This is a genomic window from Psychrobacter sp. AH5 (genome assembly GCF_040371085.1).
GTDB lineage: Bacteria > Pseudomonadota > Gammaproteobacteria > Pseudomonadales > Moraxellaceae > Psychrobacter.
In genome coordinates this window covers 1,672,473-1,730,143 of record NZ_JAMBMT010000001.1, presented here as the reverse complement: position 1 = coordinate 1,730,143, position 57,671 = coordinate 1,672,473, and the positions used below count along the sequence as shown (strand labels likewise).

Annotated in this window: 51 protein-coding genes, 1 tRNA gene and 1 pseudogene (1 of these 53 only partly in view); 18 read left to right on the top strand and 35 right to left on the bottom strand. The window is 43.3% G+C overall.

What is annotated here, in order from left to right:
- Positions 1-579 precede the first annotated feature (579 nt).
- The 14 genes and pseudogenes from M0N77_RS07280 to M0N77_RS07215 form a co-directional block, all read right to left on the bottom strand.
- A complete protein-coding gene (locus M0N77_RS07280; protein WP_371834223.1) occupies positions 580-1,233 on the bottom strand; it encodes a cytochrome c in 654 nt (217 codons plus the stop codon).
- A 76-nt stretch (positions 1,234-1,309) separates the two neighbouring features.
- Positions 1,310-2,911: a flavin monoamine oxidase family protein gene (locus tag M0N77_RS07275; RefSeq protein WP_353104566.1), complete on the bottom strand. Its 1,602-nt coding sequence runs from the start codon at positions 2,909-2,911 to the stop codon at positions 1,310-1,312.
- A gap of 109 nt (positions 2,912-3,020) precedes the next feature.
- Entirely contained in the window at positions 3,021-4,385 is a 1,365-nt protein-coding gene (locus M0N77_RS07270) for a cytochrome c (RefSeq protein WP_353104565.1), read from the bottom strand.
- An 88-nt stretch (positions 4,386-4,473) separates the two neighbouring features.
- Positions 4,474-5,087, bottom strand: a pseudogene (locus tag M0N77_RS07265) (YceI family protein).
- Between the two features lie 122 nt (positions 5,088-5,209).
- Positions 5,210-5,839: a DedA family protein gene (locus M0N77_RS07260; RefSeq protein ID WP_353104564.1), complete on the bottom strand. Its 630-nt coding sequence runs from the start codon at positions 5,837-5,839 to the stop codon at positions 5,210-5,212.
- 175 nt (positions 5,840-6,014) lie between these two features.
- Positions 6,015-6,713 (bottom strand): VIT family protein, encoded by a 699-nt coding sequence (locus tag M0N77_RS07255; RefSeq protein ID WP_353104563.1) that lies wholly within the window; start codon positions 6,711-6,713, stop codon positions 6,015-6,017.
- Between the two features lie 86 nt (positions 6,714-6,799).
- Positions 6,800-7,483, bottom strand: coding sequence for a ferric reductase-like protein (locus M0N77_RS07250; protein WP_353104562.1), 684 nt, complete (start codon positions 7,481-7,483; stop codon positions 6,800-6,802).
- A 62-nt stretch (positions 7,484-7,545) separates the two neighbouring features.
- A complete protein-coding gene (locus tag M0N77_RS07245) occupies positions 7,546-8,682 on the bottom strand; it encodes an FAD:protein FMN transferase (protein WP_353104561.1) in 1,137 nt (378 codons plus the stop codon).
- 55 nt (positions 8,683-8,737) lie between these two features.
- Complete coding sequence (locus M0N77_RS07240; protein ID WP_353104560.1) at positions 8,738-9,064, bottom strand: hypothetical protein; 327 nt, start codon at positions 9,062-9,064, stop codon at positions 8,738-8,740.
- Positions 9,057-9,659, bottom strand: coding sequence for a PepSY domain-containing protein (locus tag M0N77_RS07235; protein ID WP_353104559.1), 603 nt, complete (start codon positions 9,657-9,659; stop codon positions 9,057-9,059). Before M0N77_RS07235 ends, M0N77_RS07240 begins: the two co-directional genes overlap by 8 nt.
- Before the next feature lie 82 nt (positions 9,660-9,741).
- Positions 9,742-11,238 (bottom strand): ATP-binding protein, encoded by a 1,497-nt coding sequence (locus M0N77_RS07230; RefSeq protein ID WP_353104558.1) that lies wholly within the window; start codon positions 11,236-11,238, stop codon positions 9,742-9,744.
- Positions 11,239-11,272: 34 nt separating this feature from the next.
- On the bottom strand, positions 11,273-12,154 hold the full coding sequence (locus M0N77_RS07225; RefSeq protein ID WP_353103404.1) for an IS982 family transposase: 882 nt from the start codon (positions 12,152-12,154) through the stop codon (positions 11,273-11,275).
- Between the two features lie 138 nt (positions 12,155-12,292).
- Positions 12,293-12,970 (bottom strand): response regulator, encoded by a 678-nt coding sequence (locus tag M0N77_RS07220; protein WP_353104557.1) that lies wholly within the window; start codon positions 12,968-12,970, stop codon positions 12,293-12,295.
- Positions 12,971-13,006: 36 nt separating this feature from the next.
- The gene (locus tag M0N77_RS07215) at positions 13,007-13,615 is read right to left on the bottom strand and encodes a cytochrome b/b6 domain-containing protein (protein WP_353104556.1); all 609 of its coding nucleotides are present in this window, start codon (positions 13,613-13,615) and stop codon (positions 13,007-13,009) included.
- Positions 13,616-13,937: 322 nt separating this feature from the next.
- Here M0N77_RS07215 and M0N77_RS07210 point away from each other — a divergent pair, with 322 nt between their 5' ends.
- A complete protein-coding gene (locus tag M0N77_RS07210) occupies positions 13,938-15,197 on the top strand; it encodes a ferredoxin reductase family protein (protein ID WP_353104555.1) in 1,260 nt (419 codons plus the stop codon).
- A gap of 595 nt (positions 15,198-15,792) precedes the next feature.
- Here M0N77_RS07210 and M0N77_RS07205 read toward each other — a convergent pair.
- The 7 genes from M0N77_RS07205 to M0N77_RS07175 all read right to left on the bottom strand — a co-directional run bounded on the left by M0N77_RS07205 (position 15,793) and on the right by M0N77_RS07175 (position 23,809).
- A complete protein-coding gene (locus M0N77_RS07205; protein ID WP_353104554.1) occupies positions 15,793-17,181 on the bottom strand; it encodes a GIY-YIG nuclease family protein in 1,389 nt (462 codons plus the stop codon).
- Complete coding sequence (locus M0N77_RS07200) at positions 17,135-19,336, bottom strand: DNA helicase (protein WP_353104553.1); 2,202 nt, start codon at positions 19,334-19,336, stop codon at positions 17,135-17,137. The genes M0N77_RS07205 and M0N77_RS07200 overlap by 47 nt, the downstream gene beginning before the upstream one ends.
- Before the next feature lie 83 nt (positions 19,337-19,419).
- Positions 19,420-20,037: a hypothetical protein gene (locus M0N77_RS07195; protein WP_353104552.1), complete on the bottom strand. Its 618-nt coding sequence runs from the start codon at positions 20,035-20,037 to the stop codon at positions 19,420-19,422.
- A 70-nt stretch (positions 20,038-20,107) separates the two neighbouring features.
- Positions 20,108-20,530, bottom strand: a complete 423-nt coding sequence (locus M0N77_RS07190) for a type IIL restriction-modification enzyme MmeI (protein ID WP_353105592.1) — start codon at positions 20,528-20,530, stop codon at positions 20,108-20,110.
- Positions 20,531-20,546: 16 nt separating this feature from the next.
- Positions 20,547-21,119: an IS630 family transposase gene (locus M0N77_RS07185; RefSeq protein ID WP_353104551.1), complete on the bottom strand. Its 573-nt coding sequence runs from the start codon at positions 21,117-21,119 to the stop codon at positions 20,547-20,549.
- Entirely contained in the window at positions 21,046-21,342 is a 297-nt protein-coding gene (locus M0N77_RS07180; protein WP_353104550.1) for an IS630 transposase-related protein, read from the bottom strand. The genes M0N77_RS07185 and M0N77_RS07180 overlap by 74 nt, the downstream gene beginning before the upstream one ends.
- Before the next feature lie 100 nt (positions 21,343-21,442).
- Complete coding sequence (locus M0N77_RS07175; RefSeq protein WP_353104549.1) at positions 21,443-23,809, bottom strand: DNA methyltransferase; 2,367 nt, start codon at positions 23,807-23,809, stop codon at positions 21,443-21,445.
- A gap of 160 nt (positions 23,810-23,969) precedes the next feature.
- Here M0N77_RS07175 and M0N77_RS07170 point away from each other — a divergent pair, with 160 nt between their 5' ends.
- From M0N77_RS07170 to M0N77_RS07160, 3 genes are all read left to right on the top strand, one after another.
- Complete coding sequence (locus tag M0N77_RS07170; protein ID WP_353104548.1) at positions 23,970-24,443, top strand: hypothetical protein; 474 nt, start codon at positions 23,970-23,972, stop codon at positions 24,441-24,443.
- Positions 24,444-24,937: 494 nt separating this feature from the next.
- Positions 24,938-26,032, top strand: a complete 1,095-nt coding sequence (locus M0N77_RS07165) for a competence protein CoiA family protein (RefSeq protein ID WP_353104547.1) — start codon at positions 24,938-24,940, stop codon at positions 26,030-26,032.
- 43 nt (positions 26,033-26,075) lie between these two features.
- Positions 26,076-27,290: an IS256 family transposase gene (locus tag M0N77_RS07160; protein ID WP_353104546.1), complete on the top strand. Its 1,215-nt coding sequence runs from the start codon at positions 26,076-26,078 to the stop codon at positions 27,288-27,290.
- Positions 27,291-27,559: 269 nt separating this feature from the next.
- On the opposite strand, the gene M0N77_RS07155 is transcribed toward M0N77_RS07160, so the two are convergent.
- From M0N77_RS07155 to M0N77_RS07140, 4 genes are all read right to left on the bottom strand, one after another.
- Positions 27,560-27,850 (bottom strand): hypothetical protein, encoded by a 291-nt coding sequence (locus tag M0N77_RS07155; protein ID WP_353104545.1) that lies wholly within the window; start codon positions 27,848-27,850, stop codon positions 27,560-27,562.
- A 103-nt stretch (positions 27,851-27,953) separates the two neighbouring features.
- Positions 27,954-29,231 carry a tyrosine-type recombinase/integrase gene (locus tag M0N77_RS07150; protein WP_353104544.1) on the bottom strand — a complete coding sequence of 426 codons (1,278 nt, stop codon included), beginning with the start codon at positions 29,229-29,231 and terminating at the stop codon, positions 27,954-27,956.
- 182 nt (positions 29,232-29,413) lie between these two features.
- Positions 29,414-29,500, bottom strand: a tRNA-Leu gene (locus M0N77_RS07145).
- A 120-nt stretch (positions 29,501-29,620) separates the two neighbouring features.
- Positions 29,621-30,394, bottom strand: a complete 774-nt coding sequence (locus M0N77_RS07140; RefSeq protein ID WP_353104543.1) for a ferredoxin--NADP reductase — start codon at positions 30,392-30,394, stop codon at positions 29,621-29,623.
- Between the two features lie 216 nt (positions 30,395-30,610).
- On the opposite strand from M0N77_RS07140, the gene tsaA reads away from it, so the two are divergent.
- The 8 genes from tsaA to gspK all read left to right on the top strand — a co-directional run bounded on the left by tsaA (position 30,611) and on the right by gspK (position 38,372).
- Positions 30,611-31,453, top strand: a complete 843-nt coding sequence (gene tsaA, locus M0N77_RS07135) for a tRNA (N6-threonylcarbamoyladenosine(37)-N6)-methyltransferase TrmO (protein WP_353104542.1) — start codon at positions 30,611-30,613, stop codon at positions 31,451-31,453.
- A gap of 122 nt (positions 31,454-31,575) precedes the next feature.
- Positions 31,576-33,354, top strand: coding sequence for a GspE/PulE family protein (locus M0N77_RS07130; RefSeq protein WP_353104541.1), 1,779 nt, complete (start codon positions 31,576-31,578; stop codon positions 33,352-33,354).
- A 111-nt stretch (positions 33,355-33,465) separates the two neighbouring features.
- Positions 33,466-34,254: a TatD family hydrolase gene (locus M0N77_RS07125; protein WP_353104540.1), complete on the top strand. Its 789-nt coding sequence runs from the start codon at positions 33,466-33,468 to the stop codon at positions 34,252-34,254.
- Between the two features lie 296 nt (positions 34,255-34,550).
- A complete protein-coding gene (locus M0N77_RS07120; protein WP_353104539.1) occupies positions 34,551-35,240 on the top strand; it encodes a TetR/AcrR family transcriptional regulator in 690 nt (229 codons plus the stop codon).
- Positions 35,241-35,290: 50 nt separating this feature from the next.
- On the top strand, positions 35,291-35,947 hold the full coding sequence (locus M0N77_RS07115) for a prepilin-type N-terminal cleavage/methylation domain-containing protein (protein ID WP_353104538.1): 657 nt from the start codon (positions 35,291-35,293) through the stop codon (positions 35,945-35,947).
- A gap of 2 nt (positions 35,948-35,949) precedes the next feature.
- Positions 35,950-36,411, top strand: coding sequence for a type II secretion system minor pseudopilin GspI (gspI, locus tag M0N77_RS07110; protein ID WP_353104537.1), 462 nt, complete (start codon positions 35,950-35,952; stop codon positions 36,409-36,411).
- Entirely contained in the window at positions 36,408-37,268 is an 861-nt protein-coding gene (locus M0N77_RS07105) for a type II secretion system protein GspJ (protein ID WP_353104536.1), read from the top strand. Before gspI ends, M0N77_RS07105 begins: the two co-directional genes overlap by 4 nt.
- Before the next feature lie 3 nt (positions 37,269-37,271).
- A complete protein-coding gene (gene gspK, locus M0N77_RS07100) occupies positions 37,272-38,372 on the top strand; it encodes a type II secretion system minor pseudopilin GspK (RefSeq protein WP_353104535.1) in 1,101 nt (366 codons plus the stop codon).
- A gap of 20 nt (positions 38,373-38,392) precedes the next feature.
- On the opposite strand, the gene M0N77_RS07095 is transcribed toward gspK, so the two are convergent.
- The 3 genes from M0N77_RS07095 to ychF form a co-directional block, all read right to left on the bottom strand.
- Positions 38,393-39,073: a TetR family transcriptional regulator gene (locus M0N77_RS07095; RefSeq protein WP_353104534.1), complete on the bottom strand. Its 681-nt coding sequence runs from the start codon at positions 39,071-39,073 to the stop codon at positions 38,393-38,395.
- Positions 39,074-39,211: 138 nt separating this feature from the next.
- Entirely contained in the window at positions 39,212-40,627 is a 1,416-nt protein-coding gene (locus M0N77_RS07090) for a deoxyguanosinetriphosphate triphosphohydrolase (RefSeq protein ID WP_353104533.1), read from the bottom strand.
- Between the two features lie 350 nt (positions 40,628-40,977).
- A complete protein-coding gene (gene ychF / locus M0N77_RS07085; RefSeq protein ID WP_353104532.1) occupies positions 40,978-42,069 on the bottom strand; it encodes a redox-regulated ATPase YchF in 1,092 nt (363 codons plus the stop codon).
- Between the two features lie 222 nt (positions 42,070-42,291).
- Between ychF and M0N77_RS07080 the strand changes: the two genes are divergently transcribed.
- The gene (locus M0N77_RS07080; protein WP_353104531.1) at positions 42,292-42,627 is read left to right on the top strand and encodes a hypothetical protein; all 336 of its coding nucleotides are present in this window, start codon (positions 42,292-42,294) and stop codon (positions 42,625-42,627) included.
- Between the two features lie 33 nt (positions 42,628-42,660).
- Here M0N77_RS07080 and M0N77_RS07075 read toward each other — a convergent pair whose 3' ends face one another.
- The 3 genes from M0N77_RS07075 to M0N77_RS07065 all read right to left on the bottom strand — a co-directional run bounded on the left by M0N77_RS07075 (position 42,661) and on the right by M0N77_RS07065 (position 46,249).
- Positions 42,661-43,497 (bottom strand): phosphodiester glycosidase family protein, encoded by an 837-nt coding sequence (locus M0N77_RS07075; RefSeq protein ID WP_353104530.1) that lies wholly within the window; start codon positions 43,495-43,497, stop codon positions 42,661-42,663.
- Positions 43,498-43,503: 6 nt separating this feature from the next.
- A complete protein-coding gene (locus M0N77_RS07070) occupies positions 43,504-45,195 on the bottom strand; it encodes an FMN-binding glutamate synthase family protein (RefSeq protein ID WP_371834222.1) in 1,692 nt (563 codons plus the stop codon).
- Positions 45,196-45,439: 244 nt separating this feature from the next.
- Complete coding sequence (locus M0N77_RS07065; protein ID WP_353104528.1) at positions 45,440-46,249, bottom strand: IclR family transcriptional regulator C-terminal domain-containing protein; 810 nt, start codon at positions 46,247-46,249, stop codon at positions 45,440-45,442.
- A gap of 204 nt (positions 46,250-46,453) precedes the next feature.
- On the opposite strand from M0N77_RS07065, the gene M0N77_RS07060 reads away from it, so the two are divergent.
- Positions 46,454-47,656, top strand: a complete 1,203-nt coding sequence (locus tag M0N77_RS07060) for an acyl-CoA dehydrogenase (RefSeq protein ID WP_353104527.1) — start codon at positions 46,454-46,456, stop codon at positions 47,654-47,656.
- A gap of 150 nt (positions 47,657-47,806) precedes the next feature.
- Complete coding sequence (locus M0N77_RS07055) at positions 47,807-49,057, top strand: CaiB/BaiF CoA-transferase family protein (RefSeq protein ID WP_353104526.1); 1,251 nt, start codon at positions 47,807-47,809, stop codon at positions 49,055-49,057.
- A gap of 26 nt (positions 49,058-49,083) precedes the next feature.
- Here the strand turns inward: M0N77_RS07055 and M0N77_RS07050 are convergent, their stop codons facing one another.
- The gene (locus tag M0N77_RS07050) at positions 49,084-49,845 is read right to left on the bottom strand and encodes an IclR family transcriptional regulator (RefSeq protein ID WP_353104525.1); all 762 of its coding nucleotides are present in this window, start codon (positions 49,843-49,845) and stop codon (positions 49,084-49,086) included.
- 311 nt (positions 49,846-50,156) lie between these two features.
- On the opposite strand from M0N77_RS07050, the gene M0N77_RS07045 reads away from it, so the two are divergent.
- From M0N77_RS07045 to M0N77_RS07035, 3 genes are all read left to right on the top strand, one after another.
- Positions 50,157-51,620 (top strand): NAD-dependent succinate-semialdehyde dehydrogenase, encoded by a 1,464-nt coding sequence (locus M0N77_RS07045; protein ID WP_353104524.1) that lies wholly within the window; start codon positions 50,157-50,159, stop codon positions 51,618-51,620.
- 225 nt (positions 51,621-51,845) lie between these two features.
- Complete coding sequence (gene gabT / locus M0N77_RS07040; protein ID WP_353105591.1) at positions 51,846-53,102, top strand: 4-aminobutyrate--2-oxoglutarate transaminase; 1,257 nt, start codon at positions 51,846-51,848, stop codon at positions 53,100-53,102.
- Positions 53,103-53,368: 266 nt separating this feature from the next.
- Entirely contained in the window at positions 53,369-54,811 is a 1,443-nt protein-coding gene (locus M0N77_RS07035) for an APC family permease (protein WP_353104523.1), read from the top strand.
- 105 nt (positions 54,812-54,916) lie between these two features.
- On the opposite strand, the gene M0N77_RS07030 is transcribed toward M0N77_RS07035, so the two are convergent.
- The 3 genes from M0N77_RS07030 to M0N77_RS07020 form a co-directional block, all read right to left on the bottom strand.
- Complete coding sequence (locus M0N77_RS07030; protein WP_353104522.1) at positions 54,917-56,275, bottom strand: glycosyltransferase; 1,359 nt, start codon at positions 56,273-56,275, stop codon at positions 54,917-54,919.
- Between the two features lie 135 nt (positions 56,276-56,410).
- Positions 56,411-57,283, bottom strand: coding sequence for a TIGR03915 family putative DNA repair protein (locus M0N77_RS07025; RefSeq protein WP_353104521.1), 873 nt, complete (start codon positions 57,281-57,283; stop codon positions 56,411-56,413).
- A 28-nt stretch (positions 57,284-57,311) separates the two neighbouring features.
- Positions 57,312-57,671: the final stretch of a putative DNA modification/repair radical SAM protein gene (locus M0N77_RS07020; protein WP_353104520.1), read on the bottom strand. It continues 909 nt past the right edge of the window; only the last 360 of its 1,269 coding nucleotides appear in the window; the start codon falls outside the window, past its right edge; it ends in the stop codon at positions 57,312-57,314.

The window sequence follows — 57,671 nt, the reverse complement described above, 5'->3', positions numbered from 1 at the left end:
CCTAACAAAAGTAAATCTTATAAATTAGCGCTTTAAACCATGTAAGTAATAGCGTGTAGAGCTTTTAGGACTTGTTAAAGTAAAACCAATCTATGATATATGCAGATATCAATCATATTTTAAAAACCATAATATCGAGAAGTCTATTACCTAATAAGTTATAGTTTAAATTCAAATCTAGACTATTATAGAGTTAAATAATTTTTAATATCGATGCTAATTTTATAGCTATAAGCATATTATAATAACCACAATGGTTAAAGATATCTATCTAGCGACTACAGCTTCTTGAGTTATTGCTAAGAAACCATCCTTTAGATGATTATAGTAGAGTGGGGCTGTAAAGCAGGGTGACTGTGAATACCTATTGATTAAAAGGCTTGCAAAAAATCTATCAGTCATGGAGAGGCCCGTTAGAAGATATGCAAACTCCTTATACCCCTTATTATCTACAAATCTGGCTATACGAATAATATATCAGTCACTCCGAAGTGGTCTGCGTGATAGAGGATAATAAAGACTTTTATCGACATATTTTTGAGTCAATAGATGAGCAGCCCAAAGACGGTATTCAAAGCTCTACTCACTAGGATCAGAACCCGGCGGAAAATCATGACGGAGCTGAGCGATATTAGCAGCAGTGACTGTATCAGTAAAATTATTAAGATCACTATGCACATACTGCGTGACCGATGCTATCTGCTCATCATTCATCATGCTGTGAAAGGAGGGCATACCGCGAAGACTATTGAGGATAACGCTAATGATATAATATTTTGATTGCATCTTACTGTTATTGGCAAGCGGCGGATAGTAACCTGCCCCTTGTGCGCCCTTGCCATCTTGCATATGACAGGCAGCACAAGAGTCATCATAGAGCTTTTTACCACTAGTGCTAAAAAATCCCGTTTTACCTTCTAAGCTGCCTTCGAATTTGACTAGCCATTGCTGCAAGTCAACATCTTCTGCCATCGCTGGTAAGGAACTGATATCAACGATATTAGTTCTCGGCGACTTAAGTTCTTCTTTCGTCATATAGACCGCGCCCCATGCGCCATTATTACGACTGGCTTGATTTTTAAATACTACTTGCGAGGCTTGTAGATCAGCTAGAGTAGGAGTTGTATGAGCAGTTTGGTCTTTGCTATAGCGGCTACAACCAGATAGTGTAGTGACACCCAACGCTACTGTGATGGTAGATATGGCAAGCAAGTTTGGTTTTATCATCTCTATGTCCACCTATAAGTTCTTTATTATTGAGTCAATATCACTTTAAAGCCCAATCATCTTTAGCTAAATGTTACTGCTGCTAGCCAATGCTTTTTGCTCTTTGGTGCAAGCGCTTGGCGGCATCCATACCGGATAAGATTGCGCCTTCTTGCCAAGCTGGAATATGCGAGCAGTGCTCACCTGCTAGCACAATACGGTGATCAATCGCGCATAGCGTATCGTAATATTGATCGCGACTTGACTCACTCCAAATGCCGTAGCAACCGAGCGACCATGGAATACGATGCCAAGCGACTGAAGTACCAGAGCGGAACTCTTTGGGATATTGTGGATGAATATATTTGCCATACTGTAGCGCCGCATCAATGCGTTGTTTGGGATTCAGGCTATTAAATTTATAAGAGGCTTCTCCAAACCCATAGGCACCGAGCAGTACCCCTGAGCCGTTGGTAAACATATCGTGTGAAGGATAGGAGATTTGTGAGATAGGCATGTCGGTATAGGTGATACCGCCGTAAATCCATTCGTCTTCTTCCCAAAAGCGGCGTTTAAACTCCAAGCCTACTTTATAGGAGCTGTCATAGGGAACGGCTGCCATCGCTTGTTTCATCGGTGCTGAGACATTAATATCTATTTGGGTCAATACTGATAGAGGAATAGTACAAATACACCAATCTGCGCGTACGGTTTTCGAGACGCCGTCAAGATCATTGCTATCGACATAATCGACACTAACACCGCTATCATCTTGCTTGATTTTGGTCACTTTTGCATTGAAGGTAATCATATCTCGACATTCGCGAGTGAAGGCATCACCAATTTTACCCATACCGCCGACAGGCTGAAACATTGTTGGTTGATGAACGTGAACGGTATAGTTGTTATAAAGGTCTGCCCACATTCCTGAAGCCAATAGTTTATTCATTGGTATTGGCGTTGAGGGCTTAGCATCTGGCATCAGCTCGCCACCTGGATAAACACTATAGCCGCGATGTTTGCTGGTTTCATGGCTTCTGACGTAACGATAATTATTATCCAAAACGCCCCAACCCTTTAGACCTTCTAACAGCTTTTCTTTGTCCTCTTTATTGACGGTCTTATCAAGACCACCTGCATTGACTGCCTTGGATAATAACTCTGAGACATAACCCCGTACATCGTTTTGTACCTCGCCTAAGCGCTGCGGCGCGCCATTAAAATGGGTAGTACGGTGCAGGTAGGCACGGTCATTGGTTTGAATAAAAGGCTGCAACGCCACGCCAAACTTTTTGCAATAATGAAAGACGGCATAATGATGAATAGGCAATCGCCATGGCCCACCATTAAAGTAGTTGCCTTTTTTAAAGTCGCAAGTAACCTCATCGCCACCCAATTCAGTATACTTATCACCAGCGTTTAGTGTCCAACTGCGGCCACCACCGCGATTTTGAAACTCAAGAACAGTCACTTTATAGCCCGCTTTACGTAGCTCATAAGCAGCAGTTAAACCAGCTAAACCTGCACCCAGAATGACGATGCTTGCTCCAGCAGGCGCCCCTTTAAGATCAATCTGTTGCTTAAAGCTAGACTCTGAAGCAAACCCTAAGGTCGTCATTGCTTGATACATGGCCGTTGCTCCTGCGGTCTTACCGATCATTGCTAGTAATTGCCGTCTTGTAGGCGCTTGAAATAAGTCGTTCATTTACATATCCTTGTTATAGAGCATTTGTCCATGACAGCCAGGGTTTGCTTATTTTTATAGCACGGTATTGTTTTTACATTTCATTAACCACCCTCAAACTTATACTGCCTCATTCCATTACTTCTTTAACATCTTTAGCAGTGACGTCACTGCTTGGTAGGCCGCCGAAATTGACACGCACATAATTGGTAATACTAGCAATCTGTGCATGAGTGAGCTCTTTAGCGAAGCCAGGCATTTCGGGTGCAGTATTTAATGCGCCTTTTGCACCATAAGCAATGACGTTAATCAATGTATCTGGCTTAACACGACGAATACTGCTTAGCCCTACGATAGAGGCGTAACGAGCATCGGGCTGTGCGTAACCATCCACCCCGTGACAGCTGCCACAGGCAGCAAGATACAGCGATTTTGGTGAGTTGGTAGCATTGTTGTTAGCATCAGCATTATTAGTAGTAGCTTTTGCCTGCGCTAAATAGTCTTTTTGCTCAAGCAAATCGTAAGTAATAGAGTTACTCACTGGATTTGGCAGGCGGGCGATATTTACGGGTATTAAGTAATCATCGGTTTTAATAGCGGGGACGACTTTTAGATAAGCAGCCATAGCGCTTAAGTCTTCATCGGTTAGATAACGGGTGCTATGGGCGACTGCCTCAGCCATCGGCCCACCAGCATATGCGCGTTTATCAAGCATGCCGGTACGCAGATACGTGACGATATCTAGCTGACTCCAACGCCCGATGCCAGTATCATTATCTGGGGTGATGTTGGGTGCATACCATTTACCAAGCGGTGCACCAGATAAATACTTGTCTTTATCAAGACCTTGAGTGAGATTACGCGAGGTGTGACAAGTGCCGCAATGTTCTAAGTTATTAACCAGATATTCACCGCGTTGCTGGGTTTGGGTGAGACCTAAACGGTTATCGGTAGAAGGTACATTAATCACATTCCAGGCCAGCATTAAGGTGCGGATATTCAATGGGAAGGGTAGTTTGGTGGTTTTTTCAGGCGGTATGTCAATGGGAGGTACGGTTTGAAAGTAAGCAAATAAGGCACTGATATCCGCATCAGCCATACCATGATAAGACGGATATGGCATCGCAGGATACAGCTGATGAGTGGGCGCACGGCCTTTTTGCAGGGCTTTTTTAAAGTCAGTTTCGGTATAGTTGCCGATACCATAACGTTGAGAAGATGTGATATTAGTCGAATAAATATTGCCAATCGGTGTTTCAATCGCGACGCCACCGTTATAGTCCTCGCGATGACAAGCCATACAGTCAGCAGTACGAGCAATATAAGCGCCGCGATTGGCTAAATCACTATTCATAGAACTTACATTGGGCAAGCTAATAGCGGGACTAACATTAAGCTGGCTTATTACATGAGGTAAGCCAGCGCTATCAGCCATGATAGCGCTGGAAGCCATACTAAGTGCAAGTACTGATAACATTATAGAAATTGGCTTCATAGTATCCTCGCTAGGCTGGCAAAAACTAATTTTTAATAACTTTGGCTATCGCTCTATAACTCGCTAATTTTTTACTGGACTGGAAAAGCTACTGTTTAGCTGCTTCAACTTGAATATTTAAAGTCAGACTTTTAGTCATGCCGAATAAGACATATTTTTTGATATTCCACTGGGTACGATCAATCGTGGCGGTAAAATTGCCGCCACAGACCGTTCTATTAATTGGAGAGCTCAGGTAACAATTAAATTTGGTCGCCAGTAAGCTAATAGGATGGGTCTGACCGTTTAGGGTTAGCTTGCCATCCACTCGTGTGACCTTTGGATTGTCTTTATCAGAGGTGAAATGCCATTTGGTAGATTCAAAACGTGCTAATGGATACTGTTCCATATTAAAAAAATCAGGTCCCATCAGTTTAAGATTAAAAATCTTGTTACCGGTGTTTAAGATTTTATGGGAATAATAAGGGAGATGTCACCGGTTTTTGCGCTCCGATCATACTGGAGTATTCCGGTCAAATTATAGAAGCCGCCAGTGGTAGCAGAGGTTTTGAGGTGGTCAATAGCGAAGCGTACGTTGGAATGGTCAGGCTCAATTTTATAGGTAGCAGCATGGCTGCCAACCGTACAACCTGCCAGCAATAATAATGTCCCTAATCGCTTATAGTAACGTAATACGACTTTGTCAAATACAAGCTGGCTCATGACAACATTCCTTTGTTGTGTAATCTTACTTATGACACGCTTCGTAAAATTTTACTAGCCCTATCTTATTAAACTAAATACAAGGGTCGTTCATTACAGCAGATAAAAAACTACGTTTTCAATTAAATGTTATTGATATTACGTCGAGCCATTAAACGACGTTTTATAAACCAAGCAATAATAATAACCACAGCGAGTAATAAGAAACCCTTAGAGTACGGTGCTAGCATAGTCTCAATCACTTCGTAATTCTCACCAAAATAATAGCCAGCAACGGTCAATAAGCTTGTCCAAATGCTTGAGCCCAAAGCAGTAAATGCCAAAAAAGGAAGAATCGGCATTTTACTCATTCCCGCAGGGATGGATATAAATGAGCGAATACCCGGCACCATACGTCCAAAGAAGACAGCCTTGCTGCCATGTTTATCAAACCAAACACTAGAGGACCGTATATCGCTAGGCCTAACGAACACGTATTTGCCATACTTTTGCGTAAATACTAGTAGGCGATCTTCATTCAGTAAGCGCCCTAGGTAATATAGCGGCAGTGCTCCAAGTACCGAGCCAAGCGTACCTGCTAGGATGACTAATATTAAATTTAAATCACCTTTTGCTACCGCAAAACCAGCGGCTGGCATGATAAGCTCAGAAGGTATGGGCGGAAAAACGTTTTCGGCAAACATAGCAAAGATAATACCGAGGTAGCCAAACTTTGCCATGATAATTAGTACCCACGCGCTTACCTGACTCATTAAAATACCTTGTTAAATAACTGATGTGATTTTTGCACCATGAGCCAATATATCATGCCCTTCTATTTCTACCTCTATCATCATAACTTAGCTTGCCGTTAAGATAGCGTTAAGGTGATGGCTAATGTTAGGAATAGTTTTAATTGATAGCTTGTTTTTAGAGATACAGTGAACGCTAGACCGCCACCCCAAATAGGCGTCCAATCAATGAGGTAGCAACCATTGCTAGCACGCCCCAAATCACGACTCTAGCAGTAGCAGGAATAACAGGTGCGCCGCCCAAACGCGCCGATATTACCCCAAGTAGCGCTAAGCCTATTATGGTCAAAGATGATAATGACCAAACCAGTGTTTGTGCGGGTAACAGGAGAATACCAATAATCGGTAATATCGCGCCAGCAATGAATGATAACCCAGAAGCCACTGAGGCATGAATCGGTTTTGCTTGACTTAAATCTGTTAAGCCAATCTCATCGCGAGCATGAGCCTCAAGTGCATTGTGCTCAGTCAATGCTACCGCAACTTGATGTGCCAATACGTGATCCAGCCCACGTGTCTCATAAATCTTAGTCAACTCAAAAAGCTCGCGCTCAGCATTATGAGTCAGCTCATGCAATTCTTTATCTAGATCCGCTTTTTCGGTATCCGCTTGTGACGATACTGAAATATACTCACCAGCAGCCATCGATAAAGCACCCGCGGTCAATGCTGCCATTCCTGTTAGTAGCAATGTCTGACTATTTGTACTTGCTGCAGCGACACCGACCAATAAGCTAGCTGTTGAAATCAACCCATCATTTGCGCCCAGTACTGCCGCTCTTAACCAATGATTGCGGTTACTTAAATGAGCTTCGTCATGAATAGAATGGTGCATAAATACCCTCAAACGGTTTAGACATAAATTAGAGTATGTCAGTGTAGCCTATAATGTCACACCCTTTCATACAACTTAGCAGACGGTCACTTTGCTTGCTTTAGCGCCACTAAGCGATAGGTCATCAGTAAAAAAACCAGTGTCTGACTACCTGCATAAAATAACAGTAGAGGCAGCGCGCGACTGTCCGACCCCACCATAAATACGTGAATACTAATAAACATATAAGCCATAAAAGTTAAAAAGTGTAGCCAGCGCCAAGCTGATTGCCCAATATATTTCTTAATATAAAAGCTAAAAGCACAGATAAACAATAGCCAAAATCCCAATTGTCCTAGTGCAACGCCTACACGCTCAGTCTGGAATCCAAAGGGCAGTAAAATTTGCCATAGATTAAGGTTTAAGAAGTTATCTGCTAATAAGATACCTGCATGGAACGCGGCAAAGCCCACTGCTATCAGGCTTAAGTACTGATGTAGGGCAAATACCCGCGCTGCATTAAAGCGCTTGCCTAAACGCGTACTCAACAGCAAGCCAAAAAGGACTGCTAGCCAAAATAATGTGTAGGCAATAACCCCACTTGCGCGTGACAAATACCAAAAATGTTTATCAGTGGCTGTCAGCAGCTGAGAAACCGTCTCTCCCCATGTGAACAACGCATAACCGCCGACTCCGGCAGCAATACTTAATATTAAACTAACCCATAAAGCCTGAGTGAGAATATTGGTGTTGGAAGCAGTATGACTGCGACTAGGGTGGTCTGTGTGCATGACTATACTCCTATGAATGGCTCTACTTTATCTATTAAATCTTGCGTATGTAGGATGATAAGTTAAACAGGAATCAAGTCTGGATGTAGTAAGTTTGGCTGAACTAAGTTTGGACGCATGGCAGGTGTCATCAGAACTTTGTTATTCGTATCGATTAACAGCGCAGCAATATGGTGTTTGTTAAGCCATGCCATCGCTTCCGTGACGCCAAGAAGCACACAGAATTTTGCGTAGACTTCTGCTGTCATCGTGTCCGTAGCCAATACAGTTGCAGTCAATACATCACTATTTACGGAACAAGAATAACGAGGGTGAATTAAATGATGTTGCCAGCGGCCTTCATGCCACCAGCGACGATAATCTTGTCCAGACGTAGCGACAGCGCCCGAGCTGAGTTTGAGGATAGCGATATCTTCTTCTTGAACATGCTCACTGTTAGCAACGTAAGGTTTGGCAACAGCAACTCCCCAAGTCATTGGTTTATCTATTTGGGCTCTTGGAATGCCAATCGCCATATCTCCACCCATATCTACTAAGCAAGGAAGTTGCCAGTGGTGAACTCGGCTAATATGCTCAGTCAGCTGCATGGCGCACCATCCTTTTACATATCCATTCAGGTCCAACGCCATTCCAGCGGGAAGATATACTTGATGCTGTCCATCAGCTAACTGGCGCAGTTGGATACGCTCTATGTGCTGATGGTTTAATTTAGAATCGTTCGCTATAGAGGTATCTTGTAAATTTGCATTGCTATTTAAGTCAACGTTTGAATTTGAACTAACAACAGGCAAGGGTGGCACAGACACTTTGGGTAGGGTTTCAAATGAATGCTTATAGCCAGCGTTCCAAAGATCTTTAAGTAAGGTCGGTGTTACCAAACCTTGAGTTTTCGAGACAAAATGAATGGCACGTTGCAAGACCTCAAATAACTCTGAGCTCACTTTAATCCATTGATTAGTATGGTTGTTAAGTCTCATCAGCTCACTGGTATCATCAAAACGACTGAATATATGCTCCCAGTGAGTTAAGCGCTGCTGAATATCACTTGTCAAAATAGCAATTTGTTGGTCTATTGCTATCGCTGAATACTGTGTATACAGCCTTGTGGTATTTAAGCTGACTTGAATATGACAACCCATCGCGACCAGTTGAATAGTTGCCAATTGTGGTATGTTTTTATTAAGCACGTTTTCTTTCATTAGAGGTCTCCATCTTTTTGTGACGAGGTATAAATCAAATGACCATTAACCTTTTTTATTGAGAAGACCGTGTGCGGGCGACAACTCTTATTGCCTCAACAGGAGCGACTTCATTGACCTGTCGCAATTGGCTGATATCAACAATGGGTGCTGGTTCAATAGCACTCACACTACCTTGAGGAGCAACCGTACTTAACATGGCGGTGTTTACCGGCGCAGTGTCGGCTTCTTGATTGAGTAGTAGTAACCATCCCGCCATAGTGCCTGCAATCGAGACGATCATAATGCTGCTTTTAAGAGAGGCAAAAGGATCTGCTTTTTTAGCAGTTTTAGTAGTGGCTGTATTAAGGGTTTGAGCCTGATGTGATTTGGTATTAGTCATCGTATTCATCCTCATCATGTTGCTGATAGCTCGTAGCAATTAAACGCCCACTCTCTTTATAGCGTTTGTCGTCGTGTTTTTTATTGCGGTGTTTATTATCATCATCGTGATGCTTATCTTTATAGTCATCATGATCATCGTCTTCTTCTTCATAATCAAAGTCCTCAGCACGATAGTCACTAGTAACGACCGAGCTAGCAACTGGATTTAGGACAGCACCAAGATTGGCATCAACATAACTAGGACCGCTGTCTAATAGCACTTCATAAGCGACTGTGCCGTTATAGTTGATAAGCTCTGGAGTAGCCTGCAATATGGCGTCAGGAGCCTTCTGCTTGGCAAGCGCAGTTGCTTGCTCAGCAGTTAGTGCAGCAAGAGACGAGGTTTGGGTAGATTGAGAGAGAGGATTGACGAGTGCTTTAAATGAGGATAAAGAAGGAGAGGTTATGTCAGGGTTTTGACTCACAGTATTTGCTGCTGATTGAACGTTATCAGCATTAGGCGACTGGACAGATAAAGCGATGACCCCGCCAAAAAAGACTAATGAAGTCGCACCGACAGTTAATAACAAGGGTTTTAATAGAGGTAAGCTCATAATATGTGTACTCCGTATATGTTGTTAGGGAATACAACTAGCATACGTAGTGAATATTAACTCAAGCTTAAGAAAGTAAGGTTTAATTCTTTATAGTGTTTTTATAGGCCGCTTGATGGTTTTTTTTATCTATTACCGTTGCGATAAAACCTACTTCTGGTGCAGGGCGGTTCGCAAACGTTATGGCGAGACCATGTAGCTCGGCAATTCGATTAACAATGGAGAGACCTAAGCCGCTACCCAATTGGCTTTGACCTGCTGGACGATAAAAGCGTTCGCTCAGACGCGCTAACTGCTGCGGATCTACGCCTAAGCCATTATCAACTACTCTAATAGTATTGGTATCCAATTGAAGTTCAATCAAAGCCCCTTCAGGACAGTAGCGAATGGCATTGTCTAACAAGTTGCGGATTAACAATTTGAACAAGATAGGATTGATAAGAATCGGTAAAATATCAGCAGGGTTATCACACTGTACAGTACGTTTTAATTGAATGTGCTTTTCACGAGCCAAACGATTAACATCACTTAGCACAATATCCGTTAGCGCCAGCCAATCTGGTTTTTCTAATTGCTCAGGTGGCAATTGTTGTTGCGGTTCTATTTTGGCTAAAATCAGTAGTTGGTCAACTAAATGAGTGGCGCGCTCAATGCCATTACTAATTTTTTGAGCGTGGTAAAATAGCTGATTATCATCTTCTATATCTGATAGCTGTAATATCTGCTGTTGCAATAAGTCCGCTTGTAGTTTTAATGCCGCAAGTGGACTTCGTAGCTCATGCGAGGCATCCGCTGTAAAGCGTTGCTCACGTGCTAAAGTTTCCGCTACTTTAACAAATAAAACATTTAAGGCGGTCACCAAAGGTTGAATCTCTTTGGGTATATCTGCAGTGATGGGACTATCATCTTGCGGCTGACGTTGAGCAAGCTCGGCACTGATTTGGGTGAGTGGCATAAACCCGCGCCGAATCAACCAAATAACCAAACCGATAAATGCCAATAGCCCAATCAACATCGGTAGCACTTGCACAGACATGGCACTGACAATCATTTCTTGGCGAGAATCTAGGTTTTGCCCGACCGCAATCACCCGACCTTTATGCTTAGAATCATGGTCATCATAAATATAAAATAAACGCCAGCGCTTACTAAATGGGTTTAGGCGCTGATAAGCAGAATCATGCGCTTCTACAAAACCATGCTGATCAGATAAAAAGGCAAAGGATTGACCATTTTCATCGGCCATTAATAAGCGTCCTTTTCTATCCCAAATAGCAAAGCCCATATAATCATCTTTAGCATTACCAAGGTCACCTGACAGCTGCTTACTGTTTAAGTTGTATATTTTGGCGGAACGCTTCTTTTTACTTTTACTATCCTCTTGCTCATGATCGTCTCTATCATCATCGTCTTTAGGAGCGACACCTATTAGGTAGCGGGCAACTTGAGTAATTTGGGTATCATTCATCTCGTTAATTTCGTGCCACAGCCGCCACGCAATAAAGCTGGAGGTGAGTATCCACAACAAAGGAAGTCCAATAAGTAAGGAGGTTAATAGCCGTTGCTGGATACTTTTCATAGGCTCACGTGTACTTATATATTAAACCCCACTCTCAACTTGAAATAAGCAAATCAAACTGAAGAGGCGGATTACCAAGTTTTTTGTTGAGTACAAAGCACAGATTGTGTGACAGGATTTTACGAATCAATCGATGAGACAAATGCCATAAATCTCTTGCTCGTACCTTTTGTATATTAAATCGTTCTGATAACTGACCAATGACTGTTTCAACGATACGGCGGGCTTTCATTAGCCGCCTTACCACAGGTTTGGGTCTATCTTCTTTCATATTAGCTCTGAGTGGCGTTTGTAAATCTACTCCTTGAGCGTCGTAGTACGATGTCAGACTCGGGCTGATATACCCTTTATCAGCGCCAAGTAGCCCATGAATATGAGTGGTGATTTCTGGGGCAACCGCTCTTTCATCAACATTGGCAGGAGCAAAGGTAAAGCCTTTAATCATGCCCGATAAGTTAACAAGCAAATGGCCTTCAAAGCCATAGTACCTCTCTTGCTTAGCGGCACAGTAGCTAAAAGCTGCTAAGTCTTGATAATTCTTATGCCGATAAGCGCGTCCATAATGACAGACGGGTATCGGAAAGCCATCCATAAAATGAATGTTGTCACGGCCTTCAATTTGACTGACGTTATCTTGTATCTGCTGTTTGACTTGCCACAGATTGGCGCAGTGCTTTGCGAAGTTAGGGTATGAGCCGATGGCTGGAAACCAGTCTTGCCAATGCTGGGTAAAGTATTGCCAAATTTGTTTGTCTTGATCTAGGTGTAAAAATTCACCGACCATCTCCATGCAAATAACCTCAGGATCACTTAGCTTTGGCGCGTAACCTGCACTTCGCAAGGGTTTGGTGACGACTATTTTGTAATATTGCTCTACCATTAAATAGATATTGATGATAAATTCGTCTATGGACATCTCACAACTCCATTGTATTCTTGGTCGAAAACAATAGATTAGTGAGGTGCTCTTCTTTTTTCAATCACTTTCGAAGTTGAGAGTGGGGTATATTAAATAAAATAGACAAGATAGATAAGCTAAAGGTAATCAAGGATATCATTCATGACTGTTATAAGCGGGATTGAGATAGTAGCCGATACCGCGTTTGGTCAAGATAAAGTCATTGCCCAGTTTTTTACGTAAGTGATGAATGTGCACTTCAATGGCATTACTTTCGATATCTTGTTGCCATCCATACAGTTTATCTTCTAAGCTCGCTCTACTATGTATTTGTTTGGGATGGGTCAGCATTTGCTCCAAGATTGCCACTTCTTTGATGGTCAATTCAATCACTTGACCTTGATACGTTAGTTGCTGATTATGAGGCTGATAGGCAACCTCGCCATAACGGATTTCAGGTTGGCTACGTCCCTGACTGCGTCGCATCAAAGCTTGCAGACGAGCAACAACTTCATCTAATGCAAACGGCTTAACCAAATAATCGTCAGCGCCCACATTGAGTCCTGCCACCCGATTGGCAATCGCGTCGCGTGCAGTGATAATTAAAACCGGCGTATCAATGTGTTTGGCGCGCCAATTTTGCAGCACGGTCATGCCGTCCCCTTTTGGCAAGGTTAAATCAAGCAGCACCGCATCAAACATATCCTCTTGCAGCGCCATTTCACCTTGCTTAGCATCACTGAACCAATCGACCATCATGCCATGGCTTTTTAAGCCGAGAATAATACCTTCAGCAATGCTGCTATCGTCTTCTATTAATAATATACGTGACATGTGTTTTCCATCGCTCTATTTATTCTGCCGCTTCGTTTATTTCATATTTGACGGTTCATCTGTCACCATTTTATTGCCGGTTATCATCGATTTAATCAGGTTTTGGCGTTGCCAGTAACTCATGGCAATCGCAGCGATAATATGCAAAGGAACGAGTAGATATAAACTGTTTGCTAATAGCTCATGCACATCTTCAAGAAAATCTTCATTACCAATGATTTCTGATTCCATTAGATAACCGGTTATTCCTAATCCTATAATTACTGCCCATAACGATAGTATCATAAGGGCTGCCAATGGATTATGCCCAAGATGCTGCTCATCAACACGGCGAACACTTAAGTCTGATATATGATACTTAAGTCGTGTTGGTGTGGGAAAGAAATTAGTAAAGCGTGCATATCGAGTGCCAATTAAACCCCAAAGCAAGCGTATCACCACTAATCCTACCACGGTATAGCCTACATAGGCGTGTAGATCGCTACCGTCTTCAGTAAAGAGTAGATTGGCAATAATACCCGCTGCCACTGTCCAGTGGGTGATTCTAACTAAAATATCCCAAACTCGTACTTGTCTCATCTTGGGGATGCTGGATGACGGTACGCCAGAATTAGGGATCAAATTGGTGGTGTTATTTTGGCTCATGATCGTCACTCCCTTAAGAATACATTTGTTTATTAACGATATTTGGCTGCAAGAAACTAAAGCGAAGCGAGATATCGTAAGCAGACTAGATGTCGCAGTGTCTGTCTTACAGTTATTACAACAAATGAAGCTTAAGGCGAGCTTAGGAAATCAAAGAATGTAAAAACTTAGGTAGTGGATATAGTGGCATATCTGAGGTCATATGCTACCTTAAGACTCAGTTAAGAATTAAGTAGTAGTATCATTCATGCTTTTTCAAAAAATCTAAACTTGGTAAAACAAGCTTTCTTAACTTTAATGAAATAATTTTAGGGAGTCTATTATGGCCTTAAAGGTCTGGCAAGCTATCGTTGGCATCGTAGCAATTACTTCAGTCACTGTACTCATGCAAATCCCCTCTGAGACATGGGCAACAGCAGCAACAGCCAGCCTAATACTGGGTGCTTCAGCTTTAGCATGTATGGCAATCTCATGCATACTTGCTAGTCGTTGGCATGTTGTTGAAAGATTATTTGGTGGTCTAGATAGAGTGTATGAAGCTCATAAATGGATTGCCATATGGGCACTGGTTTTTGCTGTCTATCATTTCGTTTTTAAAGCCAAACTAGACTCTTGGGATCTTGCGCCCATTTTAGAATTGTCCAAGTATTGGACGCGTTTGATCCGACAACTCAGCATTGTCGCCTTAGGTCTAATTGTGATGTTGGCATTGAACAGAAAAATTCCCTATGGCAACTGGCGTTGGTTACATAAGTTCTCAGGGCCACTTTTTTTAATCGTCATACTGCATTGGTTGAGCTTTAAGTCACCTATTACCTTGACTAGCCCAGCGGGCATTTGGTTAGCGCTAATTTGTGGTTTAGGGGTGATTGCCGCGCTGTACAAAATGCTACTGTACCCTTTCGTTGCCAAAGTTGGCGAATATAAGCTCGTGTCTATGTCTCATGGCAAAGCGGCTATACACTTGGAATTTGAGCCAGTGGATAGTAAATTCCCCTTTAAAGCCGGTCAATTCGCTTTTATCTCTCTTAAAGAATCAGGTTTGCGTGAGCCGCATCCCTTTACCATAGCCAGTGCGCCCTCAGATACTGGACACATTCATTTTGTGATTCGAGCATTAGGCGACTACACAAAAAAGCTTAGTGAACAAGCTAAAGTGGGTATGTTGGCTGATATTTATGCCCCTTATGGTCATTTCAAACGCAAGCCGAACGCAGAGCGTGAAATCTGGATTGGGGCTGGAGTAGGAATCTCACCCTTTATTTCATGGTTAGAGGATAAAACGGTCGGTCATTTTGAACAGGCTACTTTGGTTTATTGCTTCAGTCCCTCACGCGCTTTTCCTAGTGTTGAGCGTATGAAAGAAGTAACAGATCAATCTGGTGCCGATTTTGTGGCCAATCCGAGTGGTAGCGATGCCATGGCTGATGCAATTCGCAAAGCAACCAGTGAAGTCAATCCAAAGGAGGTTCAAATCAGCTTCTGCGGCCCCAAAGGACTGCTACAAAATGTACAGTCACTCATGAAAGAGTATGGCATTCCCGCCAAAAACATTCATTATGAGTTCTTTGATTTTCGCTAGAACACATGAAAGTTACTGTGCTTAGCATAAACTTGATAAGGCAAATGGTACGCTTATTTAAGCCTTGAATCATCGTTGCTAGGGCTAAGTAATTGAATGACAAACCCCGATATTAATAGCGTCACCTAAGAAAAGTAAATTTCATAGCTCAGCCCTATATGCTATATAAATAATAGCATATAGAGCTTTTCTGACTTATCAGAGTAAGGTTGTTCCATGGCATATGCAGATGTTGATACCCCAATATTAATAAACTCACCTAAGTAAAATACCAAATCAGATAAAAGTTCCTAACGCTACCTATAGTAGTGTTGGAAGCCTTTATTTGATGTCTCTAATGTCTAAAAAATAAGGGCATACATCTAATATAATAAGATACCCCGAGCTTAACAAAGCCACCTTAGAAATCTTATTATTAGCCATTTGTAGTGAAATCCTTGTATGGAAAGGCTCAGATGAACTAGTGATATAGCATTTTCACATTTTGGTAAGTAATCAGTACATCTATAAATGCGATTTGCAGACCCGCAATGTTATAGGAAATCACATCTAACAATTTTGAGTTATGGATACAGATTAATTCTGCAAACGCTCATTACTTCAAAACCACCTTGCCAGCCGCACCATCCATTCGATAGTTTTTAATGTCACCAGCGATAACCAAATTAATGGCTTTTTCGATCTCATCAAGGGGAACGTTAAACCACTCTGTAGCCTTGTAGAGGTTATCGTTTGCTGCTTTTGAAGATACCTTGACCCTTTGATCATAGAAGAAAGCATGCAGTACACCTTCTACACTACGCGCATTGGCATCATAGACCTGCCACTCAGCAATGATATCTACTGGTTGTTGCAAGAAGGCAGTATCTCTAATCGAGTGCTTTGTGCGAGCCTCTCCTGTAAGGGTAGAGAAACCTACTTTATGCAGGTGCTTATAGTGTGCTAAATTGCTTGGCGTATCAGTTAGCTTAGCGACATAAATGACACCAGTAAGCTGACGATCATCTCCGAAGTTTTTGGCCAATTCATCATCCATCCAGTCAGGATCAGTAATTAACAACTGATAGCTGTTTTCATATTTATATTGAGCGGTAGCTAATGAATGGGTGAGCATATTTGACTCTGTACCATTAGAGAGTATTAAGCGTAGTCTTTCTTGACTACGAGTATTTTTTCTAGCTTCTGCTTTATATATATTAGCCACATAGCAAAGCATGCCGTTTAGAACGAATACACTGCCAATGTTGATATCTTTCACTGATGAAAAGTTGGTTTTAGCAAAAGCACCCATTTGAATAGCTTTAGATATGCGCTCAAAGGTTGCTTCAAACTTATAAAAGTCCTTACATTCGAACCGGCTGGCTATATCTTCGTCATTGTATTGATCGTAGCTGGCACGTGTATTGCTCTGACTATCACTGACTAAGATTTCAGAATGGATGTTGTCAAAAATTCCTAGGTCATCGCTGTTAAAGATATCATCTAGACTATTAATAACAGGTGGCTCGCTAACAGCCTCGGTTACCGGCTCAGCTTCTTTAGTGCTAGCGCTGACTGCCTTTTCAGACCCATCATCCTTATTGTTCACGCCTTTGTCTGAGAGTGTCGGTTTGTCAGGTAGGGCAGAATCAGTACTTTGAGCAGCCAATAAACCATGCTTATCTAAGGCTAGCAGTTCTTGCGAGTTTGCGTGGTTGGTTTGTATGGTAGCTAACAGGCGAGCATTTATCTTTTCATTAATATCATTGGCACTGCTACTAGGCACGCGCCCCTGTTGATCGATAAAAAGGTTGATAGTGTCAAACTGCTGCGCTAAAACGCTGTTATTCGCTGAGCTTTTGGTAACGGGCTTTATGTCGTCTAATAGACCGGTACTGTCATTAGAAAAAATATCTTCTAGCGTTTTGTACTCACGACTTTGATAGATCTCATCAAGTTTAATCATGACTGTTGGCTTCTCGCTTGGCTTTTTGGTTTCTGACATAGGAGATAACTTCAGTCATACGACGCTCGATAGCATCTTCTGAGTTTCTATTTGGCTGACGTCCTTTATTCTTTATAAACGCCACTATCTTTGGCCACATTAGGACCGCTTCTGCCTCAGTTACGGTCGAACGGCTGGCATGAACGACGTCATTGATGGTTTGTAGTACTTCTTTATCGACTGTCCTAGAAAGGACTTCATACGCATCATGAAATGGGTTGACCGATTTCACAAGATCGATGGGAAGGTTGTTTACATTGACAAACTTACTGCCAACCTTCACAAAGCCGTTGCTAGGATTTGAGTCATTGCTGCTGCTTGATTTGGTTTTAGGGTTATATATTTTTGCGTCAGATGGTAGGTGGCGCTCTTTAATAATGTCGTTTTCATTGAGCTGACTTTTTCGTTCAGCATTTAAAGTAGTGATATCTATATATTCATGACCTTGCTTAATGAAACAGCGTTCATTTTCGATAATGGCATCTTCAGGAATGTCTTTGCCGTCAATAACGCCGCCTTGGCGGTTGATGGCCATATACTGCATGACGCCTTCTTGTACTTGCCGTACTTCATTTTCTTCCAGCGCTGGGTACTTACTACGAATAATACTGGGGATAACGTTATCCGATACCGATTCGGTCTCGACGTTATTGGTTTCGGCAGCGATATACTTTTTAATGCTATCTGTATTTTGGGCTAGCTGTGCCAATATCTCGTCACGGTCTTGGTTAAGTATCTTCATGACTCGATCAGAGGGCGGGTTTACGGTGTCATCAATGATAACGGTACCTGCCGGCAAGTCTAACGTGCCTAATATATCCAGTTCACTACGACGCTTAAAGCTGATGTTAGGCTTGAGCACCTGCTCCATTAGTAGTGATAAAGTAATGGCTTTTAATAAGTCATTGACAGAGCTTGTCACCTCAGACTTATCCGCTTCTGGCTCAGCGATTAGGTTGGTGAACTGTGCATGGTGTTTGCCCGCGCTATCACGGGTTGAGCGCCCAATAATCTGCACCACCTCGGTTAGAGAACCGCGATAGCCAATGGTTAATACATGCTCACAATACTCCCAGTCAAAGCCCTCTTTTGCCATCCCAAGGGCTACGATGATATCCATCTGATCACGAGAAGTAATATCCGCTAAGTAAGCCTGTGTATTTACCCGTATGGCGTCATCAGTCACTAAGTCAGCGAGGAGTAAGCGCCTGCCATCATGTGATCGTATGGTGATAACGCCAGTATTCTCATCACGAGATTCACTTTCACCTATAATATCTATGATACGACCAACGGTCTCATACTTGTCTGTCTCAGCGGTTAAGCTATTGACGTTAGGGATGTGAATAATGGTCTTTTTACTGGTATCCAAGCATTCATTTAAGGCATCAAAAAATGATTTTTTATAAAAGTGATAGCCAAGTCCTAATGACTTTAGGTGCTCATAACCATTCAGCTGTTCGTAATAGGTATAAGTCACCTTATCAAACTTTTCTTCATCGCTATCTGACAAGATAGGTATTGAGTCGCCACGGAAGTAGGAGCCAGTCATTGCCACAATATGCGCGCTAGTCTGCGTCATAATGCCATCGAGTATGGCACCCAAGCGGTTAGATTCATCCGCTGAGACGTGATGGAATTCATCAATACCGATAAGTACATCGTTAAATAACGCTATGCTACAGCCGTCCTCAATCACTTTGTCAAAGCCATATCGGAAGCTATGATGCGTGCAGACTAATACTTGGGGAAGAGAGTTATCATTGACATCTGAAGTGATAAATTCTGAGAAGATGGCAGTCTTACGAGTATCACTTTGAGCAAGACTTAAGCATAAGTTATAGCGATCTGCTACTTCCCAATCGGCAAAGAAACCATAATCACTTAGCGCTGTTGATTTAAAGGATTTACCAATACTCATCTCTGGCACGGTAATGATGACTTTTTTGACACCTTGGTTGATGAGCTTGTCTAACGCCAAGAACATCATGGCGCGTGACTTACCAGAGGCAGGCGGCGACTTAATGAGTAAGTATTGGCTATGACGCTTCTCGAATGCACGTGCCTGCATTTCACGCATGCCCATCGAATTATGTGTTTTGCTTTGACCCGTGCGGGCATAAGTTTGATTTAGGATATTAACAGTTGCAGTCATAGTAGATTCATTATAAGTAGAGATGCTCGTAAATCTGTAGCGTAGTAAAAATACAGCTCATTTATCATAACAATAGTGTGAAATTAGTAAACACAAGTTATCGTATTATTATTACGATCAAACCTAGCTTTTGAGTCATAAAAACCGTCATCCATATAGTCTGATGTCTGACGTGTTTTGAAATGTTTCCAAACACTTTGCATATCTGCGTTTTTAGCAAACTTAAGAACGTATTCGCCACCTTCAGATTCTGGTCTAAACTTATAGTGATATTCTGCTATGGGCTGTTCGCGGTATTTGACACCACTTGCAAATTTAATATGATATTCAGTATATTCAAGATTGGTAAGAATACTCACATCTTTCATTAGTGGGCTATAACCAGGGGCCCATTGAGAGCGCGGAGCTATAGAAAACTCATAGATTTCATCATTTTTATTTGGTTTTGTAAGTGTCTTCATTTTCATAGTTTTACTAATGAATTTATTATGATTTTCATTGATAGAACTATAAATTGGCCCGTCTCCGATACAGCCATCCTCCATCCAAGCAAACATTATGAACATATCGCCCTCAGGAAGGTCTTGACCATTTTTGCCCTTTAGCGATATGAGCTCGCTTTGTGGCACGGCTGATGCTTGGCCCATAGAAAACACGAGTAGTGCAGCTAAGGCTATACTTGATAAGACTTTAGGAATCATAAGAGAATGCTCTTTATAAGGGGTTTGATGTTGTTTTTGTATGGATATTGATGCCAAATAACCAAATAAGCTACTTAGCTTTCTTTTTACCTTTGCTCTGTTTTTCCGCTTCGATAAGCTGCTCATAACGTGCCAGCAAATGCGCCAAACGCTCTTCGGTATTGGTAAAGCCTTGCGGACGATACAGCTTGTCTACCGCATCATCGAGGTTGCTATGCGCTTGTTTTAAATCCTCAGGCATCTTCTCTGGATCGTATAGCTCTGCGAGAGTCATGCCAGCATTACTGGCTCTGGCGAGTAGGATTTCTTCTGCAAGATTTTCTATATTGTTTTTTTGCTCGTCAGTGGCATCAGGGAAGGGGAAGGTGTTGTATACAAGTGTGTTGAGATAACGATAATCACTTTTTAAACGACTACTAACAGTTCTCATCCAGTCATTATGAGTTGTAGAATTCAATATTCCAAACTCATACATATTACCATTAGGTATTATTTGCAGAAGGTTATAGTCAGTTCAAAATAAAATTGTTATGACTAGGGCAAATATCATGAAACAATTTGGATAAGTCATTTTCCATCCAACCTTGGCGTAGAAGCTTCACCTGAGCCCATTTTTTCTCGATAGGGTTCAGATCAGGGCTGTACGGTGGCAGCCATAGAATACGATGACCGTGCCTGTTCAGTAGCTTTTGAATGCGTTTGCTCTTATGAGATCTGGCATTATCCATGACAATCACGCATTTGGTTTTAAGACTTGGGATTAGCTTGTGTTTGCACCAGTGATAGAAAACGATGCTGTTGATGTTTGTCTCAAAGTAATCTAATGCAAACAGCATCTTTTCATATAGAGCACCGATAACGTTGGTTCGCTTTTTACCTTGCCAGTTGTAGCTATCGATACAAGGCTTACCAATCGGTGCATAGCCATAAGGACGAATAGTTTCAGCCTCAAAGCCACTTTCATCCATATAAACGATGGGATAGCCTTGCTGCGTAAAGCTATTAAGCTTACTGTGATATATCGCTCTTTTGATCGGACACGCTTTTGGATGCTCTAAGGTCTTTTTTTTGACTGATGCCAAGTCGCTTTAGGGCATGATAAATGCCTGTTTTACTACAGTTTAAACGACGAGCTCGCTCATACTGGTAATCATCAGGATGTTCTTTAACATCATTAAGTAGCACGTCATCTGGTATTTTATAGGGTTTAGTTTGCCTGTTTGTTTTACTATGAACACGTCTCTTCCAGTTCTGTATAGTGGTTGGGCTAAGATTATAGAACTCAGCTGCCTCGGCAAAGGTCATACCATCATCTATACTTTTAAGAACTTGTTTACGAAAATCTAGTGAGTAAGTCATGGTCTTTATAATAACAATTGGGTTTGATAATTAATTTATAACATTTTTAGGTGGGCTTGACTATAGTAGCTATAGTATCTGAGCTTACTATTCCCATGGGAATATAGCGTCTACGTTCAGAAGAGACAATAGGAGCAACTATATAATTTCCATCTAAAGGTTGTTTAATCTCGTCAAATTTATGAGGTGTAGCAGCAAGCTTTTGAGTAGCAAGCTTTTTACTGATAAGCCTATTTTCTCTAACATTTTCAATTCGTCTCTTAATTTCTGGAAGTTCATTGAGCTCGTCTTCAGTAATATCGTTAAGCCATAAACACCATCGTTCTTTATTATTAATAAACTCTTCCGAACCTATAGTTTTTCTTAGCCATTTTTTAGAGTTTGGCTCAATCAAAAGAAGCTCGTCTCTTTCATTATGGTTTAAAAAGAAGTTTCCAAAGTCGGTAGCTTTGCTACCTTGTATCATAGGTTGTAAATCATCATAGAAAGGTTGACGCCTACTTTCAATTGCTAGGTTGCTACCTTTAATCAAATAGGGGCTGATATTATTTACAGATTCGCAATGCCAGGTGTTCTCTACAACTTTATATATTCTTTTCAGCTTATTTATCTTTGCAGATAGCCCGATAATGACTACGTGGACAGCAGCATTATGTTTAGCATTGTTTTTCCAAGGGAAACTTTGATAGGCAAAACTAATATGAATACTTAGATTGAAAATATGGGGAAATAACGCAGATACTTGAGCGCCTTGAGCAATAGAGTTGGTTGATACTAAAGCCAGTTCGGCATTAGAATTAGCAATATACTGTGAGCCTTTCCAAAACCAAGAAGCAACATAATCTAGAGATTTGAAATTTTTGAACTCCTTAAATACTTGCGTCATATCCTCTGTTTGCTCATCGTTACGACTCCCAGTACCCCCAAATGGCGGATTACCAATGATATAAATCTCATCACTGCCATTATTTGGACATACCTCCTTCCAGTCGATACGCAAGCTATTGCCATAAACAATGTGTCCGCTATCTTTCAGCGGAAGCATAGGCTGAGATGCGCCGAACTCTTGCTCGAATAGTACATTCATTTGGTGTTCAGCTAGCCACAGCGACAAACGCGCTATTTGACTGGCAAAGTCGTCATACTCGATACCGTATAAATTATCTAAGCTGACCACACTGTCAAAGCCTAGACCTAGTAGGTTGTCTTTAGAGCCCAGTAAGTCGCGCTGTGCTTTTAATACATCAATCTCTAGTTTGCGTAACTCTTTATAGGCAATGATCAAGAAGTTGCCTGATCCGCAAGCTGGGTCAAATACTTTGATTTGGCTGATACGCTTAAGTAGAGCATCTAGGCGCTCAGCTTTATTGTTCTTATGGCGATTGTCATGGCTTAGCGCTATGACTGTGTCTAGCTCTGCAAGTAGCTCGTCTAAGAATAGCGGCTGTATGACCTTCATGATATTGCTAACACTGGTGTAATGCTGTCCTAAGCTGCCACGCTGCTCAGGGTCAATGACCGCTTGAAACATGGAACCAAAAATATCAGGGTTAATCTCGGCCCAGCTCAAACGTGCACACTCTAGTAAGATAGGGCGGGTCCGCGCATCAAACTCAGGAATGGCGAACTGATATTCAAATAAGCTGCCGTTCACATAGGGGAATGCACTTAAATGAGTAGGCTTGGCACTACGCTCGCTGCTAGACTCAGGTAAGTCGAGAACCTCGAACAGCTCAAACAGTGTGCTATCGACGTCGCTGCCATCTATATTGGTGGTTCTATCAATCACGTCATAGAACTGGTCTGCTTTAAAAATACCCGTGTCTTCGGCATAAAAACAGAATAGTAGTCGCGTTAAAAATATATTGAGCGCATGCAAGTCATCAGCAGTATTAAACTCGTTGAGCTTGCGGATATGGTCGAACAAGCGCCCCATCTTTTCAGAGGCTTGCACATCAGCAGGGTGCTCTGAGTACTCACGAGCACGCTCTAGGCCGGCAAGTGGCAATAGGAAATGATAGTTCTTATAAAGGTCAGTAAAATCGCAGTCGAGGGTCTCATCATACTTGGTGTCGTTAATCAGTACGGTGTCGAAATCCGTCACCATTATCATGCGGATTTTGTGCTGATTGATGATTGGGCTGTTCATCACCCCACTCAGGGCTTTAGCAAGGTCTTGACCTTCCTCTACAGGCTTGAAGTAGATACGATGCTTGTTGGCAACCTCGCCAGCTTCAGGATGGGCTGCTACATTGAAACGATTATCGTTCTTTTTGAGAGAAGTAATCGTGGACTTTGAGACATCTAGCAGTGTTAGGAAATCAAAGATAAAGTCTTCTTTATTTTTTTTATCAATAACTTTAGCGGTTAGTTTTTCTAAATCTTCAAAAAACTGGGTTTGGTTAAATGCCATGGCTGTCTCTGTAGATGAATTACGGGTGTAAATAAGCAGGCTAATGTGCAATTATAGCCATATCTTATCGTATTTGAAGTGTTAGGTGTTTTAAATGAGAGTTGATAGACTCTTATCATTTTAAATAATAAGACTAAAACTTTGTTAATGGGACTTGGTAATGATAGTTGGTAGTTGTTTTCACGGTGATTCTGATCGTATTGGATGGATCCAGCATGACAGCTATGGAAAAGCCTTACGTATCATCGATTTTGCTATCGATAAACACCGTCATGCTGAAAGGGTGGTTGCTGTTCGTACGGAATTTAGTGATTTACGTGATGGGCTGAGAGGTTTTGACCATAGAACCCTGCAGTGGCTTCATGACTGTATGGCAGCTGCGTTCCGTATGGAGTATTGTCTTAATGCAGATTTTCTCATTTACAAAATACCAGACCCTCATACACCCGAAGAGACTGTAGCACTTTGGCTTGAATTTCTTAGAAAAGAGCTTGAGAAGGTATTTGCTGAGTATTGGCAGCTTCCTAGATTAATTCTTACAGCGGCTCTCTATCCAAATCCTGATAAAAAAGGTATGGCGGCAGAAGATGAGATCTATGAGTTGACTCAATTTTTATATCCTGAATTAGAATAGATAAATGCTTATTTGTTAAAATCATATACTAACTTTTAGTTCATATTTATTAGTTTTATAAACTATTTTTTCATCTTTAGTCTAGGGCTAGCGTGTCTTCAATTGGATAAGCTATAAGTAATAGTTACAATACCGCATCTATTGAGTCGCTACTAAAAATACAAGTTATTGCAAGAAAAGCACTAACAGACACGCTTTGAGATCAAACCCCAGTATTCACAACGTTACCTAAGTAAAATACTAAATCAGATGAAGGCTTAGGAGAAGATAAACCCTAATTACGTGCAATTATCTTATAGTCCTTTGAAAATAAAACTGTTATAAGTTTAGACACGCTACTGGTATAAATTTTACTTGCGTGCTGTGTTCCTAGAGGCTGCGCAAAATTCATCCCAGTAGCGCTATGTTATTTTTAAAGCGTATTCACTATAGAAAGCATGAGCATATGTAAGAATGAATTGCTAGCTCAAGAGTCAAAATAATTAAGGGTCAACATGGCTTTTATTTGCATAAAAAATGATGAAAAAATCTATAGTTTTATATATAGCTTAAAAGATTGGATAGTTTTAAAAGAAGATAAATCGTCCAGTTTCAATATGGCTTGCTGTGGTAATCAGGCAATACTAAAGACAAGTAAGCTAGGTACGAAGTTCTTCGCTCATAAGGCAAAACCTAAAGACTCTAACTGCTCGACTGGTGGTGAAACTGCCGAACACATGCATATCAAATATCTTGTTATGAAAGAATTGGATAGAAACGGTTGGGTTGTAGAAGTTGAAAAAGCGGGGCTTACCCCAAGTGGTGAGGAGTGGATTGCTGATATTTATGCAGAGAAAGGCAAAGCTAAGATTGCCATTGAAGTGCAATGGAGCCCTCAAGCTTTTATAGAAACAAAACGCAGACAAGAAAAATATGCTCAATCAGGCGTAAGGTGTGCGTGGTTGCTTAGAAGTGGCTCAGTTAAAGATACTAATGCAATTACAGGCGATTATGCCTATAGTACGAAAGACATACCTGTATTCTCTATTTATAGAAATAAGACGCAGGACAATCAAGCTTATATGATCTATAACGTGAATAGGCTAGACAGCAACAGTAGTCGGTACAACCACCGTTCATTTAAGCCTATTACGCTACCATTAGAGAGTTTTATACAAAGATTGGTGTCACAAGGCCTAGTTTTTATACCTTATGAGCGATTCACCTCTACAAAGTTTAGATTTAAATCCAATGGTATCACTGAGATGACTTTAGGGGTGAGTAAAGACTCTTGCGCTAAATGTGGTTACTCCAATCCGATAATTTCTGAGGTGAGATATAAAGAAGACTATAAAGTACGTTCTAAGAAAATAAAAAATTGTAGCGATAAAGAGCTTAGAATTATTAATACGCATTTTTCTAAGCATTATGTTTTTTCACCCATAAAAAAGGTGCGTAGTGAAATACTGAACAAAGTTTTTATAGTCAACACTTGTGTTGAATGTGGTTTTGTCATAGATAGAGATGGTCAGTATAGTACCTATTTAAAAAAAATTTTCACTAAGCCGCTTTTTATAAAGCATTTAGGTCTTAATACGAGCCTTTCCTAAAAACTGTGTAACTGCTTATAATCCACTAACAGGAGAATAAGCAATGACTAACCAAACTGACATCAAGAAACTGGCTGAGCAAATGGCTGGTAGCATGAATAGCTTCGATGACATCAAAGACTTTCAAAAGCAGCTCATGCAATCCTTTATCGACACTGCCCTTGAAGCTGAGATGGAAGACCATCTCGGCTATCCTAAGCATGAGAAAGTAGATAAGCCAAATAAACGCAATGGGCATACTAAAAAGACCGTCCGCAGTGACACAGGCGATCTTGAGATATCCACTCCAAGAGACCGTGATGGTGAGTTTGAACCTACACTCGTGCGTAAGCATCAAACCCGTATCTCAGGTCTTGATGACAAGATCATATTCTTTTACGCCAAAGGTCAAACCACGACTGAGATTGTAGAGACCATCAAAGAGCTCTACGATGTCGACATCTCAAGCTCTCTTGTCTCAAGAGTCACCAATAATATCTTAGACGACATCACCGCTTGGCAGAACCGGCCACTGAGCAGTGTTTATCCTATCGTCTATTTAGACTGCATCGTCGTCAAAGTACGTCAAGACAAGCAGATCATCAACAAAGCCATTTACTTAGCCCTAGGTGTTGCTCTTAACGGTAAAAAAGAGCTGCTTGGTATGTGGCTCTCAGAGAATGAAGGGGCTAAGTTCTGGCTGGGTGTTCTCACTGAACTACAAAACCGCGGGGTACAAGATATCCTCATTGCCTGTGTCGACGGCTTAAAGGGCTTCCCTGATGCCATTAACACCGTCTACCCCAACGCTCAGGTTCAGCTGTGTATCGTACACATGGTGCGTTACTCAATGAAGTTCGTACCGTGGACGGATAAAAAGGCCGTAGCGGCTGATTTAAAAGCCATCTACGGTGCGGATACGCTTGAGATAGCAGAGGCCAATCTTGAGCACTTTGATGAGACTTGGGGTAAGGATTACCCGCACGTGGTTAAGTCTTGGCGCAATAACTGGGAGGGCCTAACGGTGTTCTTTGAGTATCCGAAAGACATCAGAAAAGTCATATATACCACCAATGCTATAGAATCATTAAACAGTGTGATTCGTACGGCGGTGAATAAGCGTAAGGTGTTCCCATCTGATCAGGCAGCATTCAAAGTGGTGTACTTAGCCACCCAGCAGGCATCCAAAAAGTGGTCGATGCCAATCCGTAACTGGACGTCTGCTCTGAATCGCTTTATGATTATGTTTGATGACCGTATTAGTAAGCATTTAATCTAAATGGCAGTTACACAGAATTCGGGATGGGCTCCTTAATACAGAAAAATTCTATACTTCGAATACAACTCTTAATACGGAATGTGTCTACCGTGTAAACAACAGTTTTAAAATCAAATATAACGAGAGTTTTGAGTTTGGTAAATGGGTTACTAGAGATAGTGAACCAGTTTAATCAGGATAATTGGCATATATGATTGTTTATAAAAAATCATAAAATGTAATTTACTACTGTAGATTTTGCAATAATTACTATATAAGTTTGAAAGCAATCAAACGTAATCCTTTTGCCATACTGCGTTTTTGCAAACCATACAACACCAACTATCTTGAGCACGCATATATAGGATATCTGCTGGCATCTCTACCGGGCAAGCACTTGCGCAGTACTCACAGAGCACATCATCTAAACAAGCGTAACATTGAGCAATCGTCTCAAACAATAGATTTGAGCTGATTCTATATTTATGACATAGCATTCGTACATGTTCAAGATAATCCTCCTTATGATCATATGCCCAATAATCAACACAGATTTTTTGATCTCTACTATTCTGTGTCATACCAAATTCAAGTTTGATACCCATAGTATGTCTCCTAATCAAAATGTCGTTATATGTTCTATCGATTATTTAGTTGTACAGAACTTTAAAAAATTATATGAAGTTATGTCTGTAAGAGGCTCTTAATCACCTCATCTTGAGTCATTCCTATATGCTTGCAATAAAAAGCTTCAATCTCATCTAAAGCTTCACGTAATTGTCGCTGTGATACCTGTATGTAATGTAGTGTCACATCATCACTAGATTTAGCCTCACGATGATTTAGCAGTCTCTTGAGCACAGGGTAGCTTACATTGAGACTATTGGCGACAGTGCCAAATGTACGGCGTAAATCGTGAGGGGTAATATGCATGCTAGCCTTATTTGATATCGAACGGTAACTACCGCTCAAATCCTTGACATGGTCATCATTTCTCTGCAAATCACTCGGAAATACCCAATGCTCTCCATAGCTCAATCTAAATCGTTCACTGAGTATGGCTTGAAGTATTTTTCCAGTTGGCATATGGTAATCAGAACCGTTTTTAGTGGCTTTAAAGACAATGCGAGCAGCGTCAAGGTCTACATCTTCCCATCTTAGTGATTGCGCTTCATTTAAACGAACACCAGCAAACATAAAAAGCAATAAAATATCGCGAGCGTTATTACTATAAGGTGCTTGTTTAAATGAACTACCGTCTCGGTGCTCTATCAAAGTTTTAAAATATACTCCCAAATATTCCTCCTCAACATGGTGAGTACGAGGTTTAATTTTGTTCCAATCATTTTTGGCATTCAGTATTCGAATGGGTTGGTCCTTTATTATGTACTCTTCATCATCATCTAAGAAGCTATCTTGACAATAATTCCATACTGATCGAAGAGCTCGCATAGTGGCATTTGCCTGAGCTGGACTAGACTTACTTATTTGCTTATGTTTTTCACTTATCATAGTTTTAGTTATATCGTTTAAAGACACTTCAAGCCAGTCATCGAGTCGACCAAGTATCTGTTGGTCGTAAGTCTCAACAGTACGGCTGGCAAGATTAGGTTTCATAGATTTAAAGTAGATATAAGCTTCATTTAGTGTTGGCACGTTAAAATCTGGTGTATCTTTTATTTTTGGAGTAGCGTGATAGCTATCATATACATCAAGTCCCTTCTTTATGTTGACCATCATTGTGCTGGCTTTTTCACGAGCTTCAGTCAAAGTGATAAGATGTGTTTCTTCAACTTCGTCACGATAGAGCTTACCGTTAATGCGTTTGTGAAGTGTGTATCGCTTAGATTGTTTACCCACACGAAGTGCGAAGCCTGTTAATACTTCATCCATGTAAATATCTGTGCCGCTTGAGGTGTATGCTACTGAATCAACAAACTTCTTACTAAGCTTAACTTTCATATCTCATCCGTACCGCATTATTTATCGTGTTAATAATACTATAATACGTTAAATAACAGATGCATCAAAGTATCAAGATAGTATCAAAATTTTATTTGACGCTAGTATTACTCGACCAATTTATAAATAATTCACGCAATAAAAAACCCTCACAATCCATAGACTGTAAGGGTTTCGTATAGTGGTACCGGTGGTCGGACTCGAACCGACACGCTTTTAAAGGCAACGGATTTTGAATCCGTCATGTCTACCAATTCCATCACACCGGCGTATTAGGTATAAAGCGCTAAGCTTTATCGAATGGGGCTACAGGTTGTGCTGTATAGGCTGCGTATTATAACAGCCTATTTTTGGTCGTCAAGAATTATTTAGCTTAATTGAGTAGTTTTCTAGCCGACAAACGCACGCTCAATCACATAATCCGCTTGTACGCCCATGCGTGGCGATACTGTTAAACCAAAACCATCAAGAATTTTGGAGATATCAGCGTTAAAAGGCATACTACCACAAATCAACACACGATCGTCATCCTTATTCATCTGCGGTAAGCCAATGTCTTGAAATAGTTTACCTGACTCCATAAGATCCGTGATACGGCCAGTGTTTCTAAACTCTTCACGGGTAGTGGTGGGGTAGTAAATAAACTTCTCACGATACCACTCGCCAAAGATCTCATCATTTGGCAGCTCGTTTTCGAACATCTCACGATAGGCCAAGTCTTCCACATTACGCACGCCGTGGACGAGAATAATCTTATCAAAGCGCTCATAAACCTCAGGATCGCGTGATAACGCTAAGAACGGCGCAAGCCCCGTACCGGTCGCAAGCATATAAAGATTTTTGCCCGGTAGCAAATCGTCCAATACTAGCGTGCCAGTAGGTTTTTTACTGACTAATAGCTCATCACCAACTTTGATATGTTGTAAGCGCGAAGTCAATGGGCCATCGGGTACTTTGATCGAAAAGAACTCTAAATGATCCTCATAATTAGGGCTAGCAATCGAGTAAGCTCGCAGTAATGGCCTGCCATCAACGATGATACCTATCATCGCAAACTCACCGTTACGAAAGCGTAGGCCATCGTCGCGAGTGGTCTTGATAGTGAATAGCGAATCGTTCCAATGATGAACTTCGGTGACCGTTTCGGTGCGCAGTTTTGACATAAAGCCCTCTAATTAGTCGATAAACGCATCAAAAGCTAATAGCCAGATGCAAGTTATTCTCAATATATAATGGAGCACATCATAACAAATTTCAAAATAAAAATCCGCCATGAAATGCGCACGCACCATGATAATATGGAATATCGTTAGTGAGTATATTTGTATGATTGGCAGATTTTATCTTACTATGGACTCTTTTTGGCTTTGGAATAACGAATGAGCAGTCAGACTCACCAGCAACTAGCCTCTTATGATACTTTTCATAAAGCGCCTATTATCGGCTATCATCGTGCGCCCTTGTCACAAAAATTTGGCGCGCCAAGGCAGCCCAATTTAGTAGGCTTGACTAGCGCAATCGAGATGATTGCTCCCTTTGATACGCCAGCGGCCTTTGTAGGCTTGGAGGAATTTAGTCATCTTTGGCTCAGTTGGCAGTTTCATCATAATAGAGGCGCTAGCAATAATGACGCTAAAAATGAAAACGCTAGTAATAGCCAATCCTTTCGGGCGCAAGTTAGACCGCCTAGACTGGGTGGTAACCAAAAGATAGGCGTCTTTGCTAGCCGCAGCATGTATCGGCCTTCACAGCTAGGGCTATCAGTGGTTAAACTTGAACGCTTACAAGTCATCGAGGGGCGAGTCATCCTTATCATTAGCGGCGCCGATATGATTGACGGCACACCGATTATCGATATCAAGCCTTACGTCGCTTATAGTGATAGTATTGAGCACGCTCAGAGCGGTTTTGCCACCGATGCTCCAGTGCTGCTAGATGTAAGTATGACTAATGAGGCGCAGACGCAGTTTTTAACTTTAATTAATAGCGAGAATGACGCAGCTAGCTTAAGCAGCGAAGCGGTTATCTCTAAGCTGCAGCAGCAATTAGTTGGCGAGGATAAAGACTTAATCCAAGCATTAATTGCGCAAGACCCGCGGCCGGCGTATCGGCGTAAAGAGATAAACACTACCTTTATTATGCGCTATAAGTCTGTCGATGTCAGCTTTTGTCAGAATGAGCTTGGGACATTGCAGATAGTGGCTATTAATGAGGTGCTTTGATGATAAATAATCATTGGACTTTGTGATGCAGTAGATTTGAATAATAGCTATTTTAATGGTGCACGAGGCACACCCTACGCCAAAATTAAGCCATTTAGTTTTAATAATATAAGAAGATAATTATGTCGGTTCCAGATTACTCGTTAATGATTGATTTGCGTTGGTGCCTCGATGAGCTGCTAGCGGATAAGGTCATCGATCAGCGCGGTTATAATTTGGTGATGACCAGTCGCCGCGATAAGGCGCAACATCCGCTGATAACCATTAGCGAGTTTGCACTGCCAAATGCTCATGATATAGAAGGTGAGAATAAGCTGACGCTCACGTGGCTCAATCAATGGCTAGCTGCCAAAGCCAATATGCCCTTAGTGCGTATCGATCCGCTAAAAATTGACGTGCCGGCAGTGACACAATTGATGTCCTTTGAATATGCGCGCTCGCAGCATATTTTGCCCATTGATGTAGCTGATGATGAAGTCGTCATTGGTACCGATCAGCCTTTTTATAGCGATTGGCATGGCAATATCGAAAAGATCATTCATAAAAAAAGCTATCGTACGGTTTATATCGGTCCTGATCAGATCAATCGCTATCGGCAAGAGTTTTATCAAGTGACGCAAGCGATTGCTGGCGCTAATAGTGTGCATAAACGGGCGGCAGCCGATGTCACCAATGTCGAGGCGCTACTGCAACTTGGCGATAATACCAATCCTGATGCCAATGATCAGCATATCGTCAAAGTCGTCGATTGGTTACTGCTCTATGCCTTTGAGCAACGCGCCAGTGATATTCATTTAGAGCCGCGCCGTGAGACGGGTAAAGTGCGCTTTCGTATCGATGGCGTGCTGCATACCGTTTATGAGATGCCCATCGCGATTTTGATGGCGGTAACCGCGCGGATCAAAATTTTGGGTCGGCTCAATGTCGCTGAAAAGCGCAAACCGCAAGATGGTCGCCTAAAGACGCGGACTCATAAAGGTTTAGAGACTGAGCTGCGGCTGTCGACTTTGCCGACCGCCTTTGGTGAAAAGCTGGTCATGCGCGTCTTTGATCCCGAAGTGCTGGTGCGCTCGTTTGCGCAGCTTGGACTCTCAGGCAAGCAGCTTGCGATGTGGCATGAGCTGACCAGCCATCCCAATGGCATTATCTTAGTGACGGGGCCGACCGGTTCTGGTAAGACCACAACTTTATATAGCACGCTCAAGCAGCTCGCTACTGAGCAGGTCAACGTCTGCACTATCGAAGATCCTATCGAGATGATTGAGCCGGCCTTTAATCAGATGCAGGTCAATCCGGCGATTGATCTGCACTTCGCCGATGGTATTCGCTCGCTTATGCGCCAAGATCCTGACATTATTATGGTGGGGGAGATCCGTGATTCTGAGACGGCTAATATGGCGGTGCAAGCCTCTTTGACTGGTCATTTGGTGCTCTCGACTTTGCATACCAATGATGCGCCAAGCTCCTTGCCGCGTCTGCATGATTTGGGCGTACAGCCGTTCTTGAGCTCAGCGACTATCCTTGGGGTGATGGCGCAGCGACTTATCCGGACGCTGTGCCCGCATTGCAAGCAAGCACAGGAGCTCAGTAGCGACAGTGAAATCGCTCTGCAATGGCAAGAGTTAGTACAGCCGTGGCGCGCTACTTTGCCGCCGCAAATCTATAGTGCCAAAGGCTGTGAGCACTGCCGTCATACTGGCTATCAGGGGCGTATTGGACTTTATGAGATTATGCCGCTCTCTAATGAGCTCAAAAAGCTAGTCGCCGCTGATGCGAATTTAGAAGCTATCAAGCAGCAGGCCTATCGTGAAGGGGTGCAGCCGTTACGGCTCTCAGGTGCCAAGCGTATTAGTGAAGGGGTGACTACCATAGAAGAGGTAATGCGAGTGGTGCCGCTATAGCTTAATCGTCAAAACATAGCTAGCTTGTAGCTTATAAACCCAACCTTGAAAAAAGCTACCTTAACAGCATTAATAGTACAACGCTTAGCCAAATTATTATAGAGATTATTTATGTTTACCGATACTCATTGCCACCTTAACCGCCTAGATCTTACTAAATACGATGGAGAGCTGTCCGGTGCTATTAATGCGATGAAAGAAGCTCAAGTCACACGCGCCATGGCCATTATGTGCGACTTTGCAGAATATGACGAGATTGCCAATATTGTCGATACCTTTAGCGATGAGCAGCTCACTTTAGGGATGAGCGTGGGTATTCATCCTTGTGAGGATATCAACGTTTTGCAATCAGCGACTGTTGAGCGTCTTGTAGAGACGGCTAATGACGATAAAGTATGGGCGATAGGGGAGACGGGGCTAGATTACTATTGGTCGACGCAGAATGCGCAAGCGCAGCGTGAAAGTTTTGCGCGGCATATTCATGCCAGCCAGCAATTGAAAAAGCCGTTGGTGGTGCATATGCGTGAGGCCAAAGATGACACTATCGATATTCTAAAGTCTGAGGGCGCAGAGCACGGTATCATTCACTGCTTTACTGAGGATTGGGACACCGCCAAGCGCGCGCTTGATCTAGGCTTTTATATCTCTTTTTCGGGTATTGTCAGCTTTAACAGTGCCAAAAACATTCAACAAGCCGCTAAAAATATGCCAAGAGATAGAATACTTATCGAAACCGATAGTCCTTATTTAGCGCCCGTGCCTAAGCGTGGTTGTCCTAACGAACCCGCTTATGTGCCTTATGTCGCAAGCTACCTTGCCAATATGTATGGTTGTAGTCGAGAGGAGCTTGGACAATTAACTGCAAAAAACTTTGAAAATCTACTAGCGCAATACCATTAAAATCGTTATGCTATGACCAGTCAGTCATTTATTAGTAATGCTTATGGTTATTTTTAAAGTATTACTGTTTGCCTCGTTTATTATAGCGGCGTCTTTATTTAACGGGCAAGAACCCTTGCTAAAGTTAGTTAAGGGCGGCAATAGTAAGTGATTGCTAAGCATAGCTATAGCTACTCGTCATAGTTGTCCATAGGGTCATCAACAGCGTCATTGGCGCTCGATAGTCGAGCTATGGTCACAGACAGGGATTATATACATAGCCCTATGCTTAATTTTATCAAAGTTTAGGAGCAGTTATGAGTCGTCAGCACCAGTTTAAAGTAAGGGAAGAAAATATCTTAGCGATGGCTGAGCAATTGCTGCTTGAGTCAGGCGATGGTGATATTACTTTAGATAGCTTAGCCGATCAGCTTGATTTGGCTAAAGGCACTCTGTATAAGCATTTCTCAAGTAAAGATGAGCTGTATTTGCGTATCATTATTCGCTATGAAGAGCAGCTGTTTGAGATCAATCGTGTTGATGATTGTGCCTCAGCTGGGGTGGCACGGATGATTTTTCAGCAGCTGCTCAATCCGCAAAAAGCGATGCTTCTTAATCAAATAGAAGAGCGTCTAGCGGCGTCGGTTACTGGTCTTAATCGCTTATTTGGCGAGCTTTATGATATTCGCCGTCAACGTATGAAGCGTCTGATTGATATTGTCAGTGCTTATCTAAAAGAGCAACAGAGCAGCATGACGACTCGTGATTATCTGTGTACTATTTGGGCGATGGGTCAAGGCGGGGCTGGACTGCTTAATTCAAGTTTTTATCAGCGCTATTTGGGTCGCCGCGATACTCTGCGTTATGCTTTAGTGCAGCAGATGCTTGATCTTCCTGGGCATTATCCGGCGCATACTCATGATGATGAGATCAATGATGAGGATATGCAAGAGCTAGTAGAGCAAATTGAGACTGAGTCAGCAGAGCATCGTAATACTAATTATTGATGAAAATCACTTATTAATGATAACCCCTTATTAATGATAACCCTCTTATCATGAAACACTCGCAAACGGGTTTCACCTTAGTTGAGATTATAGTGGTGGTGGTCATTTTGTCCATCTTCGCTGGCATGATTAGCTTATCTGTCGGCAGCAGTGAATCGCGTAAAAACCTAGCTTTTTATGAGCATTTGACCGATTCACTCAGTTACGTGCGTCTGCTCTCGGCAGAACGTATGCAGCCGATGGGATTGAGCTTACAGTCTAATAAGCAAGGTCAAGTCGTTCCTACCATCGTTACCCTCTCCAATCCTTATATTACCTACCAAAATGTTAATAGCGCTAATACTGATAGCTCACCAAAAAACGCCATGGAGTTGTCAGCGATGACAGCCTCGTCAGCTTCTCTTAAAGACAGTAAGCCGACACCAAGCTGGCAGTCGGAATCTGAGATTACTTTGCCTGAGATGCCAGCAGGAGTGAGTTTGGCTATCCAAAGCTTAGAGACTAGCGGTATCCGCACGCTAAATAACGCTGGACAACAACAAACCTTACAGCCTTGGTTCACTGAGCAAGCCGTGCCGCAAGTGTTATGGTTTGGTACGGGTCAGGCGACCCCGGTGACCATAGAGGTGCGCCATCAGTCAAGACTGGTTGGCGAGGTGATTACCATTATGCCAGATGGCAGTATGCTGCTAGGGCAAGGGTTGTAGCTATGAGCATCCCATCTAAGTCCACAAGTTTGCACCAAGTACAGCGCGGCTTTACCCTAATCGAGGTCATGGTAGCGCTTGCTATTTTGGCAGTGGTCGCGGTGGCGGCAAGCCGAGCAAGTAGCGCGTATCTGTCTTCTGTCGATGTGCTGAAAACGCGAACTTTAGCGCATTTCGTCGCGCAAAACGCCGCCGCTGATCTGCGTATTCAGCAAACTTGGCTGACGGCTAACCGCACGCAAACGATAAATGCACAGGGCCGCGATTGGCAAGTACTAATGAGCGTGGCTGATACTTTGAGTCCAGCGTTAAAAGAGGTCAATATCAGCGTAGCGCCTATAATAGATGGCGCGGCTCGCAGGGTAGTGACCGATATTACCGTAGTAATCAGTAATCCTGATAGTGCAAGTGTAAGCTCTTTTGGAGTAGAGTCAGCTAACGCGCAAACAGGAAGCGCGTCATGAATGCACAGCGCGGCTTTACGCTGCTTGAGCTGATGGTAGCTATGGCGATATTTGCGATGCTAGCGGTGGCAGGCTGGCAAGTATTTGATAGTGTCAATCGAGCGCGGGAGCGCGCGCAGTTGCAGGCAGATAATCTAGCAGTATTGCAGTACGCTTATTTGCAGCTGCAACAAGATATGAGTCAGATTATTGCTTATCAAGCGCCTAATATGACAAACGCGACTACAAATACTAATACAGCTGCTAACAACGCTAGCAATAATAATGCTGATGGTAACAACGTCAAGAGAGCTGACTCGGCAATTATAGCGCCTGAACCCTTTATGCGCTTAGACAGCGAGCAGATGAGCTTTGTCCGTTTCGCTGATCCCGATCCCCGTTATCAAAGCAGCCCCAGTTTGCAGCGTATCGAATATGTCTTTGCAGGTCAGCGTCTGATTCGGCGACAATATACTAACATTCAAGGCGGCAGTGACAGTGTTAGTTTGGACAGTGTGCTTTTAGAAGGGGTTAGCGCTTTGCGTTGGCAAGCTTTATTACCTGAATTGGCTAATCGTTTTCCTGATAAAAATAGCAATAATAACAACAGCAATACTAGTAACGCAGCGACAGCGGCTAGCGCTAATGAGGTCAGCCTATTACCCAAGGGCGTGGCCGTTAGCTTTACTTATCAAGACATGCCTATCACTTGGCAATGGTCACTAGCGCCGCAGCCCTTAGCGCTTAATACTTCAGCTCTTAATAATGGTAGTAAAACTAATACGGACAGTAGTGGCAATAATAACAACTCTCAAAATAACACTAACAATAGCGCTAATAATCAAAGTAATTCGAATAATAGCGGCAGTAGCAATTAGTCTATGACGACCTCAATGCATTCTCAGCGCGGTGTGGCTCTATTGACGATTCTTTTATTAGTCGTCAGTATCACTGTGGTGGCAGGCGCAATGCTTGCCAGTCAAAAGATTGCCATTCGCCGCAGTGGCCTGCTATTTAATCAAAACCAGTTGTTACAAGATATTGACGCCGCTAAACAGTTAGCCGTCACTATTATCAATGCCGACAGTATGCTTAACGACAGCGATAGCCTGCAAGATATTTGGGCACAGCCTATAGCGCCTTATCCTCTAGGCAGCCATAGCGTTACTATGAAGATACGTGATGAGGCCGGTCGTTTTAATATTAACAATCTCTATCATGATGGCGCACCTGATAGCGCCGCTTTAGCCGTTTTTCAGCGTTTATTGATACAGTTAAATTTAGAGCCAGATATCGCTATTGCCGCTCTTGATTGGCAAGATAGTGATAGCGAGGTGTATAACGATGGCGGCGATGAGGGAGCGGTTTATGGTCAGCAAGGAGCAAGCGTCAATACTTTGAACACTTCCTTGCCAAATCAGCCGTTTGTCAGTATTGATCAGCTGCAACAAGTGCGCGGCATGAGCGCGGAGGCATTAGCAAGCTTACGACCTTTTATTACCGCAGTGCCTTATTATTTGCCACTAAATATCAATACCGCAAGCCCTGAAATCCTTGCCGCTCTGGTAGATGGTGTCAGCGCTCAGCAAGCACAGGCGCTGGTTACATTGCGGCAGCAGCAAGTCATTGAGTCGATTGATAGTATTTGGGAGCAGCCGCCATTGAATGCTATAAGCGCCGAGCAGCGTCAGCTATTAGCGCCATTATTAGCAGTCGATAGCCGCGCTTTTACCGCAGTTATTACCGCTACAGATAGTGGCAACTTAGGCGAGGCAAGGCAAAGATTTGCCACCGTATTGATTGCTAAAACAGACGCTGCTGATAGTAGTAAGGCCAATAATAATACAGCTGCTAATGGTAATAGCAGTAATGCAGTTAATAACAATAATAATAACAACAACGCTGATAATAAGGACGATAAAGCCGCCAAAACCATCAGCGTAGTGTCTCAGCGGCTCTGGGCGTTTCCGCCAAATTTTTGAGTATTTAATTTACATTTTTTTTATTCATCCAGTAAAGTCTCCTCACTAGATTTCCAATTATAAGCGCCATAAAACAGCATTTGCGCTTGCCGCGTACAGTTATGCTGCATGAGTTGCTTTTTGCGCTCAATGTCCGCTAGATCCGCCTCTTCATCATGATCCTCAGAGTAGGTCAGCTCCAGCCAATCGATAATCCAAGAAAAAAACATATTAATACCCGCATCGGCAAGCAGGCGGCGATCATAGTCATTGATATGATTAAAAGCCGGCTGCAAGGCCAAATCCTCAGCTAAGCTTTGTACATGCAGCTTAATCAGTTTATTGATAGTATTGCGTACCGCCTCAGAACCGCCAAAGCGCTCACTGACCAAAAACTGCCAGTAGTAAGGCTGCTCGCTGACCATCTGCAAAAACAGCTGAATACTCTTGGCAATCTGGCGCTCAAAGCTACGGGTTTTGCCAATATGCAAATTTTCACTTAGCGCGGCTAGGGTATCGCCAAGCTCCTCTATCACCAAAGCTTTACCCAGTGATTCCATATCATCGAAGTGGCGATAAAAAGCGGTCGGTACTACGCCGACTTCACGGGTGATTTGACGAAGACTAATCGAGCTAAAAGACTGTCCTGTCATGCAAATATCTAATACGGCATTAAAAAAAGCCCGTCTGGTTTGCAGTTTTTTTTGTTCGCGGCTGCTCATAATGTATCTAATATGGTTGAGTTGTTGTTTATGATACCTATCTCAAAGCAAAAATACGAATAAAATCCGTGCTTATAGTGTTTGAGGTTGTAATATTTTCTTAGAGCTTTTCTCAAACCACTCTCTTAAACTATTCTTTTAGACCATAGTGCCCCAATGACCTTGTAGCTCCTGCGCTAAACGATAAGCTTCGTGATCATTCATGCCAGTAATAAAGTCTAAGATATTAAGAATATTGTGATAAATATTGGTCGATAGTTGGCGCTGCTGCTCGCTAAGGTGTGGCTGCAACAGACTCAATAAGCGCTGCTGCTCAAATGGTTTGGGAGTCTTGTTGAGCCCCGTCCAAGCTAGTGGCATAAACGCATCGAGCAGACGATGCAAGCACTGATTTGCCATCAGCTCCATGCGTACTTTACTCGGGTGGTTGAATATACGCTCGCGAGCCAACTGTTTGGCCTGAGTGATACCGTTTTGTACTTCGCTATCAGAGTACGCAAATAAGCTACCGCTAAGCTCTCCGGCGAGCAGCTCATCGCTATTGGTCACAAAAGCATCGGTTACGGTATTGACTAGGCGCATCATCGCTTGCGCTCGCAAAGAGGCAAGTTGCTGCCGCACTGACATATTTGTAGGCAAGCTAATAGTCGTCGGGCGCGCGCCTATCAGCTGATAAAATATTGCTGCCACTTCAGCAAATGGCAACATACCCAAATGAATACCATCTTCCAAATCTATTAGCGCATAGCAGATATCATCAGCCGCCTCTAACAAATAGGCTAGAGGATGCCGGGCAAAACCATCGTGCTGCTTTGAGCGCGGCAGCTGCAGACAGGCTGCTAGCTCCTCTAGTTGTGCTGACTCACTCATAAAGCTACCGAACTTTTTTACCTTATTAATAGCGTAGTTATCATCGCTAGTTATGATATTACTATGGCTAGCTAACCAAGGATATTTCATAAAAGCGCCGAGTGTCGCGCAAGTGAGACGCATACCGCCTTTATCAGGATGGTGCTCATTGCGTACTAACAGCCGAAAGCCCTGCGCATTGCCTTCATAAGCTAAGATATCTAAACGCTCATTGGCGCTCAAGTGCTGCAATATCGGCCGACGCTCAGGATGCATAAACCAATCGCGAATGGCATACTCGCCTGCATGACCAAAAGGCGGATTACCAATATCATGCGCCAAACAAGCGGCTTGTACTATCACCCCAACATCGGCTGGCGAGACGCCAATAGGTAAGCCATTTGCTAATTTATCATCGAGTTTTTCTGCCGCCATCATACCTAAAGAGCGACCAATACAAGAGACCTCTAGTGAGTGCGTCAAGCGCGTATGAATGCCGAGCTGATTGGTCAGCGGATGGACTTGGGTTTTTTGATTAAGCTGGCGAAAGGAGTGCGAAAACACTAGCCTGTCATAGTCCTTATGGAAAGAAGTACGGGCGCTATCTTGTACTGGCGCTTGTTTATCACTCCCTAAACGCTGCGCATTAAATAGCCTTGCCCAGTGCTCCGTAGCATTGTTTGGTTTTTTAGAGTAAGTACTCATTATTTATCGTCCGTTATTATTTTTATAGTGTTCTTTATGATACTTAAACTCTTATAGCATTTGTAGATACTATTTAATAATGTTTGTAGTGGGAATGGCAATACATGGGTTAACTTTTAAATGACATAAATTATGCATTGGTGCGCGGGGCGCACTCTGAGAAGCGTTAAAAAATTGCATTGCAATTTTAGCTTTGCAAGGGAAATTCTTTAAATAGAATTTCCATGAAGTCTTGTAATAAAACGATGGCTAAGCTATAGGAAAGATATCAAACATAAAAAAAGCCAGCACCAAGGCTGACTTTTGCTAACAATTTTAAGACGTTAAGTAAAGTAGTTTAGTTACACAGATTAGACGTTAAATCTAAAATGCATCACATCGCCATCTTGCACGATATAGGTTTTACCCTCTAATCGTGATTTACCAGCGGCCGCTGCGCCTTTTTCGCCGCCGTATTCGATAAAGTCGTCATAGGCGATGACTTCAGCACGAATAAAGCCGCGCTCAAAATCGGTGTGGATGACACCAGCCGCTTGCGGAGCAGTAGCGCCCACTTCAACCGTCCAAGCGCGCACCTCTTTGACCCCAGCGGTAAAGTAAGTTTGCATATCGAGCAGATCATAACCACCGCGTATCACTTGATCCAGACCGGCCTCGATCATGTCCATCTCAGCTAGGAAATCTTTTTTATCGTCTTCATCAAGCTGGGCAATCTCAGACTCGATCTGATTGCATAAAGCGATGACGATAGAGTCCTCACCTGTCGCGTAGTTACGAACCGCGTCCAGATAAGGATTATTCTCAAAACCGTCCTCAGCAACGTTAGCGATATACATCGTTGGCTTTAAGGTGATAAGACCATAGCTTCTGATGAGTTTTTTCTCATCGCGATCCAAGTTTGCACCGCGTGCCGCTTTTCCTTCCGCTAGCAGCGGTTCAATTTTTTTGAACACATCAAGCAATGCTTGTGCGTCTTTATCGCCGCCTTTGGCTTTTTTGCTTTGGTTATGAATGGCGCGCTCAACCGCTTCTAAATCGGCTAGTGCTAATTCAGTATTGATAGTTTCGATATCATCGATAGGGCTGACGCGGCCATCAACGTGCACCACGTTGTCATCATCAAAGCAGCGTACCACGTGGGCGATAGCATCGGTCTCACGGATATTGGCTAAGAACTGGTTGCCCATACCTTCGCCTTTGGAGGCACCAGCCACTAAGCCTGCGATATCGACAAACTCCATTGTGGTCGGCAAGACGCGCTCAGGCTTGACAATATCGGCAAGCTCTTTGAGGCGTGGATCAGGCACGGGGACAATACCGGTATTGGGATCTTTGGTACAAAAGGGGAAGTTTTCAGCGGCAATTCCCGCTTTGGTCAAGGCATTAAATAAAGTGGATTTGCCTACGTTAGGTAGGCCGACGATACCGCAGTTAAAACCCATAATGGTCTCTCAATATAATAAAAAAGCAGGAGTTAGCTATTTGCAATAAAAACGAATTCAGTATAAAAATTGGCGCTATTGTAGCAAAGTTTAGCTACTAAGGGGCGTATAGATGTGCTAATTTTAGGCTAAGGCATTGAGTCTTAGTATAATATTAGGGCGATACTAATGCGATAACTGAGTATATCTATGGGTAGGGTAACGGATAAAAAGTTAGTTTGGATGGCATTGTCAGATTTGTTTATTGATAATGAGATAAGCTATGAAGGCATCGCTGAGCGAGTCGCTCATCTGCCAATTAGTGAGGTCGAGCGTATTTTGTTTTATGAAGTCGCTCCGGTGTTTATGAGTAACTTATTAACTCTCAAAGCCAATAACCATAAAGGCTTTAGCGAAGAATATGTCATTAGTAGTATAAATAGACATTTACTTAAATTACAAAAGAGTTGGCTCTATCGTAAAAAAGTGGCTGCAAAAATAAAGTTCTACAGATTTTGTCTAAAGCAAGATTGGTATAAGCTAGTGGCAGAGTTATGTCAGTTACAGACTGAAAAATAAGTCAATCAGCCTTTGTGTTAGTTAGTCTCTATGTTATTTAAGCTCAAGAACACCAATCATCACACCCATATCTTTTTTATCGTGTTTATCGATAGTGGGTGCATAAAGCGCTGAGGCGATACCGCCATCCAAAAATAGCGCATTAGAACAATTCAAATCATCTTTAAATAGCTTAGCAAACTGATAAAAATTCACTGGCTCATCGCTATTGACCATCTGTATATTGATATCATTGCCAGCGCTACAAATTCCAATACCGTTACGAAACTTTGCTGAAGTACTCTTAGCATTAAACTTTGGATGAATCTTGCCATCAATCACTAGCATCGGCCCTGATTGAGTGGCGTACCAGATATTTGCTTGCTTGTCATCGATGAGCTTAGCTAGCGCATGGCTCTCAGTAATTTGTACCTTGCCTGTTTGATCCCACCATATCACGCCATTAGGGAGCAGATGAAAATTGCCACCGCCCTCTTTTAGATTGAGCGCGCGTTTTTCTTCCCCAGCAATGACTGTATAGCCAATAGGTGCGTAGCGGTCATTGTACATCCCCGCATTCATCGCAAAGGCTAGGGTTTGCGTCGAGGGTAGGGTGTTTAATAAGGAGGCAAAAGTTAGTAGTGGCTGCTTATTAGCATCTTGCCAAAAAAGCTTTAATTGATAATTATCAGCCATGAGCGCCTGCATATCGATACCACAAGCACTGTAACTAAAAGGCGCATCCTTAGTAGTACATGACCAAACTTGCTCTGCTGCATGAGCTGAATCACTCTCAAAAGGCTGGCACGCGCTTATACTTATCGCCACAAAGCAGCTTGCTAATAGAACAAGACGACTATTAGCAGTGCTAACTGTTTTTTTAAAGCGCATAACTAACTAATCTTTTAAGTTGGTATTAATATTTTCGGTAACGTCTTTGACGCTATGCTCTGGTTTTAATTTAGGCTTTTTACCTTTATCACGCGAGTCTTTATTGTAGGCGATCAGTGCATCATTATCAGGCAAGAAAGTATTGGCATCTGCCATCACCCACATCTGGTTAAAGACATCAGCACGGGCGCTATGATCGAGTAACGCGCCCTCATCGGCAAAATAAAAGAACTTCGATAATAGCTTAATTTGTCCATCATCTAAGCGGCGCGCGATATGATAGGGCTGTAATTGACTGGGGTGCTCAAGTCCTACTGCTCCAACGATGCTGGCTAGCGACTTTAGGGTGTTTTTATGAAAGCTTGCCACCCGCTCAGCCTTACTAGGGACGTCTAAGGCTTTTTGGCGATAAGGGTCTTGAGTGGCAACGCCAGTTGGACAAGTATTGGTATGGCACGAGCGCGACTGAATACAACCCACGGCAAACATAAAGCCGCGCGCCGAGTTACACCAGTCGGCACCTAGCGCTAGCATACGGGCAATATCAAAACCTGAGACGATCTTGCCACTGACCCCAAGCTTAATCTTGTCGCGGATGCCTGCGCCCACTAAAGTGTTATGCACCAATAAAAACCCATCAACCATCGGCATACCGACATTATCCATGAACTCAACAGGCGCGGCTCCCGTACCGCCCTCAGCGCCGTCTATAACGATAAAATCTGGATAGTTATCGGTCTCTATCATCGCTTTGACTATCGCCATAAACTGCCAAGGCTGACCGATACAAAGCTTAAAGCCGACCGGTTTACCGCCCGATAGCTCACGTAGCTGCTGCCAAAATGCCACCAACTCAAGCGGCGTATTAAAGGCGGTATGGGAGGCAGGCGAGATACAATCTTGCCCCATAGTCACTTGGCGGGTATTGGCAATCTCTTGAGTAATCTTCTCAGTCGGTAGCACCCCACCTTTGCCCGGCTTTGCGCCTTGCGAGAGTTTAATCTCAATCATTTTGACTTGGGGATCAACCGCTTTTTCAGCGAAAGACTGCGCATCAAAGTTGCCATTATCATCACGGCAACCAAAATAACCGGTGCCTAATTCCCAAATCAGATCACCGCCGAACTTACGATGATAAGGACTAATCGCGCCCTCACCCGTATCATGAGTAAAGCCGCCTATCTTAGCGCCTTGATTGAGCGCCATAATGGCGTTAGCAGAGAGACTCCCAAAGCTCATCGCTGAGATATTAAATACCGACATATCATGCGGCTGCTGACAACGCTCACCGCCGACGGTGATACGAAAATCTTGATCAATAATAGGATGACTCAAAGAGGACTGCAAAAACCACTCTTTACCGTGCGCGTACAAGTTATCTAAAGTGCCAAATGCATTGGTATCACTGACGTTTTTGGCGCGCTGATATACAAGCGCTCTTTGCTGGCGTGAAAAAGGCACTTGTTCTTTATCATCTTCCAACAAATACTGACGAATCTCCGGCCGAAAATCCTCTAGTACATAGCGAATATGACCAGCGATAGGGTAGTTATTTAGGATGGCATGTTTGGACTGGATAATATCATAGATACCCAAAGCCAAGAGTAGGCCTGCGATGATAATCAGCCACCAATTGGTTAGCAGTAAGCCTGCCAAAAACAGTAAAGCGACCGCTAAAAAAGTACTGTAGCGTAGCATTAAGCCAATAAGATAAGGGAAATCCGCTTTGGGTTCGGCATTTAGATTGGTACGAGATTGGGGCATGGCAAGGCTCGGCAGTAAGATAAAAATTAAAAGTATGGCAGTAAATAAAAGCTGAATCAGTTAATCATTTATCGTTAATATTATACGTAGATCATATCATGAGTGGATTTTAATTGAGTAACGGTGTGCTAACGTTGGCTTATATTTTGTGATGGGTCGGTGAGCCGTTTATACGCTGTTAGCTGCCCCTAATCCGCTCAGCCAGCTCTTGTAATCTAGGCACTAGCATCGCGGCATAATCATCGCTATCCCAGTTTGCGCGCGGGACACTAGCATTCAATGAATACTCGTAACGATCTGTGGTCATATCAAAAACTCCAACCGCAACCGCCAATATATCAGGGGAGAACTCGCCATCGGACACAGTATAGCCTTGCTGTTGATAATGCTGCTGCGCCTGCGTTAGCATAATTTGCGCTTGCTCATAATCGGCTGTCGACAAGTGCTGTTGTAAATTGGTTTGAATGACGGATTGACGCGCAGGCGAGCTTGTGGCATAAAAAGCTCGTCCGATAGCGGTCTTGGCTACAGGGACTGCTGAGCCGACTTGTAGATTGACCGAGAGCCGCGCCGGACTACGACAACACGCCAAGTAGCGCATCTCGCCATCTATCTCTGTTGCTAGATTCACCGAAACTTGCTGCTCACTGGCAAATTGACGCAGTAGTGGTTCGGCAAAAGCTACGATATCATGACGACTCCAAGCGGCTGCGCTTAGCCTTACCGCGCTACTGCCTAACTGATACTGACCGCCGGTAGTGGCGCGCAAAAATCCTAATACCGTCAAAGTATAAATCAGACGAGTCACGGTGGCTTTGGGTAGCCCGCTCATCTGACACAGCTGCTGATGGCTCAATTGTTGCTGCTGTTCAAACGCCGCTAACAAACTCAAACCACGTCCAAGAGCAGTTACAAACTGCCGATCCTCAATACTTTTATGATGCTCAAGCGTACTATGCATACGCTCTAAAAGAGAATTTTTTGTCATTATTTTACCTAATCGTGAATCTGAGGTTTACAGCGAAGATGTATTCTGCTTTAATAGTTTTATATTATGAAACTAAGTTTTGCACAGCGGAACTAATAAGTCAAGTAATGATTTAAGTCACCGTTCAAGTTTTAATAATTCAAGTAATAATTTGAATAATGAGTCAATCCGATTATAGCCAACAGACAGATCAAGGAGCATGACATGTCTCACCCTACCACTCTACGCACCAATAAAAGCCCAAGCTTCGATTGGGAAGATCCTTTTTTACTACGGACACAGTTAACAGATGAAGAGCGTATGGTCAGCGATAGCGCCCATCAGTTTTTTCAAAAAGAGCTGATGCCGGGTATCCTACAAGCCAATCGCAATGAAACCTTTGATCGCAATATCATGCGGCAAATGGGCGAGATGGGCCTACTTGGTGTCACGATCGAAGGCTATGGCTGTGCCGGGTTATCAAGCGTGGCTTATGGATTATTGGCGCGTGAGATCGAGGCGGTAGACTCAGGTTATCGCTCGGCAATGAGCGTGCAATCAAGCCTTGTTATGCATCCGATTCATGAATACGGCACCAAAGAGCAAAAAGAGAAGTATCTGCCAAAGCTTGCCACTGGCGAGTATGTCGGCTGCTTTGGTCTGACAGAGCCGGACTCAGGCTCCGACCCTGCGTCTATGTCTACGCGTGCGCGCGCTGTTGACGGCGGTTATGAGCTGACTGGCACAAAGATGTGGATTACTAATAGTCCTATCGCCGATGTGTTTGTGGTTTGGGCTAAAGATGATGAAGATAAGATTCGCGGTTTTATCTTAGATAAAGGTATGAAAGGCTTATCAGCGCCCAAGATTGAGGGTAAGTTCTCCTTGCGAGCCTCTATCACCGGTGAGATTGTGATGGATAAAGTGTTTGTGCCAGAAGCCAATGCTTTCCCTGATATCCGCGGCCTCAGTGGTCCGTTTGGCTGCCTAAATAAAGCGCGCTACGGTATCGCTTGGGGCGCGATGGGCGCAGCTGAGTTTTGCTGGAAGGCGGCGCGTCAATACACTCTAGATCGTAAACAGTTTGGGCGTCCACTAGCTGCCACTCAGCTGGTGCAATTAAAACTTGCCAATATGCAAACGGAGATTGCGCTTGGCTTGCAAGCCGCGCTACGCGTTGGTCGTTTGATGGATGAGCATAACGCTGCCCCTGAGATGATATCGCTGATTAAGCGTAATAACTGCGGTAAGGCGCTCGATATCGCTCGCGTCGCTCGTGATATGCACGGCGGCAATGGTATCTCTGATGAGTATCATATCATCCGCCACGTGATGAACCTAGAGGCGGTCAATACTTATGAAGGTACTCACGATATTCATGCGCTAATTTTAGGTCGCGCGCAAACCGGTATTCAGGCTTTTTTCTAGGCTGCTAAGTCAAAAATAGAAAATGGCAGCTAGAGGGTGACTAACGTACGTTGGAGTTTGGCTATAACAGGCTCAACGCTAGCGTACGTTTTTAGTCATGGTTCATAAGGTTAAAAACAGCAACAGTGCTTTAGAATAAGGAGAATAATAATGGCAGCCAAGATTAATAATGACAATAACAATGATAATAATGGCAGTGAAGCTACTGATACTCATCAAAGCGCGTTACAAGGGATTAAGGTTCTCGACTTATCTAGAGTATTAGCAGGACCTTCTTGCACGCAAATATTAGCAGATTTGGGCGCTGAGGTTATCAAGATTGAGCGGCCACGTATCGGTGATGAGACTCGGCACTGGGCGCCGCCTACTTTTAGTGATGAGACTTCTGCCTATTACGCCACTATCAACCGCAATAAAAAATCGCTCACTGTCGATATTACTACTGCTGAGGGGCAGGCCATTATCAAAAAGCTAGCTACTGACAGCGATATTTTGGTAGAAAATTTTAAAGTGGGCGGACTCAAAAAGTACGGTCTTGATTACCATAATCTCAAAGCGCTCAATCCGCGGCTGATTTATGCCTCATTGACAGGATTTGGGCAGACCGGACCTGACGCCCATCTGCCAGGCTATGATTATATTATCCAAGGATTATCAGGGCTTATGAGTATCACCGGGCCTACTGACGGCGAACCGCACAAGGTTGGGGTGGCGGTAGTCGATCTATTTGCAGGCTTGCAGCTAACTATTGGTATTCAAGCGGCACTATTAGCTAGACAACAAAGCGGCCTTGGTCAGCATGTCGATGTGGCGCTGCTAGATAGTGCGCTATCGATGCTAGCAAATGTCGGTATGAATCATTTAGCGTCCGGTAATGTGCCGCCAAGACTGGGCAATCAGCATCCTAATATCGTCCCTTATCAAGTGTTTGCAGGCAAAGGCGCGCAGCACTTTATCCTAGCCTGCGGTAACGACAGTCAATTTGCTAAGCTGTGCCAAGTGCTAGCTGTAGATTGGCAGCAAGAGGATAGGTTTGCTAGTAACCCTGCGCGAGTGGCAAACCGTAAGCTATTGTGCGAGCAGCTATCACAGAAGTTTGCGCAGCAGCCGCGTGAGTATTGGCTCAAAGCTTTGAGTCAGGCAGGGATACCTTGTGGACCGATTCATGATATCAGTGAGGCTTTGGCAATGCCGCAGGCCAAAGCGCGCGAGATGATTGTGGATTTTGGCGCTCAGGGCAGTCCGGTACGAGCTTTGGGTAACCCAATTAAACTGTCTAAGTCGCCGGTTAGCTATCGCTCGCCGCCACCAAAATTAAGCGAGCATACCGACAGTACGCTTGCAAGTTTGGGCTACGATATCGAGACCATAGCTAAGCTAAAAGCCGATGGTATTGTCTAAGCTTTTAATTGTACCAACTAAGCGAGCTACACGCCGCCAAACCCTAAACGCTGCTCCATTTGCTGAGCAAGCTCGATGAGAGCGGCACTGACCTCATGACGCTTTGCCTCGTACTCTCTTTGCAAAAAGCTAACCGCCATACCTACGCTGGCATTGCCAGAAGCATTACGAATATAAGTGCCTAAGCAGTACATACCATCGCGGAGCTGACCGTCATCAAGCGAGATACGACTGTCATGAATAGCGCTAAGCTCAGTCGCTAGATCAGCGAAATTATCGACTCCATGGATAGTCATCGGCTGCGGAAATTGGTCTTCGTAGAGCGACTTAATGGTCTGCATCGGTAGTGTTGAGAGCATAGCTTTACCCGTCGCTGAGAAGACTGCTGGCACCCGAACACCAGCGCGAAAGGTAAAGCCAAGCGGCGCTGGAGACTCATGACAAGCAAGAAACACCACCTCGCCTAAGTCTAGTTTTGATAGGGTGACGGTATGCTGCAGCAGGATAGGATACTGCACAATGAGCTCTTTGAAGAGATGAATGACGCCTTGCTGCTGCTCATATTTGCCCGCCCAATACAGCAAATATGAGCCTAAGTGAAAACGATTTTCGGCGTCTTTATGAATGACATGCTTATCCAATAAGCTTTGTAAAATATTATGGGTTGAGCTGCGCGCAAAGGCTAGCTGCTTAGCGATTTGAGCGGCGGTCAAAGGCTGCGAGCTTTCGGTAATAAGATCCAAAATCTGAAAAGTTTTGTCTAACGCTGGAACAGCAGTGGTGGTCATAAATGGCCTATTTAAGTGAATTAAATTAGATATGTAAAGTTTTATTATTTTATAAGAATTTTATGAATAAGGGTTGCAATAGACGATAATTCATTCTTATAATGATGTTCTATATATAGAATTATTGTTCAATATAATGAACATATAAAGATATATCAATAATTATTTCTATCACTACCCGTTTCTACTACTAACAATCGGATTGATAAGTATCTACTTTGCAAATGTGTATCAAGCCTAAAAGTAGTGAAGGTATTTTTATTATAAATAGGGGAAATGAGTTAGTTGCCCAAACGACAAGGAGCGTCACGATGTCATCATCGCTAGTACTATCTAACCCAGAGCTACTCAAAGAGCAGTGCCTAATCAAAGACGGCTGGCACGCGGCCAGTGATGAGGCGACTATCGAGGTCGTCAACCCTTTCAATGGCGAAGTCATCGGTAAGGTGCCTAGTCTCACTCAGCAAGATGTCGAGCAAGCTGTCGCCTATTCACATGAGGCGCAAGCGAGCTGGGCGGCCAAAACGGCTCAAGAGCGTGCTGGTTTATTACAAAAATGGGCCGATCTTATTGACGCTAACAAAGAGGATCTTGCGGTACTAATGACCGCCGAGCAAGGCAAGCCTTTGACTGAGTCGCGCGGTGAGATTGGTTATGCCAATAGCTTTATTCGCTGGTTTGCTGAGGAAGGCAAACGCGTGTATGGCGATATCATACCAGCCACGCAAACCCAGCTACGTTATGTCATCTTAAAACAGCCGGTTGGTGTTTGCGCGGCTATCACGCCTTGGAACTTTCCTGCAGCGATGATTACCCGTAAAGCCGCTCCGGCTTTAGCCGCAGGCTGTACTATGATTATCAAACCTGCGACCGAAACGCCTTTTTCTGCCTTAGCGTTAGCGGTACTCGCTGAGCAAGCCGGCATTCCTGCAGGCGTCATCCAAGTCGTTACTGGCAAATCCTCAGTCATCGGCGATATCTTAACGGGCGATAGCCGTATCCAAAAGCTCTCCTTTACCGGATCCACCGAAGTGGGTCGCACCTTAATGGCGCAGTGCGCGCCGACTATCAAAAAAGTATCGCTTGAGCTTGGCGGCAACGCTCCTTTTATCGTTTTTGATGATGCTGATTTGGAAAAAGCGGCGGACGGTCTGATTGCCTCCAAATTCCGTAACGCTGGTCAAACTTGTGTTTGCGCCAATCGCATCTACGTGCAAGACAGTATTAAAGATAAGTTTTTAGCTATTTTTGTCAAAAAAGTCAAAGCGCTAAAAGTAGGGGATGGCATGCAGGAGGGCACCGATATCGGACCACTCATTAATAAAGGCGGTCTTGAGAAGGTGCAATCCTTATTACAAGATGCTTTGGATAAAGGCGCAACGTTAGTAGCAGGTGGCGACACCAATGAAGCCTCAAAGCTGAGCTTTAACCCTACGGTCATTACAGATGTCGATAGCAGTATGGATATTGCCGCTGAGGAGATATTTGGCCCTATTGCCACAATATTTAGCTTTACGCACGAAGACGAGGCCATAAAGCAGGCCAATGACACCATTTATGGTTTGGCCGCTTACTTTTATTGTCGTGATTACGCGCGCGCTTGGCGAGTTACCGAAGGCTTAGAATACGGTATCGTCGGTCACAATACTGGCCTGATCTCAACTGAAGTAGCACCGTTTGGCGGGGTGAAACAATCGGGTTTTGGTCGTGAAGGCTCAAAGTACGGTATCGAAGAATACGTGGTGACCAAATACTGGTGTTCAGATATTAGCTGATCACTACGATAAATAATTTTTATAGCGCTTTGATGCGCAATCTCATGGGTAAATGATTGACTCAACCGCAAATGACTGGCTTTAATTAGGAATAAAGAAAAGGATACTCTTATGACTACGACTACTCAGCTCCGCTCTACTCATCTAGATACCGACTTTGAAGATACCACTAACCAAGTGCTTGATGACAGCCATCTTCATGATATCTCCAATGATAATAATAAAATGACTAACGAGAAACTACTCGCACGCCGTAAAGCCGTCCTACCAACGGGACTCGGTGTGGCCTTTCCAGTGTTTGCCTCGCATGCCAAAAACTCTGAGATTTGGGATATCGAAGGCAATCGCTATATTGACTTTGTCGGCGGCATCTCAGTACTAAATACCGGACATAGCCACCCCAAAATCACTCAGCGCGTCCATGAGCAAATTGATAAGTTTACTCATACTGCTGCGCAAATGGTCAACTATGAGATTTATGTCGATTTGGCTGAAAAGCTGTGTGAAAAAGCGCCTATTAGTGGCGAGAAAAGAGCGTTCTTTTTGACCACAGGCGCAGAAGCGGTAGAGAACTCTATCAAAATCGCTCGCGCCAAAACCGGTCGCCCGGGCGTCATCTCTTTTGTTGGTGGCTGGCATGGACGTACGCTGATGTGTATGAGCTTGACCGGTAAAGTCATCCCTTACAAAAAAGACTTTGGCCCGATGCCAGGCCCTGTATTTCACGCATTGTTTCCCTGTGAGGAGCACAACGTCACTGAAGAGCAGGCGCTACATAGCTTAGATATGATCTTCCAGGCATCCATTGATCCAAGTGAAGTGGCGGCGATGATCATTGAGCCGGTACAAGGCGAGGGCGGTTTTCATCAAGTGACGCCATCATTTGCCAAAGCCCTACGCGCTATCTGTGATGAGCATGGCATCGTGCTGATTTTTGATGAGGTACAGTGCGGTTTTGCTAGAACCGGTACTTTATTTGCCACCGAGCAGTTAGGGGTTGAGCCTGATTTGATGACTAGCGCCAAAAGCTTAGCCGGCGGCTATCCAATCTCGGCGGTCGTAGGTCGCGCTGATATTATGAACGCGCCACAAGTAGGCGGTCTTGGCGGTACTTACTCAGGTAACCCAGTAGCAGTAGCGGCAGCGCTTGCGGTTATGGAAGTGATTGAGGAGGAAAACTTACTGGAGCGTAGTATCCAAATTGGCAAAAAAATAGCGTCATTTTTGCAAGATTTAAACCTCGATTGTATCGGTCATATTCGTCATAAAGGCGCAATGTTAGCGTTTGAGCTCATTGATAGCGAAGGCAAGCCTGACGCCGCTGCGACCACTGAGCTAAAAGCCAAAGCCTTTGAGCAGGGCTTATTGCTAGCCTCCTGCGGTATGTATGGTAACGCTATTCGCGTGATGGTGCCCTTGACGGTTGAAGATGAGGTATTACAAGAAGGCCTAGATATCATCGCCTCTATACTCACCGCTTAGTGTCGTTAAAGCAGCGACAAAAAAGCTATTTTAGATGTTTGAGTGATTAGCAAGGCCTTGCTTAGTAAAGCTTACTTAATTGACATAAAGTAAAAACGGCGCCTTGCACGACAACGCGCCGTTTTTTATGACTGATAAATAAAGCTTAATACTCAATAGACCCTAACTAGTGATTATGAGCTTTAAACAAAATAGCTATGCTGGGCTGATCTTTATTTTGATCAACAAGCATGATTAAGGATGACTATACAGACAAGGAGAATATAATGTCTGAGCTAAAAAAATCGTTAGGAACGCTCGATATCATCGCCTTAGCCTTTGGAGCTATGGTAGGTTGGGGCTGGGTAGTATTGGCAGGTGGCTGGGTATTATCAGCGGGTACTTGGGGCGCGATGCTAGCTTTTTTGCTAGGCGGGCTTGCGGTGGTATTAATCGGGGTGACTTATGCTGAGCTGGCCTCATCCATGCCTATTACCGGAGGTGAGCACACTTATACTCATCGGGCCCTAGGTGTGAATGTCTCCTTTATTTGTTCATGGAGTATTTTGTTCGGTTACTTCTCAGTAGTTGCTTTTGAAGCGGTGGCACTGCCAACCGTAGTAGAATATTTTATCCCTAATTACAACCAAGGCTACTTATGGACGATTGCAGGCTGGGAGGTTTATGCCACTTGGGTAGGCGTTGGTATGCTTGGTTCAATCATCGTCACTTGGCTCAATATTCGTGGTATGGAGGTCAGTGCTTGGTTCCAAAAGTTAGCGGTCATCGGTATTTTATTTGTAGGTACTTTGCTATTCGTCGGAGCGGTGCTTTATAACCCGGCCGATGCACAAGTGGTACAAGCGCCAGCTTTTATTGGCGGAGCGGCTGGAGTCATGGCGGTTATTGTGATGGTGCCCTTTATGTTTGTCGGTTTTGACGTGATTCCGCAGGCAGCAGAAGAGATTGATTTGACTCGGCCAAATATTGGTAAGTTTTTGATTATCTCAATCTTAGTAGCAGTTATGTGGTATGTGGGCATCGCTTGGAGTGTCGGCACTACGCTACCTTTGGTACAAGCTGAGAATTCAACCTTAGCGACAGCGGATGCGATGACCAATGCCTGGCAAGGAAAATGGGCGGGCATCTTGCTAGTTATCGGCGGAGTACTTGGTATTTTATCAAGCTGGAATGCTTTTTTGATCGGGGGTAGCCGTTTGCTTTATGCTATGTCAAAAGCAAAAATGCTGCCAGCGTTTTTGGGTAAATTACATCCCAAATACAATACGCCGGTCAACGCTATTTTATTAATAGGCGGCTTAGCGACTTTAGCACCTTTGTTTGGTCGCAAAATGCTAGTGTGGATCGTGGATGCCGGCGGCTTTGGTATCGTTATCGCTTATACTTGTGTTGCTATCTCATTTTTAGTATTGCGCTATCGTGAGCCTGATATGGTAAGGCCCTTTAGAGTACCTGCAGGCAAGTTGGTAGGTATAGTCACTATCGTCTTAAGTTTTGGTCTACTGGTTCTATATATGCCCGGTATGCCATCAGCACTTATCCCTGTTGAATGGTGGATCTTCTTTGGCTGGACGGTACTAGGAGTCATACTATTTGGCTATGCAAAATCTAAATATCCAGGTCAAAGTGAAGCTATCATGGCCGAGGAGCTACTCCAATTAAAAGTAGTCAACCAGCTTTGGCTAAAGGACAACTTTACCAAAAAGTAAAGCTCACTTTGATAACAACCAGCAGATAAAACACCAGCCCAGTATAATGATTATATTGGGCTGGTGTTTTATCATTGAATAGCACTAAATATAAAATTAGCCTGTCTATTTATCGATATCTTTGCCAGTAGTGGCTGAGGTAGCTTTTTTGTGCTCAGCGTTGTGAATCGAGTTTTTAGTAACAGTAATCGGACTTGTTTGCTTGTTAGAGCCAATAGTCTTAATCGGTGACTGCTCAACAAGATGGTTGGAGGGTTTACTCAAAGTTTGCACGGCGGACTTGAGATGTTTTCTCAGCTTCTTCGCCGAATCACTATTCGGCTTTGCTTGCTCCTGCATCAACGACTCTTCATATAATTCTTGATAGACAGCAAGGGTCTCAGCGATCATCTCGCGCATAGTAAATTTATTAGTCATCTCAGGACGAGTTACGCTTTCTAATTGACTTCTAACCACTTTACATAGCGCTTGAGCATTATATTTTTTCACCAGTCCTTGCGGATACAAAGGCTGCAGAATCTCACTAAAAGCCGCTTGATCCCAGCCAATAACCGGCGTACCTAAATGGATAGCTTGTAGCGCATTAATACCGATAGACTCCGGCTGATTGGCTAGGGCCATAACGATATTGGCCGCTGATAACCACTCACGCATATCATTACGCTTGCTACCGACATAAGTAATGTATTCCCCTAAGCCCAAAGCATTGGTACGCTGACGAAAATCCTCATGGGCCACATCGCCTTCTCGATAGTCCTCATCCATAATGATGGCATGAATGTTTGGAAACTGCTCTTTTAGATTACCTAAGATATCGATAAGCCACTCTTGCCCATACTCGTTACCGATAATAGTAGGAAACACCAGCCATTTTTTGTGCTCAAGCTCAGGATATTCAGCGAAAGTGCGCCGTAACCAGTAGACTGAAGGATTATGCCGATAAGGATAGCGGCGCGTATCAATACCTCGATAAATACGTTTGATATGTCTGGGGCCAAGCTCTTCGCGGCGAATACCTTTTACCAAATAATTAGTTACGCTATCAGAGACGGTAATAATCGTATCGACATCCAATAGCGCTTGTGAATACTTATTAATCGGATAAAAGCCGTACATCGTTGAGACCAGCTTGGGCCGACGTTTTACTTTGGCGCGTTTGAGTGCTAAATGCAGTATCCAAGCCGGCGTACGTGAGTGCACATGAATGACGTCTGGTTTGTAATTCTCAATCAAATGACGCAGGGGAGCCACTTGCAATAGCGATAACCAAGACTTCTTATTCATATGAAGCTGATGGTATAAATTACCGTCGCGCTCTAAACGCTTTACCAGCTCATTATCATCATCAGCGCTAGAGACAATAATAGAGGTATGGCCGTTTTTGACCAAAGCCCGCCCAAGATGAAAAATACCGCGTTCGGATTCATCATGTTTCAAAGACGATAATAAGCGCATTACTATCATAATAAAAAAGATAACTCTAGATTATATTAAGCTTATATTGTCAGTCATAAACACAAAAAACTCAACCTTATAACTTGGCCGAGTCAGATAAATAAGTTCAGATAAATATAGTCAATAAGGTTAGCGATTTTTTTGCTATCTTCTTTTTTCAAGATAATCAGCATTAGGCAAAATCTGTTTTTCACTCAGATATTTCCAATAACGCTGCGGCATGTGCTGTCTATGCAAGCGGTTGTTTTTACGCTCTTTAATATTGATATTGGTAAAGTAGCCTTGCCAAAAACGCTGATAGCGCTGCTCATCGTCACTATGAATGCTAGCGGGGTTGCGCAGCACTGCCTCATCTAAGTCAGTAATGGTTTGTAGCTCGGCAGGACGCGAAGGGGTGCTAAGGCTTTTATCATAATAAATACCATAACCACGCGCCAAATCATAAATCGCCCAGTGCTGATCTTGATAGCGCTGACGAAAATGCTCACCTATGATCGGTAACACATTAAAATCAGGCTCAATACGCGCAAAATAAATATCATCGGTGGTGTGCTCAAAGCGTACAAAAGCTTCCATGCGATGATTTTCACGATGTACGGACTTGACCGTTTGCGCCAGCTCCAACACGTCTAAATGTCCCAAGTCTTCTAATACCTGCCGCTTAGGATAGTCAATAGCATATTTGACAATATGAAATAGGGTAGTGCCGATATTATCTTTTTCAGACAAAAACCCCCATAACATTTGGCGCATACCGGAGCGCCCAAGGAGTTTATTGAGTTTGATAAGTACGCGCTGAGCTTGTTCATCATTCGTGATAACGCTAGCAGCGCTGCTAATTAAGGAGGGAATGTATTTATCCTCAGCGATAAGCTGCAAAGACTCGTCATGTTGCATTTTGCGCTCATAGACTTGGTAGACGGCTGTGAGCCAACCCTCAAAGCTTGGCTCATATAATAAAATACTTGGCGTTAGATTACCGACGGCAAAGCTGTTTTTTAAGGCAAGTTGCGACATAGTTTATCCCAAAGCTTTTTGTAGTGAATTAAAACAACGCCATCTGTCCGCTCCGCTGATCTTTATACTTCGTTTGCGTTTGCGCCAGCACGTACTGGCGAAAATTATTACGGGTTAGATGCGCGAGGTGCTCGTTTTTGCCAGTTGTAGCGATAAAGTATTTGGCGCGATTGACCGCCGCGCCCATTTTTTTGAGATGCTCTAAAGTAAGCTGATTAAACTTACGCGCTTTGACAATCTTTTTAGCCGTCTTCGTGCCGATACCCGGAATGCGCACAATCATCTCATAACTAGCGGTTTGGATATTCACCGGAAAATGCTCGCGATGACGAATCGCCCAAGCTAGTTTGGGGTCGCAGTCTAGATCCAGAAATGGTGAGTCAGGCTC

Bases quoted from the DNA above. Each gene is read 5' to 3' on its own strand.
- M0N77_RS07275 (WP_353104566.1), bottom strand. From the start codon at position 2,911: ATGAACGACTTATTTCAAGCGCCTACAAGACGGCAATTACTAGCAATG.
- M0N77_RS07270 (WP_353104565.1), bottom strand. From the start codon at position 4,385: ATGAAGCCAATTTCTATAATGTTATCAGTACTTGCACTTAGTATGGCT.
- M0N77_RS07260 (WP_353104564.1), bottom strand. From the start codon at position 5,839: ATGAGTCAGGTAAGCGCGTGGGTACTAATTATCATGGCAAAGTTTGGC.
- M0N77_RS07255 (WP_353104563.1), bottom strand. From the start codon at position 6,713: ATGCACCATTCTATTCATGACGAAGCTCATTTAAGTAACCGCAATCAT.
- M0N77_RS07250 (WP_353104562.1), bottom strand. From the start codon at position 7,483: ATGCACACAGACCACCCTAGTCGCAGTCATACTGCTTCCAACACCAAT.
- M0N77_RS07245 (WP_353104561.1), bottom strand. From the start codon at position 8,682: ATGAAAGAAAACGTGCTTAATAAAAACATACCACAATTGGCAACTATT.
- M0N77_RS07240 (WP_353104560.1), bottom strand. From the start codon at position 9,064: ATGACTAATACCAAATCACATCAGGCTCAAACCCTTAATACAGCCACT.
- M0N77_RS07235 (WP_353104559.1), bottom strand. From the start codon at position 9,659: ATGAGCTTACCTCTATTAAAACCCTTGTTATTAACTGTCGGTGCGACT.
- M0N77_RS07230 (WP_353104558.1), bottom strand. From the start codon at position 11,238: ATGAAAAGTATCCAGCAACGGCTATTAACCTCCTTACTTATTGGACTT.
- M0N77_RS07225 (WP_353103404.1), bottom strand. From the start codon at position 12,154: ATGTCCATAGACGAATTTATCATCAATATCTATTTAATGGTAGAGCAA.
- M0N77_RS07220 (WP_353104557.1), bottom strand. From the start codon at position 12,970: ATGTCACGTATATTATTAATAGAAGACGATAGCAGCATTGCTGAAGGT.
- M0N77_RS07215 (WP_353104556.1), bottom strand. From the start codon at position 13,615: ATGAGCCAAAATAACACCACCAATTTGATCCCTAATTCTGGCGTACCG.
- M0N77_RS07210 (WP_353104555.1), top strand. From the start codon at position 13,938: ATGGCCTTAAAGGTCTGGCAAGCTATCGTTGGCATCGTAGCAATTACT.
- M0N77_RS07205 (WP_353104554.1), bottom strand. From the start codon at position 17,181: ATGTCAGAAACCAAAAAGCCAAGCGAGAAGCCAACAGTCATGATTAAA.
- M0N77_RS07200 (WP_353104553.1), bottom strand. From the start codon at position 19,336: ATGACTGCAACTGTTAATATCCTAAATCAAACTTATGCCCGCACGGGT.
- M0N77_RS07195 (WP_353104552.1), bottom strand. From the start codon at position 20,037: ATGATTCCTAAAGTCTTATCAAGTATAGCCTTAGCTGCACTACTCGTG.
- M0N77_RS07180 (WP_353104550.1), bottom strand. From the start codon at position 21,342: ATGACCTTTGCCGAGGCAGCTGAGTTCTATAATCTTAGCCCAACCACT.
- M0N77_RS07175 (WP_353104549.1), bottom strand. From the start codon at position 23,809: ATGGCATTTAACCAAACCCAGTTTTTTGAAGATTTAGAAAAACTAACC.
- M0N77_RS07170 (WP_353104548.1), top strand. From the start codon at position 23,970: ATGATAGTTGGTAGTTGTTTTCACGGTGATTCTGATCGTATTGGATGG.
- M0N77_RS07165 (WP_353104547.1), top strand. From the start codon at position 24,938: ATGGCTTTTATTTGCATAAAAAATGATGAAAAAATCTATAGTTTTATA.
- M0N77_RS07160 (WP_353104546.1), top strand. From the start codon at position 26,076: ATGACTAACCAAACTGACATCAAGAAACTGGCTGAGCAAATGGCTGGT.
- M0N77_RS07155 (WP_353104545.1), bottom strand. From the start codon at position 27,850: ATGACACAGAATAGTAGAGATCAAAAAATCTGTGTTGATTATTGGGCA.
- M0N77_RS07150 (WP_353104544.1), bottom strand. From the start codon at position 29,231: ATGAAAGTTAAGCTTAGTAAGAAGTTTGTTGATTCAGTAGCATACACC.
- M0N77_RS07140 (WP_353104543.1), bottom strand. From the start codon at position 30,394: ATGTCAAAACTGCGCACCGAAACGGTCACCGAAGTTCATCATTGGAAC.
- tsaA (WP_353104542.1), top strand. From the start codon at position 30,611: ATGAGCAGTCAGACTCACCAGCAACTAGCCTCTTATGATACTTTTCAT.
- M0N77_RS07130 (WP_353104541.1), top strand. From the start codon at position 31,576: ATGTCGGTTCCAGATTACTCGTTAATGATTGATTTGCGTTGGTGCCTC.
- M0N77_RS07125 (WP_353104540.1), top strand. From the start codon at position 33,466: ATGTTTACCGATACTCATTGCCACCTTAACCGCCTAGATCTTACTAAA.
- M0N77_RS07120 (WP_353104539.1), top strand. From the start codon at position 34,551: ATGAGTCGTCAGCACCAGTTTAAAGTAAGGGAAGAAAATATCTTAGCG.
- M0N77_RS07115 (WP_353104538.1), top strand. From the start codon at position 35,291: ATGAAACACTCGCAAACGGGTTTCACCTTAGTTGAGATTATAGTGGTG.
- gspI (WP_353104537.1), top strand. From the start codon at position 35,950: ATGAGCATCCCATCTAAGTCCACAAGTTTGCACCAAGTACAGCGCGGC.
- M0N77_RS07105 (WP_353104536.1), top strand. From the start codon at position 36,408: ATGAATGCACAGCGCGGCTTTACGCTGCTTGAGCTGATGGTAGCTATG.
- gspK (WP_353104535.1), top strand. From the start codon at position 37,272: ATGACGACCTCAATGCATTCTCAGCGCGGTGTGGCTCTATTGACGATT.
- M0N77_RS07095 (WP_353104534.1), bottom strand. From the start codon at position 39,073: ATGAGCAGCCGCGAACAAAAAAAACTGCAAACCAGACGGGCTTTTTTT.
- M0N77_RS07090 (WP_353104533.1), bottom strand. From the start codon at position 40,627: ATGAGTACTTACTCTAAAAAACCAAACAATGCTACGGAGCACTGGGCA.
- ychF (WP_353104532.1), bottom strand. From the start codon at position 42,069: ATGGGTTTTAACTGCGGTATCGTCGGCCTACCTAACGTAGGCAAATCC.
- M0N77_RS07080 (WP_353104531.1), top strand. From the start codon at position 42,292: ATGGCATTGTCAGATTTGTTTATTGATAATGAGATAAGCTATGAAGGC.
- M0N77_RS07075 (WP_353104530.1), bottom strand. From the start codon at position 43,497: ATGCGCTTTAAAAAAACAGTTAGCACTGCTAATAGTCGTCTTGTTCTA.
- M0N77_RS07070 (WP_371834222.1), bottom strand. From the start codon at position 45,195: ATGCTACGCTACAGTACTTTTTTAGCGGTCGCTTTACTGTTTTTGGCA.
- M0N77_RS07065 (WP_353104528.1), bottom strand. From the start codon at position 46,249: ATGACAAAAAATTCTCTTTTAGAGCGTATGCATAGTACGCTTGAGCAT.
- M0N77_RS07060 (WP_353104527.1), top strand. From the start codon at position 46,454: ATGTCTCACCCTACCACTCTACGCACCAATAAAAGCCCAAGCTTCGAT.
- M0N77_RS07055 (WP_353104526.1), top strand. From the start codon at position 47,807: ATGGCAGCCAAGATTAATAATGACAATAACAATGATAATAATGGCAGT.
- M0N77_RS07050 (WP_353104525.1), bottom strand. From the start codon at position 49,845: ATGACCACCACTGCTGTTCCAGCGTTAGACAAAACTTTTCAGATTTTG.
- M0N77_RS07045 (WP_353104524.1), top strand. From the start codon at position 50,157: ATGTCATCATCGCTAGTACTATCTAACCCAGAGCTACTCAAAGAGCAG.
- gabT (WP_353105591.1), top strand. From the start codon at position 51,846: ATGACTAACGAGAAACTACTCGCACGCCGTAAAGCCGTCCTACCAACG.
- M0N77_RS07035 (WP_353104523.1), top strand. From the start codon at position 53,369: ATGTCTGAGCTAAAAAAATCGTTAGGAACGCTCGATATCATCGCCTTA.
- M0N77_RS07030 (WP_353104522.1), bottom strand. From the start codon at position 56,275: ATGATAGTAATGCGCTTATTATCGTCTTTGAAACATGATGAATCCGAA.
- M0N77_RS07025 (WP_353104521.1), bottom strand. From the start codon at position 57,283: ATGTCGCAACTTGCCTTAAAAAACAGCTTTGCCGTCGGTAATCTAACG.